Source organism: Collimonas fungivorans Ter331 (assembly GCF_000221045.1).
Lineage (GTDB): Bacteria > Pseudomonadota > Gammaproteobacteria > Burkholderiales > Burkholderiaceae_D > Collimonas > Collimonas fungivorans_A.
Genome location: NC_015856.1, coordinates 1 through 57,671 on the forward strand (window position 1 = coordinate 1; position 57,671 = coordinate 57,671).

Sequence of the window (57,671 nt, forward strand, 5' to 3'; positions counted from 1 at the left end):
ATGGAAAATTTCTGGCAGAGCTGCTCTACCCAGTTGGAGCAGGAATTGACGCCTCAACAATTTAGCGCGTGGATAAAACCGCTGGCGCCACTCGATTACGAGGACGGACGATTGCGCATCGCTGCGCCGAATCGCTTTAAGCTGGATTGGGTAAAAACGCAGTTCGCCAGCCGCATCACGACCCTGGCGCACCAATATTGGGAGGCGCCGATCGAAGTGGTGTTCGTGCTCGATCCGCGCAAGTCGGCGCCGGCCCCTGCCAGCTCCAGCATGCCGGTTGCTATTAATAATAGTAACGAGCAGGCCGGCGCGCAGTCGTCGGCAGCCGGCGGCGGCAGTTATGGCAACAGCAACTTCGACCGCCTGCCGGAAGTGCAGACCGAGAACAGCACAGCCAGCGCCCGGCGCGACCAGTCGCGCATCAATACCGCCCTCAGTTTCGACAGTTTTGTTACCGGTAAAGCCAACCAGCTGGCGCGCGCGGCAGCGATCCAGGTCGCCAATAATCCCGGCGTTTCCTACAACCCGCTGTTCCTGTACGGTGGCGTCGGCCTCGGCAAGACCCACCTGATCCACGCCATCGGCAACCAGCTGCTGGCCGACAATCCTAACTCGAAGATCCGCTACATCCACGCAGAACAGTACGTTCGCGACGTAGTGACTGCTTACCAACGCAAGGGTTTCGACGACTTCAAGCGCTACTACCATTCGCTGGATTTGCTGCTGATCGACGATATCCAGTTCTTCGGCGGCAAGAGCCGTACCCAGGAAGAATTCTTCTACGCCTTCGAAGCGCTGATTGCTGCAAAGAAACAAATCATCATCACCAGTGACACCTACCCGAAAGAAATCACCGGCATGGATGACCGCCTGATTTCGCGTTTCGACTCCGGCCTGACGGTCGCCATCGAGCCGCCGGAACTGGAAATGCGGGTAGCGATCCTGCTCAAAAAAGCGGCATCGGAAGGCGTCACCTTCTCCGACGACGTCGCGTTTTTTGTTGCCAAACACTTACGTTCCAACGTCCGCGAGCTGGAAGGCGCACTGCGCAAGATTCTTGCTTACTCTCGTTTCCATGGCAAAGACATCAGCATCGATGTGGTCAAAGATGCATTGAAGGACCTGCTGTCGGTACAGAACCGCCAGATCTCCGTCGAGAACATCCAGAAGACCGTGGCTGACTTTTTCAACATCAAAGTTGCCGATATGTACTCGAAAAAGCGGCCGGCCAATATCGCCCGTCCGCGCCAGATTGCGATGTACCTTGCCAAGGAACTGACCCAGAAAAGCCTGCCGGAAATCGGCGAACTGTTCGGCGGCCGCGATCACACCACGGTATTGCACGCAGTCCGCAAGATCGCCGGCGACCGCACCAAGAATCCGGAATGCAACCACGAATTGCACGTGCTGGAGCAGACCCTGAAGGGCTGATATCGAGATGCCGGGCGATTGTGCACGTTGCCTGCGGCCCTGTGGATAAGTTTGTATAAGGCAAGTTGAAAACTGGGCGGTGACTGTGGTTTTTTTGCCGATTTGGTTAAATCGCAGAGCTTGCCGATTTGCCAACTTACAATCGCAAAAAATCGTCACAGCGGCGCAGATTTCCGGCCCGGAGGGGTCCGTAGAGGGTCGATTTAAGTTACATTTACAGACTGCTTACCAAGCATTCAAACCCGTACTTCAGCAAGCAGCAATATTTGATTTTTAAATAACAAGGATATAGCTATGCAATTGGTCAAAACCAACCGAGATACCCTTCTCCGGCCACTGCAGATCGTGAGCGGTATTGTCGAGCGTCGGCACACATTGCCGATTCTGGCCAATATCCTCATTCGCAAAGAAGGCGAAAAGGTCTCTTTCCTGTCGACCGACATCGAAGTGCAAATCACCACCAACGCCAAGGTCGGCAGTGGCAGCGAAGTAGCGGCCACCACCGTCGCCGCGCGCAAGCTGCTCGATATCCTGCGCGCCCTGCCAGACACCGGCGAAGTCTCGCTGACCCTGAGCAACAAGCGCATGACCGTGCAGTCCGGCAAATCGCGTTTCGCACTGCAAACCCTGGCCGCCGAAGAATTCCCGACAGTCGCCCAGGCAGACCATTACAACGCCACCGTCACCCTGCCGCAAAAGACGCTCAAGCATCTGTTCAACATGGTGCACTTCTCGATGGCGCAACAGGATATCCGTTACTACCTGAACGGCCTGCTGCTGGTCCTCGACGGCAAGAACGTCATCGCGGTTGCGACAGACGGCCACCGCCTGGCGTTTTGCCAGGTCGCCACCGAACAAGAGTTCGCGCGCCAGGAAGTCATCATCCCGCGCAAGACCATCATCGAACTGCAGCGCCTGCTGGAAGAAACCGACGAACCGGTCCAGCTCGAAATCGCCAACAACCAGGTCAAGCTGTCGTTCGCCGATATCGAACTGATCTCCAAGCTGGTCGAAGGCAAGTTCCCCGACTACACCCGCGTGGTGCCGAAGGGCTACAAGAACGATTTCACCATCAGCCGCGACCAGCTGCTGCGCTCCTTGCAACGCGCCGCCATCATGACCAGCGACAAGTTCAAGGGCGTGCGCTGGGTAGTCACCCCAGGCAGCCTGAAAATCAGCTCCACCAACGCTGACCAGGAAGAGGCGATTGAAGAACTCGAAATCGATTACGGCGGCGATAGCGTCGACATCGGCTTCAACGTCACCTACCTGCTCGACGTCCTCAACAACCTCAAGGGCGACAACGTCAACATCGCCCTCGGCGACGCCAATTCTTCAGCACTGATCACCGTGCCGGAAAACGCCGATTTCAAGTACGTAGTAATGCCAATGCGAATCTAGTCGATGTAGGGTGGGCACCCCGTGCCCACGCTGCAACGGCCTCCGGCACACCGCGTGGGCACAGGTGCCCACCCTACGGTTGCTGGTAAAAGCCGTAGGGTGGGCAAGCTTTTCTGCCCACGCGCGTGCCCCCCAGCATTGCTTGTAAAAGTAGCATCCAGTCCCAATATAAGTAGTTCCGAAGTAAGCTTTTCAGAAGGTAGCCATGTCATCAGCCCCAGACAACACCAATCAGCCGCAACCCAATGCATACGGAGCGTCCTCGATCCAAATTCTCGAAGGCCTGGAAGCGGTACGCAAACGCCCCGGGATGTACATCGGCGACACCTCTGACGGCACCGGCCTGCACCACCTGGTGTTCGAAGTGCTGGACAACTCCATCGACGAATCGCTGGCCGGCCACTGCACCGAAATCCACGTCACCATCCACGCCGACAACTCGATCTCGATCACCGACAACGGCCGCGGTGTGCCGACCGGCATCAAGTTCGACGACAAGCACGATCCAAAGCGCAGCGCAGCCGAAATCGTCATGACCGAGCTGCACGCCGGCGGCAAGTTCGACCAGAACTCGTACAAGGTATCCGGCGGCCTGCACGGTGTGGGCGTGTCTTGCGTTAACGGCCTGTCCAAGCTGCTCAAGCTGACCATCCGCCGCGACGGCAAAGTGCATTACATGGAATTCGTGCGCGGCGTCCCGCAAAACCGCGAAACCGAAACCATCGACGGCATGCTGGTATCGCCGATCAAGGTCATCGGCGACACCGACAAGCGCGGCACCGAAGTCCACTTCTGGGCCGACGAAGAAATCTTCACCCACGTCGAATTCCACTACGAAATCCTGGCCAAGCGCATCCGCGAACTGTCCTTCCTCAACAACGGCGTGCACATCAAGCTGACCGACCAGCGCACCGGCAAAGAAGAAAACTTCGCCTTCGAAGGCGGCACCCGCGGTTTCGTTGAATACATCAACAAAGCCAAGACCGTCCTGCACCCGACGATTTTCCAGGCCACCGGCGAAAAAGACGGCGTCAGCGTCGACGTCTCCATGCAATGGAACGACGCCTACAACGAACAAGTACTCTGCTTCACCAACAACATCCCGCAACGCGACGGCGGCACCCACCTCACCGGCCTGCGCGCGGCGATGACCCGCATCTTGAACAAGTACATCGAAGAACATGACTTCGCCAAGAAAGCCAAGGTAGAAACCAGCGGCGACGACATGCGTGAAGGCCTCACCTGCGTGCTGTCCGTGAAAGTGCCAGAGCCGAAATTCAGCTCGCAAACCAAAGACAAGCTGGTCTCCAGCGAAGTGCGCCTGCCGGTAGAAGAAATCGTCGCAAAAACGCTGAACGACTACCTGCAAGAACGCCCGAACGACGCCAAGATCATCTGCGGCAAGATCGTCGAAGCCGCCCGCGCCCGCGACGCCGCCCGCAAGGCGCGCGAACTGACGCGCCGCAAAGGCGTGATGGACGGCCTCGGCCTGTCATCGAAACTGGCCGACTGCCAGGAAAAAGACCCAGCCCTGTGCGAACTCTACATCGTCGAGGGTGACTCCGCGGGCGGTTCCGCCAAGCAGGGCCGCGACCGTAAATTCCAGGCGATTCTGCCGTTGCGCGGTAAAGTGCTCAACGTCGAAAAAGCCCGTTTTGAAAAGATGCTGTCGTCCGAACAGATCACCACCCTGATCGCCACCCTCGGCACCAGCATCGGCGCCGACGAATTCAACGCCGACAAGCTGCGCTACCACCGCATCATCATCATGACCGATGCGGACGTCGACGGCGCCCACATCCGCACCCTGCTGCTGACCCTGTTCTACCGCCAGATGCCGCAACTGGTAGAGCGCGGCCACATCTACATCGCCCAACCGCCGCTGTACAAGGTCAAGCACGGCAAGGACGAGCGCTACCTCAAGGACGACGCCGAAGAAGTCTCCTACATGATGCAAGTCGCCCTCAACGACGCTGCTCTGGTGCCAAGCGAAGGCGCGCTGCCGATCAGCGGCCCGGCCCTGGCCGAGCTGGTGCGCCAGTACAACATGGCCAACTCCATCATCACGCGCCTGACGCGCGCGGTAGACGGCGCCGCCCTCACCTCCATCATGACCGGCGTCACCCTCAAGCTGGACACCCTGGCCGACGCCGAAGCCTCGGCCCAGGCCTTGCAAGCATCGATCAACGAGCCATCGGTGCAAGTCGTCGTCAAATCCGACGAACTCTCCGACAAGCACGCCCTGCGCATCCAGCGCCGCTACCACGGCAACATCAAGGTCAGCGCCATCGACAGCGACTTCGTCGCCAGCCCGGATTACACCGTGCTGGTCAACGCCGCAGAAACCTTCAAAGGCCTGATCGGCCCAGGCGCCCTGATCCGCCGCGGCGCCGGCGAAAAAGTCAAAGAGTCAGCCATCATCGATTTCCACCAAGCCATGGCCTGGCTGCGCGACGAAGCCGAACGCGGCGTCAGCAAGCAGCGCTATAAAGGTCTGGGCGAGATGAATCCTTCGCAGCTGTGGGAAACCACGATGGATCCGACTGTGCGCCGGTTGTTGAAGGTGCAGATTGAGGATGCTATTGCTGCGGATCAGATCTTCATGACGCTGATGGGGGATGATGTTGAGCCGCGTAGGGCGTTTATTGAGTTGAATGCGCTGCAGGCGGGGAATATTGACGTCTGATTTATCCATCGACCTGATTACGGGGCATCTTGATACTCCGCGCGATTCGATCTACTGCTGGATTGACCAAAAGGGCATGCTGCCCACCGCGAGGGGATGTGGAAGTTCAAAACGTCAGATGTCGATGAATGGTTGAGCATTGGTGGCACCCACGAAGAATCCGAAAGTGCGGTTTCACACTCAAAAGATAAATAGGGATATCAAGCCTGATGGTTTTCAGCGAAGACTCGCGAGTCAAAATACCTTGCATTCTGCATTTGGTGCGGCTTGGCTACAGTTATCTTTCCTTGAAAGATGTTGCTTGGGATGAAAAAACCAACATCTTCCCGGACCTTTTTCGCACAGCTATCGCCCGGATCAACCCAGCCATTGACGATAGCAACATCGATCGCCTGTTAATCGAAGTCAAACTCCTGCTCGATAACGAAGATCTTGGTAAGGCCTTCTACGAAAAGTTTACGGAGCGCTCAGGTATCCGGTTGATCGACTTTGAGAACTTTGACAATAACAGCTTCCATGTTGTTACTGAGTTGACCTGCAAAAATGGGGACGATGAGTTTCGGCCCGATATCACGTTGCTCATCAATGGCATGCCACTGGCGTTTATTGAGGTTAAGAAGCCCAATAACCGTGAAGGCGTTTTGGCCGAGCGTAACCGTATCATTACACGCAGCAGGAACCCTCGTTTCCGTCGTTTCATCAACATTACGCAGTTGATGGTCTTCTCCAACAACATGGAATACGACGATGGCTCGCCGCAGCCCATCGAAGGCGCATTTTATGCCAGCCCGTCTTATGATGCGCCAGTGTTCAACTATTTCCGCGAAGAAGAATCGCTGGATCTCGCAAACCTGCTGGCTGACGAGGATGACGCCGCTGAGAACGAAGTGCTGCGCGACAACAATCTGAACGTCATCAAGCACAGCCCCGAGTTTATCAGCAACAAATCGCCCGATGCGCCGACGAACCGCATCTGTACTTCACTGTTTAGCCGCGGTCGGCTGGCCTTCTTACTGCGATTCGCGCTAGCCTATGTGAATGAGACCGATGGGCTGCAAAAGCACATCATGCGTTACCCGCAGCTCTTCGCTACTAAAGCAATCGAGCGTAAGCTTGATGATGGCGTGCGTAAAGGCATCATTTGGCACACCCAGGGCAGCGGCAAGACCGCGCTGGCCTACTACAACACCCGCTTTCTGACGGATTACTTTCAGCGAAAGGGCGTTGTCCCAAAGTTCTATTTCATCGTTGACCGACTCGATCTACTTAGCCAGGCGCAGCGCGAATTTACCGGGCGCGGGTTGATCGTGCACACCATTGACAGCCGCGAAGCCTTCGCCCGCGATATCAAGACCACACAGGTGCTGCACAACAACACCGGCAAGCATGAAATTACCGTGGTCAACATTCAGAAATTTCAGGATGACCCGGACGTGGTGCGTACCGAGGATTACGACGTCAGCATCCAACGCATCTATTTTCTCGACGAGGTGCACCGCAGCTACAACCCGCAGGGCAGTTTTCTTGCTAACCTCAGCCAATCCGACCGCAATGCTATCAAGATCGGACTTACCGGCACGCCACTGCTCGGGGATGATTACAATTCCCGTGTGCTGTTTGGCGACTACATCCACAAGTATTACTACAACGCGTCAATCGCCGACGGCTATACTCTGCGCCTGATCCGCGAAGAGATTGCAACGAACTACAAGCTCACTTTGCAAGAGGCGCTCGCTGCCGTGGAGTTGCAGCAAGGGGATATTGACCGAAAGCTCATTTACGCACACCCGAAATTTGTCGAACCAATGCTCGATTACATCGTGCGTGATTTTGAGAAGAGTCGCAGTGCGCTGGGCGATGTCAGCATCGGCGGCATGGTCATCTGCGACAGCGCCGAGCAGGCTCGCCAGATGTTCGAGATTTTTAACGCGGTCTATGCGGTCCAGCCCACATCAGTTTATGCTGTGCAAGACTCCACGCAAGCATTGATCGCTGCCGCGAAGCCCGAGAGCTATGCTGCTCGCGCACTGTTGGAGAACCGTGCAAAGAGTGCGGCGCTGATTTTGCACGACGTGGGCAGTAAGGAAGAGCGCAAGCAATGGGTCGAAGACTTCAAGACTGGCAAGATCGACCTGCTATTCGTCTACAATATGTTACTCACTGGCTTTGATGCCAAGCGTCTGAAGAAGCTCTACCTCGGGAGAGTAATCCGTTCGCATAATCTGCTGCAAGCGCTCACCCGCGTAAATCGCACCTACAAGGATTTTCGTTACGGCTATGTCGTCGATTTCGCCGACATTCGCAAAGAGTTTGACGTCACCAACAAAGCCTATTTCGACGAATTGCAGGCCGAGTTGGGCGACGAAGTAGAACATTACTCCAATCTATTTAAATCCGCAGAAGAGATTGCTCAGGAAATCGAAGCTATCAAGGATATCTTGTTCAGTTTCGATATCGAAAACGCCGAGGTATTTTCACAGCAGATCAGTCAGATTCAGGACCGTGCCACAGTATTGGCGCTCAAGAAAGCGCTGGCCGATGCACGCAATCTTTACAACCTGATCCGCTTGCAAGGTGAAAACACGCTGCTGCAGCAACTCGATTTCCAAAAGCTCAATCAGCTTTACCGCGAGACCTGCAACCATCTTGATCTGCTCAACCTCAAGGAAAACATCGAGTCCAGCACCAGCACCAACAATCTGCTCAATATCGCGCTGGAAGACGTGCTGTTCATGTTCACCAAGGTTAAGGAAGAAGAGTTGGTGTTAGCCGACAAGCTCAAGAGCACCTTGCGCCAGACTCGCGAAGCTCTAGCTGATAACTTCGACCAGCAGGACCCAAAATTTATCACGCTCAAGGAAGAGTTGGAGCGGTTATTCAAGAAAAAGAAGTTGAACGAAGTTAGCCAGGTAGAAATGACCGCCAATATTGGTGCCCTTAGTGCCATTTACGACAAGGTCAAGGAGCTGAACCGCCAGAACAACCAGCTCCGCGCCAAATATCGGGGCGATAACAAATACACTCGCATCCACAAACGGCTGCAAGAGCGCAGTACGGTGACGCAAACTGAGCGGCGCCTCTTCGAGGCCCTTTTTGGAGTCAAACAGCAGGCCGACGAACAGGTGCTGCAGAACACTCAATTGCTGGCCAATGAAAGCTACTTCGAGCGAATGATGATGCCGATTGTGTTGGGCGAGTTCGAGACCCGTCAAAAGGTTCATCTCAATCTTGACGCCGCTGACACTATCAACCATCTGGTTGTGACCGAATACATGAATGAATTTGCCTTAGGCAGCAGAACAGGAGTACGCAGTTGGTAACGCAGGAATTTGAACAACGCACCCGAGAATTAATTGATAGCCTTAAGGCCATCTGCGCTGCCTATGGTTTGGGCAATGATGGCAACGAATTCAAAATCATCACCCAGGTTTTTCTCTATAAATTTCTTAACGATAAATTCGCCTTCGAAGCCAAGAAGATCCGACCGGATTTAGCAAAAGCCGATAAATGGGAACAAGCCATTGCCAGCCTGAGCGATGAGGAGCTTGGCAAACTGCATCGCAAGATGGGGCCGGACACAGCACGACTGAAACCCGAGCACTTCATTTCTCACCTGTGGAACCGCCAGACAGCTCCGGAATTCGCCAAGCTGTTTGACGACACCCTGCGGGATATCGCGATTACCAACAACGACATCTTCGCCGTCAAGACCGATGGTGGCGCCAAGATCACTCTGTTCGACCGAGTCAGTGAGTTCATCACCGATCCCTCCAAGCGCGATGCTTTCTGCCGTGCCCTTATCAACAAGCTGGGCGACTTCAGCTTTGAGCGCATTTTCACGCAGAAATACGACTTCTACGCCGCACTATTTGAATACCTTATCAAGGATTACAACAAGGATAGCGGTGGGAAATACGCCGAGTACTATACCCCGCACGCCGTGGCCAAGATCATGGCCGCCATCCTCGTGCCGGAAGCGGTACGCGGAAAAATCAAAAACGTGAGCTGCTACGACCCCTCGGCCGGTTCCGGCACGCTGCTCATGAACATCGCCCACGCCATTGGCGAACAACGCTGCACCATTTATTCGCAGGACATCTCGCAGAAATCATCCAGCTTGCTGCGCCTGAACTTGATTTTGAACAACTTGGTTCACTCCATTCCAAACATTATCCAGGGCAACACCGTGCTTCACCCCTACCATCGACAAGGTAAGGCGCTCAGGAAATTCGACTACATTGTTTCCAATCCGCCCTTCAAGATGGATTTCAGCGATTTTAGGAATGAGCTGGACGCCAAAGAGCACAAGGAACGCTTTTTCGTCGGGGTGCCGAATATCCCTAAACAGGCCGTAGACAAGATGGCTATCTACCAGCTCTTTCTACAACACATCATTCACTCGCTGAAACCCGGCGGTAAAGCTGCCGTAGTGGTGCCCACGGGCTTCATCGCTGCGCAAAGTGGTATCGACAAGGGCATCCGCCAGCATCTGGTGGACAACAAAATGCTGGCGGGCGTGGTTTCGATGCCAAGCAACATCTTCGCTACAACCGGCACAAATGTCTCCATCCTGTTTATTGACGCTGCTAACAAAGAAGGTGTGGTGCTGATCGACGCCTCCAGTCTTGGCACCAAGGTCAAGGATGGGAAAAATCAGAAAGTTCTGCTTGCTGGAGCTGAAGAAGATTACATTATCGCCACCTTTAACAGCAAAGAGATGGTTGAGGATTTCTCGGCGGTGGTAAGTTATGACGAGATCGTCGCCAAGAATTACAGCTTGAACGCCGGACAGTATTTTGAAGTGAAGATCGAGTATACAGACCTGACACCTGCTCAGTTTTCTGCGAGGATTCAAGGCTTTACCGACAAACTGAGCCCGCTGTTCAAGGAATCGGCGCGGCTGGAGAAAGAGATCAAAAAACAATTGGTAGGGTTGCAGTATGAGTAACGCGATCAATACCAGAAAATCATTTTCTGGAAAAGCCAGTCCTTTACATAAGCTGTGTTTCTCAATAACGGATTGTCATCACTCAACGCCGAGATGGTGCGATGATGGAAAAATTGTTGTTAGAAATTTCAACATTAAGAACGGTAAGCTCGATTTAAGCTGCCCTTCTTATACAGATGAGAAAACTTTCAAAGAACGGATCTCGCGTGCTAAGCCTGAGGCAGGTGACTTAATCATCACTCGCGAAGCTCCTATGGGGGAGCTCTGCGTTATCCCGGCGGGCATAGAGTGTTGTCTTGGTCAAAGAATGGTCCTAATAAAACCTGACCCGAAGAAGATAGGCAGTAGGTATCTCCTCTACGCAATGCTCTCCGAATTTGTTCAAGGTCAAATAAATCGAAGTGACAAAACAGGCTCAATCGTTAGTAATTTGCGGATTCCTTTACTGAAGGAGCTCGAGATTCCCTTGATCGATGGGAGCGAAGAGATCGCAGCCGTCCTTTCCACCATTGACGCTAAGATCGACTGCAACAATCGCATAAGCGCCGAGCTAGAGGCCATGGCCAAGACTTTGTTCGACTATTGGTTTGTACAATTCAACTTCCCTGACGCCAACGGCAAGCCCTACAAATCCTCTGGTGGGAAGATGGTTCACAACGCCATCCTGAAACGGGAGATTCCGAAGGGATGGGCCGACTCAAGCATTCAGGCTATAGCTGATCTGCTCGGTGGTGGAACGCCTACAAAAAAGAAGTCAGAATACTGGGGGGGCGATATCCCATTCTTCACTCCTACGGATGCTGACGGAACTATCTTTAAATTTTCCACAGCAGATTACATTACCGACGATGGCTTGAAAGGCAGTAGTACCAAGCTCTTCGGCAAGAATACTGTTTTCATCACTGCGCGTGGATCTGTGGGTAGGTTGGTATTGGCTGGAGTCGACATGGCTATGAACCAGTCCTGTTATGCACTGCGTGCCAAGCCGGGCGTTAGCCATGTCTTTCTGTTTTATCTAGCTAAGGAATTGATTCATCATCTGCATGTCAAGTCTTCCGGTTCGGTCTTCAATTCGATCGTCTCGAATGACATCGAACTGACCAATCTTGCGATTCCAAAAGGTGAGGTCATTACAAAATTTGCCGCGGTCGTTGAGCCAATGTTCGAGAAAATTGGGAACAACACCAAGGAAAACCAGCATCTCGCTACACTTCGTGACTGGCTCTTGCCCATGCTGATGAATGGCCAAGTGACGACTGCATGAAGGAGTAACAATTTCGGGCACGACAAGAACTCATTTGCACAATAGTATTTCATTGCCGCGAAAGATCTCGTCGTGTAAGCCTTGCCCTCCACGCAACAAAAAATAATCTCTTCTACTCGTCCCTGTGCCAGACTAGTAATCGTTATCGGTGTCAGCGTTCATAATGCCGCTGGCCATTGAAGCCTTTCCCATCGCTCCCTCAATCAGCTCCAGGAGTGCCGCCTTCCGCGCTTGGTAGAACTCCTCGAAATCGTCTGCGCGCAGCGCATTTGCGTCGATCCGATGACTCGTTAGCAAGGCATTCATTCCTTCGTCCGACAACTGCACCTGTTTGTGTCCCTGTAGTTTGCTGAGGTATGCCGATGGAGCTGATCCACCAATCATGCGGTTTGCCTTGTAGGAAATCGGAGTCTTGTTGACGATAGCGTTGTAGGTGGCACGCTTGATACCCTGCTTCTCGCACCAGTCCTGCGGGAAGATATGGTGGATGTCCAAAGCGATGTCCTCTTGGTCCAGCTCCTGAATCTTGGCCTTCCAGAAAAAATCTTCCGCACCCTCACGTAATACCAACATGTTAATGCCCTTGTATGCAGCACTCAAGCGTGACCACAGACGATCCAACCGGTCGGGACTGAAGGTCGCTTCCAAGACAGTGCGTGGTACAGCTCTCTCATCCTTTACCCACCCCAGCAGCTCTTCCACATCGTTAGCAATTCGCGTTTCCACAGCGCCGCCATAAAGCTCGCCTAACACGCCGCACCAATACCAGCGCGACAACTTCGCATGAATCATCGGCTCCAACCAGCGTTCCTTTAGAATCGCCAGCACGGCAGCCAAAGGTGCAAGTTGGGTCCGGTATGGCAGCTCACGCGGGTCTCGTATATGTTCCTTACGCAGAAATTTGGCCACAAGCATGAAGCCTTGCTCAACTGGAGCTGCCCATTTTTTATAGTCCGGCAACTCAAGGGCCAATATCGCTACTCGCTTGGCGCTCACCGGCGCGACCTGTTTGTCCTTCTTCCCCGCTGCCAGATCAATCTGGCGCTTCTCCAGCGTGTGAAGCATGGTCACAGCTTGAAGGAAGTCTGTGGTTTCCACCTGCTGCAGCACCGGCTCTTTGCACAGCCGCTCTTGTCGCGACTGCACATTGCGCTGCTTACTGCCATACCAGTCGTCTCGCAGGTTGTAACCGTCGGCCGCGTAGGTCGCGGTCATCAACTCAAACACATTAAGCGGAACGCCACCGGTATTAACCTTCTCGAACACCAAGCACACTGCTTCCTTTGAGGTAGCCTTATGTAACTGAATCACCGGTAGTTGGTAGTTGCGAAACGCCCCAAGTACGTCTTTACGGAACCGCATGTACAACCCAAAGTGCTCTGACGCGTGTTCTTGTAGTGCTTCTTCCCAAGCATCGGAGTTGAGAATTTGGTCACAGGGAAAATACAGTTGTGCGCACTCCTTGATCGGGCTGCTCAAATCAAGTACCGTGTCGCGGCCAAAATTGGAGCGCAGAATACGGTCCGGTTCGAGAGCCAAAATAGCGTCGTCGAGTCTGTCACCGCCTTCCAGTGCGGTGGGGATATGCCAATAGTAGTGGCGCTCAATCGCTTTGCCCTTGTCGGTACGCGTTTTCACTGCCGATTTCAAGGCCAATACCTGTGTCAACGTAGTCAGCCGTTGCTGTCCGTCCAGGATCAGCAGCTCCGCCTCAGCAGCACTCCCAGGTAGCACCACGCCCTCCACTGCCCGGAGTTGAAAACGTGCTTCGCCGCCCGTTTCTAGTAGCATCACCGCACCCACTGGGAAGGAGCGCGCCACGCTCACAAGAAGGCTGCGAATATGGTCATCGTCCCAAACCCAGCCACGCTGGAAGTCAGGGAGCTGAATCTTACCCCTCGCTATTTCCGTTAGAATTTCTGGCAGTAGGCGTTTAGTGCTATCGAAAGTACTCATGCGATAAATGTGTGTGTAGTTATATTACTGGTTTGTCTCACCAGTGCGTCGTCAATCTAAATCTGCTCGATGCCCCCACCCCGCCTGTTGTACGGCAGGCCTGATGAATTTATTGCTCCATTCTCTACATTGCAACACAATCCGATCATGCTGCTTTTTTAGCAATTTAGGAATCTAGCCGGCCATTATGAATTTGGGTCTTGCTCTAGATACTTAACGTCAATTCCGCCGGCGTTCATGGCAAGTATTTGCCCATCTCGTTTGGCGATCTTGGACCCGCTCGCTTAGATAATTCGATGAGGGATGCTTTCGTCAAGCCAGTCCTCATCCAGCCCATGCGATTCTTCAAAACACCTCGCTGACTACTCGGTAAGAGTTCTCCTCATTGCATGTTCCGGAAGTGCTTCCTCCGCATCACGGCAGCGAGCGTTCGACGCCATCTCCCAGAACTCGGAGTGAGGAAAGCATGCAGGTTTGATAGTCTTAGATTGGCATTGGATGGGAAAGTTGTCTAGTAATAAATCTATGCTGCCTCGTAAGAGTTTTCAAAGAAACATCAAATTAGATGCGTGGGGACTAACCGCATTATCATAATCAGCACTTTTACAAAAGAACCCGGCGATTATTCGCCGTGCATCATTGATTACATTTCTAGTATTTGGGCTCACCCAGATTCTTGCCAACATTACCATGGGTTCGCTTACAATCTCGCACAATGACCTGAGATGGAGGTTCAGTCCAATAGCGGTTATCCGCCGCAGGATAGCCAACCGATCTTTCATATCAAATCGACGACGAATAACTCAGTTCGTTGTATTTTTTACTTCTAAACGGAGTTAGAACGATATGAACGAACTATTTGCGAAGTTGACAAACCTTAGCTATGAAATCTTCGGAGTATTTTTGCCAGGGATGGTGACGAGCATGTTCGCGATACTACTCTGGGCAGCACTTGGCAACTTAGCACCTTACTGGACTCACGATGTCCTTCCTATTTTTGTGCTGGACACCCTTAGAGCATTGATTAACTCTCTCAACGTTGCAAGTGGAATCGGTGCCGGAATCCCAATTCTTGGTATATGGTACTTTCTTGGTCATATTATTCTATGGATTGGAAGATCGGGTAAAGCTAGAGCGGATGCGATGTCAGCGCCTTTCAGGCGGCTCGGTTTATCTTTGATTTTCCGAATCCCTAGACCTGTAGAACCATTCAACACAAAACTCGATCCGCTGTTTGATCTGGCGAAAAAGAATTTTGTGACGGATGGCTTAACTATGGAATGGCGTCAATTTTTCCCGGTTGCAAAAATCTTTCTTTCTCAGCGGCTTACAACTTCGCTGGTTACAACATACCAAAACAAGTACACGTTCCATCGATCTGTCGTAACTATAAGTGCTTTGTTATTTTGGGTGTCAATTCTCGCCTTGAGCTGTGCATACATCTCGGTACGAGCGGGTGCCCCAGCACCATATTGGTGGGCGCTTTTTACTTTAGCTGTTGGCGCCATCATCTTCGTCTGGAACTTCTCAGCCAGTTATCTGTATCATTGGGAGATGTTCGGGAATTCCATTGTCACTGAAACGTATTCGCTTTTGTATGCCCCAAAAGATGCTTCAAATCCAAAGTAAAAACCTTGTTGTTATTGATCTCGAGACCAGCGGCGTCAATCCGTTTCGACACGATGTCCTGGCAATTGGACTTGCGCCTGTGTCGATACGCTCCGCAGAACGTGTTATTTATGTGCGATCTCCGCAAATCTGCTGGAGTCCATATGCCAAGAAAAATTTCGAAAAATTTTCAGCTGATTGGGAAATAGAAGCAATTGAGCCCATTGCTGCTTGTGAAGAATTAGAGCGCTATTTTCTGCAAATTTTTGATGGTGAGCCAGCCGTAGCAATTGGGCATAACGTCGGTTTCGACGTTGCGTTTTTACGTAAGCTAGCTTTTTTAGCGGCAAAAGATGAAATAGTAGGTTTATCGCATCGAGCGCTCGACACGCACACGATCTTGCACCTCCTTTTCCTTAAAGGCGCTATTCCAGCCTCGGCGGTCAAATCTGACGGCGCTTTTGAATATTTTGGAATTGATATTCCAGAAAAGCAAAGACACACGGCCTTGGGCGATGCCATAGCCACACGTAAGCTATTTTTTAAGTTACTGGAAGCCCTGGGGATCTCCGGTAGTGCGACGATTTAAGCATCCCGCAAGTCTAAAAGAGTCCACCTCAAAAAGGATCCGGGGTCAAGTTTTGCAATGACATATTATGTAGTTGGCCAGTCATCGAATACGTTATTGCAAGACTTGACCCCAACCTTCATGCAGAGCGGCTGCCAATACACCATGGAATGCTTGCGACGAACATTCGATATCCAGTCATCTTGCGACCCAATGCAGCTCGCTGCGCCTGATTCATTGATGCAGAAAACCGCTATTTGGTGCATTGCTTTATGCGAGACTCCTAACGTCCCAAGGTGCACCATCTATATATTCAACTTTTTGAATTTCTGGGCATCGAGGGTGTCTGCTGAAGCGAACATGTAAGTAAAGCCGTTTCGTTCAGTCCGACAATCAATATTCAATATTGACTAACTTGAAAAAAATTGACAATTTGCAATTTTTCTATCAGTATATTCGTACTTCCTAAGGGGAAGAACGGAGTCACTCTCATACGCGGTTACGTGCCGCGACATTGGAGGTGAAGAGTCAACTCTCCATCAACCTGAAATCTTACTTTTACTAGGTTGACTCCGTGGGAAGCCCAAGGCTTTTGCCTTGGGCTTTTTGTCATTCTGGGAGCTATAGATGAATCTTGCAAAACAGATTGAGAAGTACATTCGGGAAGAAGCCGAAAAGCTAATCGAGCGGCACCACAACTATCACAATAGCCTTCACAAAGAACACGAGCGGTTAAGTAAGAGGGTGAATGATGCGCCAAAAAAAGAGATTCGCACGCCTGATTACTGGAACATCGACAAAAAATTCAATCCGTTCTATGTCAGGAGGAGAGCGAAGAGTATAGCCCTGTCAATCGCGCTGAAAATACAAAATGGGGAATATGCCCCGAACGATCCGCATATAAAAGAAATAGATAAGCCAGGCGGAGGAAAGCGTCAACTTACCATCTATCAAATCCCGGACGCTGCCGTCTCACAGCTATTTTATACTCGACTATTAGCAAAAAATAGACACCGCTTTAGTTCATTCTCGTACGCCTATCGAAATGATCGAAATGTACATTTCGCCATTCAAGACATATCGGTTGATATTGAACAAGATGCGAGAACCTTTATTGCCGAGTTCGATTTTTCCGATTTCTTCGGGTCTATTAACCACCAATCTTTATTTCTACAATTTTCAAAAAATGGCTTCTTTATTAGCCAGGAGGAAATTTCAGTTATAAAGGCATTCCTAGCTAAGCGTGAGAAAGGAATACCGCAGGGCACTTCAATCTCACTCTTCCTGGCAAATTTGGTCTGCTGGAAATTAGATAATAGCCTTGAAAAAGCAGGGTTAAAGTTCGCACGATATGCTGATGACACCGTTATTTGGAGCCCCGATTACGCTGCAATTTGTAACGCACTTGAGATAATCAATGCGTTTTCTATAGAAGCGGGAGTTTCAATAAATGCCAAGAAGTCGGATGGAATAAGCCTGCTGGCCCGCGACGGTAGCAGATCCGAAATTGCTTCTAAACCCGACTTCAATTTTTTGGGTTATGCGATCAGTCCGACTAAGGTTTCGATTAAAGCAAAATCTGAACGCCGAATAAAGAAGCAAATCTCATATTTGCTCTATCGAAATCTGATCCAACCTATTAGAACAAAACCCTTACGTGGATTAATAATTCCGTCGAATAATCGAGACCCAGCATTTTTGAGCGCAATGTTACAGGTTCGGAGATATTTGTATGGGGGCCTCCTACACAAAGAAATGGCAGAATATATTCGCGGCAGAAGATCGTCAATCTTATTTAAGGGCGCAATGAGCTTCTACCCGCTGCTTAACGACGAACAGCAGCTTCGAAATCTTGACGGCTGGTTACTTTCGGTCATCCATCGTGTTCTAAAGAAGAGGTGTGATTTACTTCTAACGCACAAATATGATCTACGGGAAGCCTTTCCTTTTTCGTCGCCAAGGGATAAGTTGGTTATTCAGTGCCGAAGAAAACTCGTTAATGGAAAGGGTCTAATGGAGATCCCTAGCTTTATGTTGATCTACAAGGCGCTCAAAAAGGGCCTCAACGAACATGGTATCGAACGAGTCATGAATCCGAAATCTCTCCAGTATGATTATTAGCTAAATCGACTTTGTCTCTGAAAAATCCTGCCACCAATTGACCGCTTCTGTTCTGATTAGGCAATTCGGAAAAAATGAATTCAACCCGCTGTGGGCAAAGGATCCGAGGTCAAGTCTTGCAATGATATATTATGTAGTCGGCGGAATCACCGAATGCGTTATTGCACGACTTGACCCCAACCTTCGTAATGCGATTTGGCAACGTTAAAGCCCGTTAAAAAGCTCAGCCACCGTGACATTCAATGCGATAGCCAAAGCTTCAATCGCAGACAGAGAGGGATTGCGCACCCCTCTTTCAATACCACTGATGTATGTGCGGTCAAAACCACACATGTCGGCAAATCCCTCTTGAGAAAGAGCCCGCTCTTTCCTCAGTTCTCTTATGCGTTCACCAAAGCGTATGGATAAAGTTTTCACATAAGCATTAACCCATTTTGTAGACTAATCGAACACGGACTAATCGTCACATGTTACGTTGTAGACTAATCGGCACCTTTGGGTGGCACGGGTTCTGAGCAGTTGAAGGTCTCACAAGGCTGCTTTGCGAAAATTTTATCTTGAGCCCTACTGTCTCCACGGAATTGCCGATTGTTCGCCCTGACTTCAGACAATGGCAAAGGAGTTCCTTGTGACAAACATCCGTACACGACCTGCAAAATCCGCCGCATCTGCTCCGGACTGTTCCGAAGCAATCAGCAGATCCGCCGCGAATATTCAGAATCGACTCACCGTGTCCTTCTATCAGGAGGATGACCCTGAAATTTTATGGATACGACTGCGTGGTGCGGGACTCAAACGAGCCGGTTTTGCGCCTCATTCTCCGTTGCGCGTCAGAATTATGAGCGGCTGTCTTATGATTACCAGCAAATAAGGCAAAGCGTTCCATCAATTCAGGGCTGCACCAGTGGTTCCGCTGCCGCGATACGCTGCAGACGGTCGCCTTCGGAACGCGCCTCGACCAATAGTTGATCCCAGTCGTCCGGAGGATGGCCGCTCTCCAGCATCTTGCGGAACACCCGGTAGGCATCGTCGCTGCTCTCATAGGCGCGCATGGTGCCCCCGTCGTTCACCCACGCGTAGACGATCACTTTGCTTGGTGCATGGTAGCGGAAGAACAGCCGGTACTGCTGGAAGAACTTGGCTCGGAACCAGTGCTTGTGGTCTTCGCCGAGGGTGTTTCCCTGCCGGTATTCGGCCCGCGACGGATCTTGCGGAATCACCTCGAACGCCAGTTCGGCGATTGCTGCCAGCCGCCTCCTGGGGTTCTTTTTTGTGTATTCGGCGGGATCTTTTTGCTTGAGTGCCTCGACCTGCCGCATCAGCGTTTCAATTTGCGCAAGGAATAGCGGGTGAGCGAAAACTGTCCACCCGTTGACGACCAGGTGCGCAGGTTTGCTGCCGGTCATTCATCATCTGCCGGCAAGGCGGTATCCAGATCGACTTCAACACCGCCGACCAGTGACTGAATGCGTTGCACGAAATTGGCGTCGACGGCTTGGAGTCGTTCCGGATGGCTGGCAATGTCGCGGGCCAGAAAGCCCAGGAACTGCCCGAGCACCGGGTCCTCTTCCTCGGCCGCTTCCACGCGGGAGAGTACGACCTCACCGCCGGGGCGGATCGTGTAGTGAATCTTGTCCCGCTTGCTCAGCTTCAGGGCGCGGCGAACGGTTTCCGGCACCGTTGTCTGGTAGCGATCGGTCAGGGTCGATTCGACTTCTAGGGAGGCAGTCATGGCGCACTCCAATTAAAGGGATGGATGACATTTATGGTAATGCATTTGCATTGCCATGTCAAAGCAAGCGCATTGCTTCCAGCCGTCTCGTCGAGAAAAGAGTTGGCCGAACAACGGCGCGATGGTTTGAAAGCCTCACTCGACAAACATAAGAGGATGAATCGCGCCCTCAGGCGAGACGCCCTTCAAGCCGATGTTGTCGAAGAGCTTGGGCGAGAATACCTGCCGAATTTGGGCAGGAACTGAATCGCACGAGGCATGCGTTCGTTCAATAAGGCCGTAGGGTGGGCACGCCTTTGTGCCCACGCGGACCGTCGGTCATGCGAGAAGTGCATACTGAGGAGGAATGTGCACAAGATGTTGGGCAGTTGCGACTAAGGTCATTTGCTATATACGTCCACACCCACACGTATAAAAAATCGACTTTTCTATACATATTCAAATTGATATGTATAGAAAGTTGCTTTCTATATGCACATCACGAATGGGGATAATCCACCTCTCGCGCATAACGCGTCGGCGCCAATCCCACATGCCGGGTGAACGCAACGCTGAACGCGCTCGCAGAACCATAGCCAACCCGCTCAGCCACTTCAGCAACGCCCCCCTCTTTCCGCCGCAGCAGATCCTTGGCCATCGCCATGCGCCAGGCCAGCAGATAGGCCATCGGCGCGATGCCCACCGCGCGGCTGAAGCGCTCGAAGAACGCCGAGCGCGACAGCGCCGCCTCTTTCGCTAGCTGCGCCACCGTCCAGGGCCGGGTCATGCTTTCGTGCATGCGCCGTATCGCCACCGCGAGGCGTTCGTCGGCCAGCCCGCGCAACAGGCCGGGCGAGGCTGCCGTCCCCGTTGCGGAGCGCAGGGCTTCGATCAGCAGCACCTCCAGCAGGCGCGCCAGGATGACTTCACGTCCGGGCCGCTGCGCGCGGGATTCGTCTCCTACCAGCTGCACGAGTGTGGTCAGCCTGTTGCTAAGCTCGCTGGTAAGTCTATCTTCGCCGCGTACGTGCAACAGCTGCGGCAGCAGCGACACCAGCAAGGCCGCATCCGGCGAGCCGAAGACGCAGTAGCCGATCAGCATCTGCACCTCAGGCGGCCCGCTTTGTGTGCCTAGCCTGAACTCGCCATGGGGCAGCGCGACGGGCTCGCTGTTGAAGTCCTCCGCTACCGGCGCGAAGCTGGACATCGTGAAGCCATACGCCGCAGGGATCAGGACAAAGTCGCCCGCCTGCAGGTCGATCGGCGCCTGGCCGTCGGCTGCCAGGCGGCAGGCGCCGTCGAGGACCACGCCGTAGAACGGTTGCCCGGCTTCCGAGCGGCGCACCCGCCAGGGGCCTGCGGCGCTGACGAATTTCGAGAACTTGGCTTGCGGTTGGAGCAGCGTGACAACTTCCGCGAGGGGATCGACCATGACTGGACTCTTGCTAATGAAACGTGGACTCCTGATTGTAGTGCGTCCGGTTGCGGGCCGCTATAGTCAATGTACCGTACACCACCTACAGGAGTCCCCCCATGAAAACCGTCCTCATCACCGGCTGCTCATCCGGTTTCGGCCTCGAAACCGCCCAATACTTCCTCGCCCGCGACTGGCAAGTCATCGCCACCATGCGCACCCCGCGCGAGGACCTGCTGCCACGCTCCGAGCGTTTGCGTGTGATCGCCCTCGACGTCACCGATGCCGACAGCATCCGCCGGGCCGTGGCGGATGCCGGACCTGTCGATGTCCTGGTCAACAACGCCGGCATCGGCATGCTGGGCGCCCTCGAAGGCACCACGATGGCAACCGCCCGCGACGTCTTCGAGACCAACACCCTCGGCACGATGGCGATGATCCAGGCGGTGCTGCCGCAGTTCCGGCAACGCCAGACCGGCGTCATCGTCAACGTCACCTCGAGCGTGACCTTGAAGCCGCTGCCCCTGCTGTCCGTGTACACCGCAAGCAAGGCGGCCATCAACGCCTTCACCGAGTCGCTGGCGCTGGAACTCAAGCAATTCAATGTGCGGGTGAACCTGGTGCTGCCGGGACGGGCGCCAGAGACCCGCTTCGGTGAAAACGCCCAGCCCCGGATGCAGAGCGGCATCCCCGAGGCTTACGCAGACCTGGCAAAGAGTGTGTTTGCGGGATGGGGGCAGTCGTCTGCGGTGACGCGGGCGCAGGATGTGGCGGAAGCGGTGTGGCGGGCGGCGAATGATGCGTCGAGTCCGGTTCGCATTGTTGCTGGGGCTGATGCTGTGGCGTTGGCTGAGTCGTGTTGAACCCATATGACGGATTCGCTGAAAGACGGGGTGTATTTATGGTTTTGTTTGTTAACGGCGAGGTGTGCACTCCGTGGCCCGCTAAGTGGGGTCGGAGTGAAGTTTCTGCAAAAAGCGCGCAGAAAGTTCACTCCGACCCCAGTTAGCTGCATGTGTTAAGCGCGACGAAAACCGGGTTACGATTTTGTCGTGTTTTAGCGAATCTCGAAGGCGATTGTCGGCCGCTGCCATTTTATGAAATGGTATTCACCTCTGCTTCTGGCCATAAACGCGGAAACAGATAGCGAAATAGTGACAAAGGCAGAGCCAGCTCGACGGGGCCTTTCGGGGATTTAGAAGTAATGATGCCTAATTTGAATAAATCTGCCAATGCGCGGTCAGATGTTCGGCTGGCCAAGCCCATCATGCCTTTGAACTTGGTTCGCTCCATTGATTTTACTGTTCCCAGATAGGCCAGAGGGGTTGCTGCCTCGACCTTCAATGCTTTCGTGTCGTCCTTGGTGGATTCGGCTGCCAGCATTTCCCTCAGGCGCGCCTCAAAGGAAGGGATGTCTAGCATGCCGCTCATGAAGCTGACTTGGTCAAGGCAGGTGTTGATCAGGAACTGGATAAATTCGACTAATCCTTTTTCGCTTAATACACCGCGCCCGTCGTAATCTCCTTGTCGATCCTTGTCAGCAGCGATCAGATGCGCGTAATAATTTGCCTGTTCTCGCGCCAGCCCGCGCATTGGGGACCAAAGTCCTTGCGTCAACCCTAAGGAGTTCAGTCCCAGATGTGTATGCAGGCGGGCTGTGCGGCCATTGCCATCCGTGAATGGATGTATCCAGGCAAACCGATGGTGCGCTGCCATCAGCGCTACTACGGCATTTTCTCCCGCTTTTGAATGACTGTATCCGCGCTGCCACTCCTCCATGAAAACTGGGACTGTGGCGGGATCAGGGGGAATGTGATTGCCTATCTTTACGCCTGCAGTTCTCCATTCACCTGGGTGTACTTTTTCTTTAGTTCCATCGTCGTTGGTTTGAATCAGGTCGTCATCCAGCAGTTGCGTGTGTAAATGCCGATGGATGGCCTGTAAAACGCCTGGTTGAAAAAAGTTGGCGGCGTCGAAGCTTGGGTAAGTTATTTCTCCCCAGCGCTCTGTTGCGATGTGGGCGATAGCTATGCGTTGCTTCTTGGCTTCATCTGGCTTATCTGAAAAATCCGCCTTTAAAGCCCTTTCAATCATTAACGGCTCGGTATGCTGCCCTTCTATCTTGTTTGTATAAAAAGAATTCATTGGCCGCAATGTTTCTCGCAGCAAAGAACGAAGTTGTGGCATTCCCTGCGAAGCAAGATCTTTCGCATTGTTAATGAGCTCAGCTACCAACGGGCGCAAATCATTCATTGGCTGTTCGCTAGGCAACAGCGGAGACATTTGATGAGGGCTGTTGTAGTGATATTTTGATAATTTATCTGTCATAAAATATGCCAATTTCACAAGTATATATCGGTTTGGCGAATCACTTGGCGAATCTGAAGATGATTTATTTTAGATAAAAATCAATTTTAAATCAATGGCTTATATTTTATATGGCGAATTTATTGGCGAATCTTTGAATAGTAAATGAGAAGCTGGATTTGTTTGGAGGCAGTTAGGAGCGGTACACTGCGTACCAACGCAGTGTACCGCTCCTAACTGCCATCATGCATCCCTACATCAATGTGCCAGGCTATACCTTCAGAACGTAAATCACCATTTGCTATGCATATCCACTTCCACATGTATAGAAGAACGATTTTTCTATACATGTTCCCGTTCAAGGTATTGACGCAGTGGAGAAGTGATCAATAGAGTTTTTACTGTTCTTGATCGGTTATGACCGATACATGGATATAAATTTGATCGGTTATAGGCGATTGATAATTTTGATTGGTAGGCTGGGTACCCGTGCCTACGATGAATTTCCCGCATCATATCCAAATCAACGCTCACAGCGTGGACAGAAAGACTTGTCCGCGCTACGGGCTGTCGCTGATGGCTGCTTTTGGCGCTTTCTGCCTGACGCTCTGAAGCAAGTGGTCGCCGACATTAAAGCCGCTGCAAGCCCCGCAGGCGATCACAGCGGTAACGGCAAGCATCGCCGCCGCGTGAACCCCCACTGCCGCCAGCGCCAGCATCAGCGAACCGGATGCAGTGATCTCGCGCGCCGGCGTGTCTGCCATGCACAGCGGAATGAACGCCGGCACCAGCATCAAGCCGGCGCCGTGCGCGGTGGACATCATGAAGGACCAGAGCGCCAGTCCGGCGTGACTCGCCGGTACCCGGGCCCGCCTGGTTTTCCGGCCAACCAGGTGATACACCGCAACGCCCACCAACAGCACGCCCGCCACGACTTGCAGCGCGCTGCGATCCATCCCCAGCCCAAGCGCCACCGCAGCAGCCACCAGCGCGACCGATGCGGCGTGCCCGGCCGCAATCGGCGCCAGGGCCCGCAGCGCCTGCATCCGGTCGCCCGACCGCACACCCCAGGCGGCGGCAAACATCCAGCCGGTGGCCGGGTTCAGCCCATGCAGGGCGCCGACCCCTGCCACCGCCAGCCATGGCCAAAGATTTGACATGATGCGCTCGAATAGCTCGCGTTTCAGGTATGCGCGCAGCAGGAAGACGCGGCCGCCGGCGCCACCTCATAGCGGTCATGGTGACGCACCCATTCCATCTTGTGCGGCACGTCGCGCTCGCCGCGGCCCTGTGGCGTAAGGTCCATCATGTTGTACGCGCCCATCATCACTTCCACGCCGCGGCCATAGGTCGAGTAGGTGTGGAAGATGTCGCCGGCGTCGTCCTTGTAGAACACGCTGACGCCAGGCGCCTCTTCGTGCGGGAAGGGCTGCATGACGTAGTTGTAGCAGACCTCGCCCCTAGCTCGATCTTCCGGCGTGAAGCTGACCTTGAAGTCGTAATTGAAATCGCTGCCATGCGAAGACACCCAGCGGAACTGCCAGCCCATACGCTGGCGGAAGCGTGCGATCTCGGCCAGCGGCGCGCGTGAAATGGCGATTAGCGTGATGTCGCGCTGCGCCAGGTGGACGTTCATGCCGTCGGTGTGGTCGGCCATGAACGAGCAGCTCGGGCAGCCTTCCTCCCATCCCGGGCCGAGCATGAAGTGCTGCACCAGCAGCTGGCGGCGGCCGCCGAACAGCTCGGACAGCGTGCGCTGGCCCTCGGCGGTGTCGAACACGTAATCCTTATCGACGCGCTCCCACGGCAGCGCGCGCCGCTCGCGGGCGACCTGGTCATGCAGGCGCATCAATTCCTTTTCGCGCGCCAGCAGCGTCTTGCGCTCGCTCAGCCAGCGCTCGCTGGAGACCACGGGATGATTCTTTATTTCGGAATTAGCGGTGTTCATGATCTGCTCCTATTGACACTTCCTCAAATGATGACAACTCTTGTCCATCCATCACTCGTAGGGTGGGCACCTGTGCCCACGCGGAAATGGCGGGACGCGCAGTCCGGGATGGATAGCCAGGGGCGGTACAGCGTGGGCACAGGTGCCCACCCTACAAACGGTTTAGCTCGCTGCCGCCTGTTCGCGGTGCAGCGCCGCTTGTACGGCTGGGCGGGTTGCGATGCGTTCCTGGAACGCCTGCAAGTGCGGGAACGGCGCCAGGTCGAGATTGACGAACGTCGCCCAGCGCGTCACCACAAACAGATAGGCATCGGCGATGCTGAACCGCTCGCCCAGCAGGAATGGCGTGAAGCCGAGCGTGGCGTCGATCAGCGCATAGTGCTTGCGCAGATGGGCCATGCGTCCGGCGCGCATTTCATCGCTGGTCTCGGGGTAGAACAAGGGCAGGTAGCCCTGGTGCAGCTCTGAATTGATATAGCCCAGCATCTCTTGCAGGCGGTAGCGCGCCATGCTGCCGTTGGCGGGCGCCAGCTGCGCGTCGGGCTTCAGGTCGGCCAGGTATTGCACAACGGCCGGGCCTTCCGTCAGCACACGGCCATCGTCCAGCTGCAGCGCCGGCACATAGCCCTTGGGGTTGATGGCGAGGTAATCGTCGCCGTGTTCGGTGCGTTTGCTCTTGCTGTCGACCTTCACCAGCTCGATGGGCAGGCCAAGCTCATTGGCGACAATGTGCGGCGACAACGAACAGGCAGATGGAATGTAATACAGCTTCATGATCTTGCTCCTTGATTGAGGTTGGTCAGGACACTGCCTGAATGAGATTGACGTGCGGGGGCCCTCGGCTGCGCCGAAAACGTGGTGGCCCTGCTCGAGGTGCTTCTGGGACGGTTACGAGACGGCTGCTTTCGGACGCCGCACGGCGCGCACCTTGCCGCTGCCGCCGCCGCCGCAATAAAACAGGCCGGCGCCGTCGGATTCGAGCCCGCTGACGTTGGCGCCGGGCGGCATTTCCAGCCGCTCGAGCACGGCGCCGCTGTCCGGGTCGATGCGGCGGATTTCACTTTCGTCGCCTTCCCATGTGCCGTGCCACAGCTCGCCGTCGACCCAGGTCACGCCGGTGACGAAGCGGTTGGACTCGATGGTGCGGAGGATGGCGCCGGTGGCCGGATCGATCTGGTGGATCTTGCGGTCGCGGTGCTGGCCCACCCACAGACTGCCCTCGGCCCAGGCCATTCCGGAGTCGTTGCCGTGGCCGGGCGCCGGGATCGAGGCCAGCACCTTGCCGCTGGCGGGATCGATCTTGTCGATGCGCTGCTCGGCGATCTGATACAGGTGGGTGCCGTCGAAGGCGGTGCCGGCGTCGCAGGGGCAGTCCAGCACGCGCGTCTGCTCGCCGCTGTCGGGATCGAAGGCGATCAGCCTGGCGCCAGTGGCGGCCCAGACGCGCTGGCCGTCGTGGGTCACGCCGGCTACCTGGTTGACGCCGGCGAAAGGGCCGTATTCGCGCACGATCTCTGCCATGCGCGCCTTGGCCTGAGGTTTGTCTTTACTGGGCATACTGGCTTTGCGGGTCATTGCTGTCTCCTTGCGGTTATCATGCAGCGCGCCTCAAAGCGGCGCCGTAAGATCACTCTATTCCATCTGCAGCGCGGCGGGGAGTAACAAGATTGTCGTGAATCCCGCCAGCGGCGGCGACAGCCAGCGCTGCGTCCGCGCCCGCCCTATGGAGCGCACCCGCCCAGCGGCCTCCAGCTCGGCCAGCGCGCGCTGGACGGTGCGCTGGCTGGCGCCTAGGGCCAGCGCCAGGGCCGAGGTCGACCAGGCCGCGCCATCGGCAAGCAGCGCCGCCAGCGATGCCTGGTCGCCGTCGATGGGCGGCGCCAGCAGGACCACGGCGCGCTCGCCGAGCGGCTTGAGTACGAAACCGCGCGCGGTGGCCTCGATCTGCGCCAGTTCTGTGACCAGCGCACGCAAACGGCCGATCTCGACCCGCAGGCGCGCCCGGTGTGTTTCGTCGGGGTGGCGCGTGTTGAACGCGGCCTCAATCAAGGCTTCCCGATCGACATCGCCAGGCCATGCTTCGGCCAGCGCGCGCACCAGGGCGAACAGCACAGGCCGGCGAGCCAGCGGCTGCCAAGCGTTATCTGCACCCAGCCCGCGACGGCAGGCATCGACTACCAGCGCATCGGAAGCCAGCAACGCAGCGACCTCATCAAGGCGCAGCGCCTGCTCGCCGCCGGCAAACAGGCGCCGGGCGGCGGGACGCTCAAGCGCGGCCAGCGCCTCGGCTACCTCGGCCAGCAGCGCCGGCACGCGAGCGCGACCGGCCGCGTCATGCGCCCGGGCCAGCGCCGCCCGGGCCGGGTCTATCCGCAGTGAACGCAGCGCGAGTTCCGCCACAGCCAGCTCAGCCACCGCCGCTAGCGACGGCGGCAGGCTATGTCCATCGAGTTGCGTCAGTGCAGCCTGGGCTTCGTCGAGACGGCCAAGCAGCAACAGCCTGCGCGCCGCAATAAGATGCGCCTGCAACGCATTGGCGTGATCGCCGTGCGCCTCCAGCGTGGCCAGCGCTGTAGCCAGTGCGCGCGGCGAGCTGCCGAGGTCGCGCACGGCCAGCGCCACCTCGGCCTCGGCGACGACGCAGCGAGCGCGCGACAGCTCCTCATGGGCGCCAAAGCCGCGGGCGGCGCGCCGCAGCAGCTCACGGGCGTGCGGATGCTCGCCCAGCTGCGCCATGGCGATACCGCGCAAGGCCAGCGCCGGCGGATCGTCGCGCAGGGCAACACGTTTGAGGGCGCCGAGCGCATCGCCGGCGGCGAGAGCCCGAGCGGAGGCGGCTATCAGGGAATCCATGGCGACAGGATACACCGCCATGCCGATGTCGCGGCGGGCTGATGAGATTGCCGCCGTCGACTGCGCTTTAGTGCTTTATCTGCTGGCTTTTTGAAGGAGCCAGACAGTCTCCGTTGATGCAACCTTCCCCTTCAATCCACCCACGACGTCCCTGATCTCAACGGACGTCAATTGGTAGGCAGCGCCATAATGCCGCCTTACTTCATCCTCGTTCACTGAAAATGGTGGACCGTCGATCTTCGATTGGTCGTATTCGTAAGAGATCAGCAGCTGCGGCGCGGCGTCGGTTATTTGCATCAGGTGCGAGGCATATTGCTTTCGCATGTCTGCCGGCAGCGCAACCAAGGCAGCGCGATCATATATTGCATTTATGGGGCCAAGATATTCCGCAGACACGTCAAAAATATCGCCTACCCATATGTCGATATCGTCGGCGCTGTAGCGGGTCAAATTCCCCACTTTGGAGATGTTCGGCGTCAAGCCGAGTTCTTTGAATAATTCGTCAATTGCTTGTCCGCTCAACTCTGCGCCGGCAACGCGATAACCGTTGGCCAGCAGCCATGCGATATCGCGTGTCTTGCCGCACAACGGCAGGAATACGCGGCTGCCCTTTGCCAGGTTTAACTTTTCAAAATGCGCTGTTAGTAACGGGTTTGCCTCGCTTTGATGGAAATTGATTTCGCCTCGTTTCCATTTTTCATGCCAAAAACTTGCTTCCATATAGGCTCCTTAAACTCTTCATATATATAAATAACATCCTAGCAATTTAATGAATTAAGTCATGCACTAAGTTGTATGCAATGCAAGGATACGAGTTAAAGCTAACTTTAAGTCAAGCCTTATTGCTGCAGATGAAATAATGGATATGACACAAGACGAATGAGAGCAAGCAAGATAGACGGTTTTTGGCTGTACATGGCGCCGCTAGATGCATGCCAGTTGCGCTGCTCTATCGTTTGCTGGATGAAAGCGATACGAGCCTGAATCTGACTACGCTGGCGGGCGTAGCGGTAGCGTTAGAAAAACAATCAAAATAGAACTGGTTCCGGCCTGATTTCGAGCATGACTTTGCCGGGGATGGCATGTGAAGCCCTCTTCTCCCCGGCAAGCCACCTCTTCCGCTACCCCACCTTGGCGAACTTCCAGCTCTGGTTGCCTCCACCATTGTCATCCCACAGCGTAATCGCAGACACATCGGTCGTGCCATAACTGGTAGGCGACGTACCCGAATTGTTGTCGTCGATGACGCGCCCGCTCTGCACACCCTTGATCCCATAGCTCACGCCATCCGGCCGCGGCACCAGCGCGAACTGCTGGTTGGCGCCGCCGTTGCCTTGCCAGATCTCCAGCGCGGTGCCGTTGTCGGTCTTCTGGCCGGTCACGTCTATCACCAGGCCGCTCTTGATGTTGGTCAGCTGCCAGTTGCCGCTGGAAATGGTCAGCCGCCATTGCTGCTCCTGGCCGCCGGTAGCAGCAGCGATGCCGAGGCGGGTGCCGGCGGCCGTGCCGCCCTGGTAGACGCCCAGCATCAGGCTGCTGATGGCGCTGGTGATGGTGTAGACGCCGTTGTTGACGATGGCCGGCAGGAAGCGCCATTGCTGGCTGAACGGCCATTGCTGGCTGGGATTGTCGGCCGGATTGGTGATGACGTTGGCGGTTGCACTGCTGGACGAGATCAACGTCGGCGCCTTGGATGCGCCATTGATGTCCAGCAGCAGCTGGCTTTGCTTGCCGGCCAGGGTGTAGATGCCGGTGCCGACGCCGGCCGCTTTCCAGCTCTGGTTGGCGCCGCCGTTGGCCGCATACAGGATCACCGAGGAGCCCGGCGCCGTGCTGTTGTTGGCGACGTCCAGCGCCGCGCCGGTGCTGGCGTTGACGATCTTCAGGTTGCCGAAGCTGTCGGTGCTTACTGTCCAGCCCTGCGTCGCGGCGGCGCTTAGCGGCTGCACGCCGGGATAGGTGTAGACCGATCCCGCCACCGCCGGCATCACGTCCAGGTACAGGCCGCTGTTGACGTTCTGCAGGAAATAAGTGTTGGCGGCAGGCGGCGGCACCGCTGCCGTGCTGGCGGGGCCGGTGATATTCTGCGGCATGCCGCTCGCACCATAGAAACTCAGGCTGCCTGCGCTGCCCTGGATGAACTCGAACACCACGATCGTATTGCTGCCGCTGGTCAGCCACACGCCGGGACAGTACAACCTCTTCTGCGGACCGGCGGCGGTCCAGTAGCGGCCCAGGTTGTAGCCGTTCACGAAGACATAACCGCTGCCCCAGGCGGACATGTCGATATACATGTCTTGCGGCGTCGCGATGTTGACCGTGGCTTTGGCAAAGAACGGCTGGCTGCCGGCAGGCGCCGTGGCGCTGAAAGTGAGCGCCGCGACCTGCGCCGCCGACAGGGGCGCGAGCGCCATGCTCCAGTTGATCAGCGCAGTGCCGTTGGCGTAGACGTTCAGCGACAATCCCTTGCCCTCGGCATTCATGCCGCCGGCGCCGAAGTTGACCCGCCCGAACGGCATGCAGACGATCTGCAGCGTGGCGTTCGGCGCGGCATTGCTGATCGTCAGGGATGTGGTCGGAGACAACGCGCCGTTGGATGCCGTGCTGAGCACCTGGCTGGAAGCGCGCACGCCGTTGACGAACACCAGGGCATAGTCAGGAGCGCGGTCAAAGGTAAGGGTGAAGTTGCCGCCGGAGGCCGGCAGCGTGGTCTGGTAAACCGCCACGCCGGAAGGATACACCCCCGCGCTGGCCGGCTGGTTCTTGTTCAGCGCCAGCGCCATCGCTTCCATGGTTTGCGGCAGCCGGTTCTGGATAGTCAGGTTGAGGCCGGGCAGCAAGCCGCAATAAGTCAGCTGGCTGCTCGACACCGCCGCGATATCGCCGTCGCTGATATGCGGGATGCCGGCCGGCGTGGCGGCAAACGGCACGCTGTACGACGCGTTGGCGACATAGGCAGCCTGGATCGGCGAAAAGTTCGGATTGGCGCCGCCGGATTCGGATACCGGCGCGCCGTAGTCGTAGGACGTGATGGTGCCCTGGCAGCTCGAATCGCTGACGCCGTTGGAACCGGAGGTAAACCCGAAATTGGTGCCGCCATGCGCCACATACAGCACAAACGAACACTTCGACGTGGTCAGCGCGGTGACCTGGCTCACGAAATCCCCGACATGCAGGGTCTGGCTGGCGTCCCCCCAGTGGCAAATCCAGCCCGGATAACACTCCGCGCCGAACGCGCCTACGCCGTAATTGGCGGCGGCGGTCGCATAATTGCCGGCCGACGCGCCATCCGCGGTCATGCCGTAGGCGGTATTGGCTGGCAGGGTGATATGGTTGTTCTTGAAGCCGCTGGCGTAACCGTCGCACACGCAAAATTTTTCCGCATAGCCGAGCGTCGTCCACTGCTGCGCGATTGCGTTCGGATAAGTGCCGTCATCGGGTGACCAGGAGGTGTACTCGTTCTCCACGGCCACCAGCATGATCGGACCGCCTGCCGCCAAGGTCCGCCCCTTCACGACATTGTTGTAGAGCGCGGTATTCCAGCTGTTGACGGCCGCCATGTAACTGGCGAAGTTGCCGCGGATCTGCAGCTTGCCGGCGCTGTCCCTGAACTGCGGATCGGCCAGCATGCGCGGCGGCAGGCCACCGAAATCCCATTCGGCGCAGACGTAAGGGCCGGGGCGCAGCAGCACCCACATGCCATTCTGCGCGCACAGGTCGATGAAGTGGCCCATGTTCTTGTCGGGCGAGCTGAAGTCGAACGAGCCGTCGGACAGTTCGTGGAAATTCCACATGAGATAGATCGAGATGGTGTTGCAGCCCAGCGCCTTGATCATCTTGATGCGGTGGTCCCAGTATTGCGAAGGGACACGCGCCGGATGGATCTCACCGCCGAAGAACTGGAACGCCGAACCGTCCATGAACCAGTTGCCGCTGCTGTTCCAGGAGAGAGTGTGGTTGCCGCCGCTGGCGAACACGGCGTTGGCGGTATTGCCGGCAGCGGCAAGGGCCTTTGCGCTCGGTGAATTGGTTGGCGCATTGTCCTCGCTGCCGACACCGCAAGCCGCCAATAGCGGCGTGACTACTGCATAACCAAGGAAGTCTCTTCTTTTCATGGTCTGTCTCCGTTTATGAGCTTATCGTCGTTTTTTTGAAGCTACGTCACCTGCTGAGAAAGATTTGCGGGATGGTTTTGTTGCGGCAGCGCGTATCGGGAGGACGGAATGGCGGCGCGCCGGATTAATGATGCGCCGATTGTATGAGGCAGGCCGGTAGATATCCAATGAAGTTTCTCATGGCAGCGATACCGTATTGGGTATTGATTGCGTGGTTTGTGCGGCGTGTTTTTAGGCGGGACTGGCGGGGAATCTGGAGTGGTTAATGTGAAAGAATATTCGGCAATGACATGTGCGAGTTTGTGCACATTCGGTAACTCGCATTGCAGGTGCATTTAACATTTAACCGGCGGTGGACATCGAACTGTATGAGGCCGCAAAACAAAATGTGCGCTTACTTGATCGAATGCGTAGCGCACTATTTTCTTGAAATTTCTACGCTTGTACATGTCCCACTATTACACCAGACAGAAACGCATATTTTCTTTTGCTGCCATTCATATACCTCGTCGCCAAAGTCAAAGCTGCCGTAGTCCGAGGGAGTTCCAGCAATGGCCTTAATTTTTTCAATGGACATTCCCACAAAACGGTCGGAATCTGAGAATTGCGCTAAAAGAGTGGCCTCATCCTTCGCGCGCAGATGCCATGTGTTGTCGGTATCCATCCTGACGCATTTGTTATTGAAGAAGTAGGCAGTGACTGCAGGAATATTGGTTCTCCACATCATGCAATAGTGCCCGTCCATCCTCCCACTCGTATAAGACGGTCCGAGCTGGTTTCTTGCGTAACTGCGCGTCTTCCCCAAAAAATCATTCTCATTAATTGCCTGCCGTGTAGGTTCAGGGAATTTTGTGGAGTCATCACCTTTTCGCCAAAGGAGCAAGCCAAGTAATGCCAGGCTGAGGTTGCGTAGCAAAGAGATAAACAAGCTCAGCAGAAGGATCAATGTTGATTTCAAAGAAGGCACAGCGATGCGCTCCGTCACTAATTCCAGCGCTCGGTATGAAGTATATAAAACTGAAAGGATGCAATTAATATCGTGCATAGCAGAGGTATGGCATTCAATAAGCCTGCGACCCAATATCCAGTCTCACCTTTCTGATCCATCTGCCGCTTGAACTTAACCCAGCTGACAACGGAAAGCATTACACCTGCTGGGGTCAGCACAAAAATCGGGATTACCAGGAATGATAGAGGCACCGATATAACGCAAAGTGCAACGGCGATCCCGTGCTGAGCTACATAATCTTTCCCAAGTTTTTTGGACAAAAACCAGGTAAGAATGACGGGTGGACTACATATCAAAAGTAGCATTAATAACGGGGTCAGCATCAGGTCCTGGGTTCTTTTTTTGTAAATATCCGCAGCGCTTAGTCAATCGTTGGAAACTTCTATCAAATTAGCTTGAAGCGTTTGGCGCGGGCTTTGACAGAACAGGATGTATTTCTTTGGCGGCATTGATCAGATCTTCCGGTTTGCCGCTCCACTGCGGCAATTTGGCCGGCGGCAATGGTAAAACGTTGTCGAGATTAGGAAACCGCAAATCAGGATTGTGTTCCAAGGCATCACCAAATACGTTATAGCGTTCGCTACGTGCCGGATCTATTCCCTGCGGAGAAAGCCCATTAATTTTTCTAAATTCAGCAAATAACGCATTTGCAGCGCCGGCGCTGCCAAATTTCACGCCTTCATGGAAATAATGTAGTGCCTTGGGTTTGTTGTTTTGAATGATGTTGTAATCCCTCCCAAGGGCTTCAGCCGCGTCGCCATTACCTTGTGCAAAGGCACATTCGAGCATTTTGAGGCCGATTACCTCATTGCTCCAACGCTCACGTTCCGGCTCGTCTTTTTCCAGTACGGCATTCAAGCTGCGCCCGACTGTAAATTGTGCATAACTGCTGCCCATGTCAGCGGCCTTTTGCCAAAATGCCCAAGCTGCGGTCGGATCCTTTTTGACTACGAAACCATCGGCATAATAGTTACCCATTACCGCATATGCCAGAGGTACACCCATCCGCATAGCATTTTCTGTCAATGTCATTGCAGCTTCCGGATTGCGAGTTACGAGGACTTTGTTGGAGTCTTTCAAACCCCATACGCCAGTTTGGTATAGCGTAGCCAGATTGTTCATTGCCTTCCAATGTTTACGCTCTGCGGCTTTTGTATAAAGCTCGAGGATGAGTGGCCAGTTACGGTCGTCCTTCCAAAGATCGGGTGTATCCAGAGCCAGTGCTTCCTGATACCAGATCTCTGCCTGTGGATCCAACGGGGGGGCGGCCGTAAGTTCACTCTTGCATGTAAACTCGGTCCGATGGGGATGGAATAATTCAGGAATTTGATTGCGGGGCAAATTGTTATCCATGGAGCAGGCCGTTTGAGAAAGTGGGAAACAAAGAAAGAGTAGAGACAAATAACGGCGCCAGCTGCCGCTTTGCCCGCTTAGCGATTTGAGAAATGACGTCATGCCGAGGCTTCCCCTGTATTGCTGGTGGTTGCAGGAGCTTGCGCCAAACGAACACCCAATCCAGTACCACCGCGTTTATCTGAGAAACTGACAATGTGGTTATTGAGACCACCAATTCCTGAAGTATTTTTTTCTGCTTTATCGATAACCACTGCATTATTCGTCATTCTATCGATCCATAACTTGTGAGTATCTTTAATTGATTTTCCGGTGCCGGCTCCGCCGTTCAAATCATCTCCAGCCAAATTACCCCATATTGTTTGGCGCATTGTTCGCGGCAAAGTTTTATCCATGCAGGCAATATTGATTTCGCTGTCACCTGCCATGCTGCGTAAATTGAGATTCGCGCTGCCTAGTGTAAAAAAGGCATCGTCAATAATCATCAATTTGCTGTGAATATAGATTTCCCGGCATTTACCTTGGCTGCCTTGTGTATAAAGTTTACCAATCAAGACTTGGATGCCAAGTGCTTGCAGATCTGCTGCGCTGACCGGGGGCCGCGCAGCCGAGTCTAAAACATCACCTGCCGCGAGCCGATTTCCGATTTGCGCTCCGAGATCTGATTGTGAAAGGTTTTTCGCAAATTTTTCGAAGAACGAATCGTTTGCCTTCGGTTGCATTTCTCTGGAACTCTTGACGCCGGCATCATATTTTTTGATGCTTTTACCCTCGCCCAGTTCCGCAATGGTGTCGTAAGTACGTGGCACCATGCCGCCCTTCTCGGGCTCAGGTATGAGGATAAACACAAACAATGCAGGAACCGGAAGTGGTGCTTTGGCATCTTTCATACCTTGGGTATATTTCAGACGCATCGCTTTCAGGTGTTCGGCCCAAGGCGTATGTTGAAAATACTGGTTTTCAATATAGATATAGTTACGCGCCTGGCTGGTCGCCAGCCAGTAGATATCCTGAATGGTTTTATCCTTTTCTTCAGGTTGCGTACGGACGATCTGGGAGATATGCTTGTCCGAACCTACCGGCGGGACGAATTGGTCCCCTTTGAACCGCGCTCGTAGCGCAGACAGCGATCCTGCAGAAGGAGTGGTATCCCATTCCATTTTGGCACGATCCCATGCCGTAGAAAAATTACGATTCAAACAAAATAGGGCTGGGCCCTGCACTCTGATTGCATAGTCGCGATAAGGTTTCAGGCGCAGGCTGAGATTGGAGCTATCAGTTGTCCCTTCCCACTGATAGCCGCGCAACGGATCATCGTAAATATGTTTAGGTGTGTCCCAGTAATCGGTGGTTGAATTTAGTCCCATCACATACCCCACCGAAGTAGGACCAGGGCATTCATAGTCGATCAGGATGGGTTTTTGATGGTGCGTCGGCACTTTCTTTAATCCCGCAATTTCAATGGACGTATAGCCATTGGTTTCGCCCTGCATGCTTTGCTCAACGGAATCGGCGCTTTGACAACGGTGACGCACGTGCAAATTCGGCATCTTCCCTGTGATGGCTTTTTCCCACCAGTCGACACAATGTTTCGCGCGCTCAGGTGTTTGGCTGAAGGCCCTGTAATAGTTTGCGAGATCAGGATCGTCCTTGTCATTGAAGGCCCTGATAACGCGTTGGAGCTCGTCCTTGTTGGTATAGCCAGGCAGATTATTTGCCATAAGTCCGAGTTGCTTGCCGATACCGGCGGGATACCACACCATCAATCGAACGATCCTACCTTTGGCAGCGACCTGGGATAACAGATCGCCATACGTCAGTCCGCGCGGCCAGGTTCCGCCCTGGCGTTTTCCGATCTCCATGCCCGGGTCGAACCCCCAGCAAACCAGGTCGACGGTTTTTTGTGCCGCTTGAATATCTTCAACGATCTTTGGAAATGCGTTCGACGCGCAAACAAAAAAATCCAGATGGTTTGCAGAAATTGGATGATCCCAAGGGTTGTTGATATTCTCGAGCAACCACTGCTTGCTGATATTGGCCTCGCGGGACAATTCATCAATATGAAATTCCCCGGTTCGAAACAGCTTGTTGACATCTGGCGGCATGGTGTTCTGTGTCCTTCAAATCGTTGAGAGCGAATCAGTCTCAAGTGGTTTTCGATTTATTAACGCGATGTTGGATTACTTAGGGCAGCATCAGTTTATTTTTTTTCCAGGGGTAGAATTTCTGGGACTGGCATGCCGGTTTTCCAGTCCAGGAAAATGGCGATATAACGGGTTTTTTGTATGGTATCGGCGTTCAATGCGCGCGGCGGCAGCGTTCCCACATCAAATACGTGACTTTTTCCTCTGCTCTGTGCATCTTCTAGAAACGCGCCCCAGTAGTCAGTAATGCCTTTGGTGACATCTTTGAGGGTCGCTGCGTCACTCTTGCTGAAATCGACCTGATACACGACCAGATCGTTCCCGATTTTGTAGAGGCATGGAGTATCGATTCCATCGGCAAAAGTATCCGAGCCGCCAGGCTGCGTGGTCTTTAATTCGATCGGAACACGCGTCCCGCTGGCTAGTCCCGTATGCCAGGCTTTGTCATTATCTATCGCCACGGTAAAGATGGGTTCGCCTGGTACGTATGTCGGGATATTCAACACATATCGGCTTATTTCAGCCAATCCGCGCGGCTCGGTAATGGGAGCGACCCGATATGTTCCTGCCATGTCTTTGCATTCTTTCGGTATGGCGGAAAGCGCCGCTTGCGAAAACGTCATGATGCTCAATGCAAGCAAACTCTTGGAAATCTGACGGCGATAGTTCATTGTTGTTCCAAGCTTTGTAATGGATAAAATAATTTCCTGGAGACCTACTCAGGGCCAGGGATTGTTTTTCTACACTTGCGATGTCAGTCCGTCCGATGCGTCGCCCAAATCGCGGAATCCAAGATTGGAGATACGCTGCGGTTCTTCTTTGTTTTCCGGATTCACTGGCAAGGCAAGACTGCTGCCTTCGCTCAATTTCACTTCATATTTACTGGTCGGAATGTGATCTTTCACCACGATACGTCCCCATTCGTCGGTGACGCCGTGTTCTACCAGAGCGCCATCGCGATACAGTTCATAAGGTTCAGGGATACTGTGACTCTGCCCCGCCAAGGTGTGCAGGTTAAAAACCATTTGTTCTGGCATTTTCACCGGAACCGGCAATTTTGGCGTCGACAGATTGGCTGGTCCCGGCAGACTATGTGTAGCGGCATGCGCCACATAGATGCCGTTTGTCCCATGCTCGATTCCCGCCGCGTTGTACTTGACGTAGCTGCCGCCGCCGTTAATCATCACCTCTTCCTTGGCGACGATGGTAATGCGATTGGCGGTGTGCGTGATATTGAGCTTGGCAAGAATATTGATGCCGTTGGTCAGCGCCTGCACGTCAATGTCGCCTCCGGCCGCAATCATCTTCATGCCGGCTTTGTACACGAACAGCCTGAAGGTCTGACGGATGCTGGCAAACAGGCTGTCGCCGCTGGCGATGGATAAACTCTTGCCGGTAGTGATCGCGGTGTTCTGGCCGCTGGCGATGTGGGTGCTGCCGCTTGTCGTCGATTCGATGCCGGCAGGACTGGCCAGCACCAGGTGCGGTGACGACAGCTCTGGGAAATTGCCATCGCCACCAGCGCCACTACCCTTGATCGCATCATTCTGCGCCTTCAGGATTTTGGCGATATCAACTTGCTGCCCTTGCTTTTCCTGCGCCCCCGCCTGCCGCGCCATATCGGCCAGCGTCTCGTGCTGATCGCGCGCAGAAGTGAGGCGCTGCACCGTCTCACCCATGTCCTTGATATGCGAAGCGGCATTGCCGCGCGCTTCGGTAGTGATCAGCATTCCCTTGGCCGAGCGCACCACGCCGTGACCATCGGTGCGCAATTCCCAGCCTTCGCCGCGCGCATCTTTGCGCCCCGCATTGTCTTCGATGCGAGTGATATGCCCCAGGCTTAGCTGGCTGTGCTGATGATCGCTCTTGAGCTGCGCCTGGATTTTTCCGTTGGAGTCGTCGAGGATCAGATGATTGCTGCGGCCGCCTGGCTGATTGCCGCCATTGGGCGTCAGCTCGCGGCTCCTGAAGCCCATCAGCGGCTGCTGGGTCGCCAGTTTCCACGGCGGCATGTTGCGCTGGTTGTAGACGCTGCCGGTGACGATAGGCCGGTCCGGATTGCCGTCCAGCCATTGCACGACGCATTCCGATCCGACGCGCGGAATCGATTTGGCGCCCAGCTCGCCGCCGGCCCATGAGCTGGCGACGCGCACCCAGGCCGAACTCTTCTCATCGTTATTGCCGATGCGGTCCCAATGGAACTGCACGCGGATGCGGCCGTATTCGTCGGTATGGATGCTGCCCTGTCCTGAAGGGCCGACCACCGTGACAGTCTGCGGCGACAGGATCTTGGTGGCGACGCTGTTGAAACCGCGACCCGGCCGCCATGGGATGCTCTTGCGGATGCAGGTCAGGCGGTTGCTGTAGTCGGCTTTCTGGTCGGCCTGCTGCAGGTAATTGTTGCTCGCAACGTGGTGCACGGAAAGAATCAGGAATTCATTCTTGCCCGCTTCCTCATGGCTGCCGAACGGGTTGAAGGCAAAGTGCCCTGTCAATTGATACCAGCGCCCGGGCAGGACCGAACGGTTATTGCCTGCTGCTTCAAAGTGTTTGCCCGCCGCTTCGATTTCTTCCATACGCAAGCGCGACAGTTTGTCGGCATCCTGCGCGTTCTTGACGCCGTAAGCGCCGACATATTCATAAGATTCGATATCGAGAACATTGCCCTGCTTGTTCAGCGTCGGCACGCCGGCATTGATCGGCACCGGGCTCTTGAAATTGAATCCCGACAGCGATACCGAGCCGGGCACGATCTGCCGCACCGGCGAAAACTCGCCTATGCCGTCTTCCTCGATGGCGCCGCCGTGGCGCTGGAAGCGGATTTCGGGGCCGCCGTCGATCGCCGCTGCCTGAGTGGAATCGTCCGTGATGACCAGCTTGTGGCCTTGCGCGCTATGCTCGTAGTAATACAGCAGGCCGGCAGCTTCCAGGCGGCGGTGCACGTAGTTGCTGTCGGATTCGTTGAACTGGAAGGCATCGGTCATTGCGGGATCTTCGCCGCTGACGCGGAAATCCCAGTCAGGCAGCGTGCCGTAGTCGCTGAAGATGCTGTCGAGCTGCTCGCGCAGGGTCTTGCCGTGGAAAATGAAGTTGTCCTTGCGCAGGTGCAGGTACTGCAGCCACGGTCCGAGCCTGGCCTGGTAGAAGCTGATGCTGCCGTCGGTGCGGATCAGGCGGAATTCAAAACAGTAGCCGCTGAAGTAGCGCAGGCTGCCGTCGGCGCGCACCAGTTCTACGGTGAACAGCTTGCCTTGCAAATCCTTGAGCGCGAGGCCGGCGTCGTCTGACAGCAGCTCAACGGTGAAGGCAAAATCGCGCGACAGGCTTTCGACGGCGTCGAGCTTGTTGACCAGCAGCTGCGCTTGCGGGCCGTCGTCGTGCGGGAAGGAGAGGCGCAATATACGATCATGCTGCCGGCCTTGTATCAAGGCGGACAGGGATTGAAGCAGGCTGCTCATGAGGGGTTCCCCGAAATGGAACTGCTACCGACAAAATATTATTTTAACAACATATTGTGCGGATATGCCAATTGATAAATATTCCACAATCATACCTGCTGCCATCCTTAATTGCTAAGGAGAAATGTCTGCGGGCGGGGGATTTTGCAAGAATTCACACTCTTGTTGTATATGAAGCGCAGCCGGGGCCGGTTTGAAAAGACGCCTCTGGAGGAAATAGAAACGCCGAACAGCACTATGTCGGTAGTCGACAGCGCCCTTCCAGCGTGCGCTGCAGCGCCAGCGCGAAGCCGGCCAGCGGTGCGACGCCCGGCCTCAGTGCAGGACCGGCGGCGCTCGCCGGTTTGGGAGGTAAGACATTGGTTTGCGTAGTCATGGCGTTTCCCCGACGTTAATCGTTATTGAAAAGTTTCTGGTCCAGCGGATCGGCGCTCTGGCGTTGGCGGATATCCCAGGCCAGGCCGAGCAGTCCTAACAGCCGGATCACCCAGGCGGTGGTGTCGATCTGCCAGAAATGGAAATCGTTGTGCGCCAGCGCCGGGTTGGCGTGATGGTTGTTGTGCCAGCCGCCGCCGGCCGACACCAGCGCCAGCCAGCCGATGTTGCCGCTGGTGTCGCGCGTCTGGTTGGGCCGCTTGCCGAAGGTATGGCCGATCGAATTGACCGCCCAGGTCACTTGGTCGAGCAGGAATATCCGGGCCAGCCCCCCCCCACAGCAGGCCGCCGATCGTGCCTTCGATACCGCTCAGGGCGGCGCCGATTGCGGTCGGCAGCGCCAGGCCGAGCAAGACCCAGATCAGGTAGTGCTGGTTGACGAACAGCACCAGCTTGCTGCCGAACAGGTCCGGTACGTAGGTACTCCAGTTGCTGCGCTTGACGGTAAACAGCCAGCCGACGTGGCCGTGCCACAAAGCCTTGATGCGGCCGCGCAGGCCAGGCGACAGCACCCGCGGCGAATGCGGATCGCCGTCCTGGTCGGTGAAGACGTGGTGCATGCGGTGCGTCGCCGCCCAGAACAGGATGGGCCCTTGCGCCGCCATGCAGCCGAGGATGCCGATAACGGCGGTCACGACCGGTCCGGCCTTGAACGCGCGGTGCGAAAAGAAGCGGTGCAAACCGCCCTCGACGCCGAACGACGTCAGGAAATACATGGCGCCGAGCAGGATCATGTCTTGCTGCTTGAAGCCGAACTGGATCGAATACCACAGCGCGGCGACGAAACCGACGGCGGGCGTCAGCACGGTCAGGTAAGCCAGCCTGCGCGCCTTGCTATCGCCGTCCCTGAGCGCTTGCACTTTCTCGCCAGGCGCTGCGGCAGCGGGATTTTTGGTATCGGTCACTGCTTACCCCTGTTGGAAAAGTGTGGTGCTGTCGGTTTCCGTTGCCGTTGCGGAGGGCGTTGGACGGGCCTTGGCGTACGCCAGCGAGCCGGCGTTGAAGGCATCGCGACAGGCGCTGCGGCGCAGGATGGCGTCCATGTCGATATCCTGCGCGGCCGCGGCGATCGAAGATTCCGGACCGCTTTGGCCATGGGCAAACGCTAGCGCTTCGCTGATGCTCAAGCTGGATGTCATTCGATACTCCGTATTTAATTGCCAGGCAAAGGCCGTGCGACCGAGACCGGATGTGGTCTCGATCACGCCACGCCGTGCTGCGGCACAGCGGGGGAACCCGCTGATGCGCACGATCGGCTCAATCTACGAAACGACTATATGGATTAGCTTGTTCCGTGTCTGTTGCGGCAGCGGCCAATTTGATTGCTGCGCGAGACAATTTGCGGTTGCGCGCGGTTCCAGGCATTGGAATGCGCATATCGATCTGCGGATTATTCATATGGCAAGGAGCGGAAAACGCGGCCCTTGCCATATTCATATCGGCGGCGATCTCGTTGCGAGATTGCCGAGGACAACTATGTAGGCCTGGCTCAATCCCCCAGCTCTATCAACGCTGCCAGCGGCACGCCTTCCGGCGCTTCATACAACGCAATCACCCAGGCTTGCGCCGGATTGGCCGCGGCCTGGTTGAGTCTCTTGACGACGAAGTTGATGGACGCCTTGTCCAGTCCGGCAAACGGATCGTCCAGCAAATTGAGCCGGGCGCCGGCGGCAAACGCTGCAGCCAGCCAGACTTTCCGTTTGCTGCCGGTAGACAGCATGAACAGCTTCTTGTCCAGATGCGGCGTTAGCGACAAGCCTTTAGCCAAACCGGGCAGCAGCGTATCGTCAAAGCCGGGATACGCCGCGTGCAGCGATACGAAATAGTCACGCGCCGTCATCTGGTCGAAGGCTTCCGAACGCGGATCCACCCAGAATACCTGCCGCCGATAGAGATCCGGCTGTGCTTCCAGGGATATGTCGTTGAGGTGCAATTGGCCGCCCTGGGCCGCCAGGTCGCCCGCCAGCAAGCGCAGCAGGCTGCTCTTGCCCCGGCCGTCGCCGCCGCGCACCAGCGTCACGCCGGCGGGGATTTCCGCCGACCAGTTGCTGAACAATTCCCGTTCTGGGTAATGAAAAGTCAGGCCGGCGGCCTCGAGGATAGCTGTGGGGTGCTGTTTCATGGTCTTGGTTTTCAGGTTTCCGTGCAGTTCCGCTTGCCTGGGATTGTAGAGGAAAGCATATGTGTATAAATAATTTGCTCATTTATGGCCCTTTCTTTTGTCTCGCGGGGCAACCCAAATGAGAATCAGAGAAAGAGTCTCGTCGCCGTGATGCGCGGTTTAGTACGAGATCCATCCGTAAGAACCGGTATCACCTACCGTTCCCGCAGGAACAAGCAAGGCCTCACAAAGGAATCTCGGCAATGAATATGCATACCAGGTACACATGTAGCGGTTTGTTGGGTTTGTCGCTGGCTTTCGCAGCGGCATCTGCATCGGCTGTAGATCAGCCGGCCAATGCCCCCAAGGCAGGTTCGGTGGCCCAGAACCAGGCCAAGCGTGCCGGCGACGGCGTCGAACTGGTGGAAACGGCGCCTTCGCCGCTGGTCGCGGTGAAAGGAGCGGACGGCCGTGTCGTGGTGCAGCACTCTAACGACACGGTAGCGTCGCAAAAGAAAAACGAGGTGCGCTGATGAAAACCCTCGCTTGCTGTGCCGGACTTGTCGTCCTTCTTGCTGGTATGCCGGCGGCCCATGCCGCCGATTTTGTCCTGGTCAACCAGGATCCTCCCGGGGCTGGACTGAATGACCTGACCGCGGCGGCGCCGGTGGGCGGCAATCCTGGCAAGACCCTGGGCGAACAACGCCGGCTGGTCTATCAGTTTGCCCTCGAGATGTACGGCGCGCTGCTCAACAGCGCAGTGCCGGTGCGGGTGCAGGCCTCGTTCGCGTCGCTGGGCCAGAATTCCGCCGGCAACAATATCCTGGGCCAGGCCGGCCCGATCAACAGTTACCGCGATTTCGCCAATGCGCCGCTGGCCAATACCTGGTACAACGCCGCGCTCGCCAATGCCTTGCGCGGCGCCCAGAACAACCCGGGCAAAGACGATATCCAGTCGCAGTTCACCACCGACATCGACGTCGGCGCCGCCGGCCAAGGCTGGTATTACGGGCTGGATGGCCGTACGCCCAAGGGCCAGACCAATTTCCTGGATGTGGTGACCCATGAAATCGGCCACGGCCTGGGTTTTACCGGCGATAACGCAACCGCGCGCGCCGCGGCTGATCCGAGCCGCATCTACAACCGCTACATGCGCAGCGCCGGCGGACTCGACTGGAATGCGATGAGCGACGCTCAGCGCGCTGCCGCCCGCATCAGCGACAAGCTGGTGTGGACTGGGCCGCAGGTAACGATCGAAGTGCCGATGAAGCTGCAGCCGGAGATTGCCTTGCAGATTTCGGCGCCGGCCGCCGCGGCAGGATATAACCCTTACGCCACCGCAGATTTCGGCGCCCCAGCCAGCAGCGCGGCGTTCAGCGGCAGCGTGGTGCTGGCGACTTATACCGATGCCGGCAATGTAGTGCATACCGACGGCTGCCTGCCGATCACCAACGGTGCGGCGCTCGCCGGCCGGATCGCCCTGATCGACCGCGGCGTCTGCAATTTCTCGCAGAAGACGCTGTACGCCCAGCAGGCTGGCGCGGTGGCGGTGATCATCGCCAGCAACAAGCCTGACGCGCTGGCGCCGATGGCGGCAGGAGACGCCAACGTGGCGGCGCTGATCACCATCCCGACCGTGCTGGTGACGCAGGCGCTGGGCAACCAGCTCAAGGCCAACCTGCAAGGGCTGGCTGCGGCCGGCATCGGTCCCTATGCAGACCGCCACCTGGCTGCGGTGCTGGTGGACGGCGTCGACGGCGCCGGCCATGCGGTGCAGCGCGTCAAGCTCTACGCCCCCCCTGGGTTCCTGCCGGGATCGACGATCTCGCATTTCGACCAGCTGACCGTGCCGACCGCGCTGATGGCGCCCAGCGCCAGCGCTACCGTGATCGCCCAGGCCGACCTCGACCTGACGCCGGCGCTGTTCATGGATATCGGCTGGACCGTCAACCGCGGCCCGCTGAGCCTGCTCGATTGCGCCACCAGCGTGCCGATTTCTTCCCCGGGCGGCCTGATCCCAGGCGCCAACGCTCTCACCAACCTGAAGCTGTGCGCCAAGACTTCGGCCACCGTCGGCGACTATCGCGACTGCACCGGCCGTTATGTGCAATCGCGGCTGGAAGCCAGGCTGTTCAAACCGGCGCAGGCGCAGAGCCTGAAGATGTGCCTGGTCGGCAGCAAGGCGGATGCGCAATACGCGGCCTGGCATTGAGCTGTTCCTGTCTTTCACTTTAGCTTGGGGAATTTCTGATGATGAATAGCCGCACAAAAGATGGCGTACCTGGTTTTTCGCTGCTGAAAATGAGCTTGTGCATCGCTGCACTGGGCTGGTTGCCGGCCGAAGCCGGCGCACAGGTTGTACCTGCATACTTTCAGGCCAAGGGCTTGAACGACGGTTCGGATGACGCCAAGGCCACGGGCGCCGACGCCGTGGCTGCCGGCAGCAGCAGTGTTGCCTCGGGCGCCCAGGCTACGGCCTTGGGCACCGGCGCCTTGGCCAGCGACGACAACGCGACCGCGGTAGGCGCCTATGCCGCGGCTGCCAAAGCCAATGCATCGGCGCTGGGCGCCAACAGCTTTGCCGGCGAGGCCAGCAGCACTGCGCTGGGGGCCAACGCCAATGTGTTTGACGTCAACGGTACGGCGGTAGGGGAATCGTCGCTGGTCAATGGCAAGAACAGCACCGCGCTGGGCCGTATGAGCCGGACCAACAGCGACAACAGCGTGGCATTGGGCGCCAATTCGGTGGCCGACCGCGCCAATACCGTTTCGGTAGGCAGCACGCAAAGCACCACCGACAGCGCCGGCGTCGTCACCGCGCCGTTCCAGCGCCAGATCACCAACCTGGCGGCGGGCACGGCGGATAGCGACGCCACCAACCTTGGGCAATACCGCGCCGTGGTGTCGGCGCTGGGCGGCAATGCCTCGATCAATGCCGCCGGCGGCCTGGTGGCGCCGTCCTATGTGATCCAGGGCGTGGCTTCCTCCAAGGTGGGCGATGCTTTTGCGTCGGTCGATGTCTGGATGACCGGCATGCGCTCTTCGTTCACGACGCTCAATACACAAGTGGGCGTGATCGACAACCGGGCGACCAAGCTGGAGCAGGCTGCCGGTTCAGGCGGTACCGGCACCACCGGCACCACCACCGGGACTGCCGGCAACTCGGCGCAATACAACAGCGGCGGTACGGCCCTGGTGTTGAATGCCAACAGCGGCAGCGGCACGGTGATCAATAACGTCGCCGCCGGTACGGCGGCTACCGATGCGGCCAACGTCGGCCAGTTGAGCGACATGCAAAAGGCGCTGGTGTCCCTGTTCAACAGCGGTGCTTGCCGCGTCGGCGCCGGCGGCGGCATTGCCTGCGGCAACGGCGTCAGCGCCAAGGGCGCCAATGCCGTCGCCCAAGGTAACAACGCTAGCGCCAATGGCGACAACACGGTTGCCGTCGGCGCCGGGGCTACCGCCAGTTTTGCCGGTTCGGTGGCAATCGGCGCCGGCGCCCAGGCGATTGCGGATCCGGCCACGGCAGTCGGCAACAATGCGATCGCCAGCGGCAACAACTCGGTGGCGCTGGGCGCCAACGCGGTCGCGTCCGCGTCCAATTCGGTGGCCTTGGGACAAGGTTCGGTCGCGGCGCGCGCCAATACGGTATCGGTCGGTTATGCCGGCGGCGAGCGGCAGATCAGCAACGTCGCGCCGGGCACCGAGGGCACCGACGCCGTCAACCTGAACCAGATGAAGGCGGCGGCGCAGGATACGCTGAACCAGAGCAAGAGTTACGCTGCGCGCGCCGCGGCGCAGGCGATGGCGATCCCGCATGTATATATGGCGCGCGGCGACAGCAGCGGCATCGCGGTCGGCACTGCCAGCTACGGCGGCTACGGCGCGCTGGGGGTGGCTTTCGCTTCCAGCGTTTCGCAGCACACGCAGCTGGCGGTCGGTGCCAGCGCCGCCAACGGCGGCAAGATGGCGATCCAGGGCAGCGGCAGTTACTCCTGGTGATCAGGCGACTATGGTGAAAACAACTGGCCCTGCCAGTTGTTCCGCGTAGGCGTCGTTGGCGAGGAACCAGGCTTTGTATGAGCCGGCCGCAAGCTTGCTGATATCCAGGGTGACATGGCCGCCGAGCGAGGACGCGTACTGGTACACGCTATAGGTTTTATAACCTGCCTGGTCCGGCACTCTGCTGTTCAACGGAAATACGCCGATCCAGTTGCGGCTGTTCAGCTTCTGGACCGAGGTGCTGTAGTTAAAGACGATGGTGCTGCCCTGGCGCACGATCGGCGTCGCTGTCGACAAGGTCGACGGCGTGATGACGCCGATCTGTGGATCGGTCCATGCCGGCCAGGGGCTTTCCACGTGCCCTGCCAGCCGGCGCCGGAAACTCGTGTCGGAATCGGCTTTCACGCTGAAGTCGTACCATCCTTTGGAAGCCCAGACCGGCGCCGGTATGCTGAGCGTCTGGCCGGCGCCGACCATATAACGTTGCGGCAGGCCGGAAAATGGCCCGGTGTTATGGGTGACGGTGAAGATGCAAGGCCTGGACCCCGCCTGGTTGGACAGCGTCAGCACAATCGCGGCGCGGAAAAAGTCGTCATGGGCGCGCACTTCGGGCAGGCCGTTGCCGCCATTGTTCACATTTAAAAAACTGCCGCGCATTTCCCTGAAAAAGCCGTTCGGACCATGCACGCGCAGCTCGTAGTCATTGCTGGTCCAGTTGCCGATCTTGACTTCGGGCAGGCTCTTGCCCGCTTCAACCGCGTAATGCCATGGCCCGTCGGTGCGCAAGTTCGAGTAGGCGATGAACGCCGCGCCGGTGCGTCCGGTGTTGCCGAACTTGAGCGTCAGCTCGCGATGGCCGGAGGATGCCGATATCTTGCCGTCGACGCAGAGCTGGTACGGCAGCGGACAGGCGGGACGCGGCTTGCGGTTCGATTCCTGCACCGGCAGTGTTTGCTGCACGGGAGGAACTGCGTCGACTGGCGAGTTCACTTCATGGTAGGGCGGCGCCGGCGTGATCTGCGGCCATGCCTTGTTGGGGTTCTTGAAATCGAAAGCCGACGTCAGGTCGCCGCATACGGCGCGGCGCCATGGAGAGATGTTCTGGCAGCTGATTTTTTCCCTGTCCAGCCCTTTGCCGGCCACCATCCACTCTTCCAGGAAGCGCAGCACGGAGGTATGGTCGAACAGCTGGGAACAGACGCGCCCGCCCTTGCTCCACGGCGAAATCACCATCATCGGCACGCGCGGCCCCAGGCCCTTCGACTCCTGGCCGTAGAGCTCGCCCGCGGTCGGATCGGCCAGCGTGGTCAATCCCTTCTCGGCATTGAGCGGCGGGATGTTGGGCGGCATGTGGTCGAAAAAGCCGTCGTTCTCGTCGTAGTTGATCAGGAATACCGTCTTCGACCATACCTCGGGATTGCTGGCGAGCGCGTCCAGCAGCCGGGATGAGAGGTCTTCGCCGGCGTTGGGCGAGGCTTCCGGATGTTCGCAGTATTCGTAGGGAGCAAAGATCCACGAGACCTGCGGCAAGGCGGTTTTGCCGTTGACGCCGTCGATATCGCGCTTGAAGGCCTGCACCAGCATGTCGCCCTTGGTGCCGGCGGTGTTGCCTGCGGTCGAGCCGGGGATCAATGCCCGTCCCTTGAGATACAGGGGCGAGGTCGGCTTCAGCCTGCTGCCGTCGCTTTCGACGCGGAATTGCTTGAAGTAGGCCAGGTAGTTGTCGCCGTAGTTGTCGAATTCCTGGTAAGCCTTCCAGCTGACGTTGTTGGCTTCCAGCACCTCCGCGTAGGTTTTCCAGTTCGGTGCGCCGGCGATGGTTGCGGGGCTGATGTCGTCGTTGTTGATATCGCCGTTGTAGATTGGGTTGGCGTTATAGAGGCTGCCTTGATTGAGCCCGGTGATGTTGTCGCCGGCGCTGCCGGACAGGGCATAAAAGCGGTTGGGATCGGTCGGCCCGAAAATCGAGCAGTGGTAAGCGTCGCAGATGGTGAAGGCATCCGCCAGCGCGTAGTAGAAAGGCAGGTCGCCGCGGTCGAAGTAGCCCATGGTCTTGGCGCCCTTCTTGGCGATCCAGGCATCCCAGTTCTTCCAGGTATTCTCGGACCCTTTCCAGCTGTGGTTCAGGCCGACTTTGGTGGCGTTGCTGCCCTGCGCATCGAAATGATAAGGCAGCACGTAGGAAGCGCCGGCCTGCGTCGGCTGGTACCAGACCGGCTTGCCGCCGGGAAGCGAAATGGCACGCGGATCGCCATAACCGCGCACGCCGGCCAGCATGCCGAAGTAATGGTCGAACGAGCGGTTTTCCTGCATGAAGATGACGACGTGTTCGACGTCTGCAATCGTACCGGTGCGGTTGTTGGCGGGCACCGCCAGCGCTTTCTGGATCGCATCGGGAACCGCGAAAGTGGCGCCTGCCGCGGCGGCGGCACGCAGGAAATTACGTCTCGCTTTTGAATCCATCATCGTCCCTCAGTTGGCTCGGTTGATCTGCACACCAGGATTGATTTGAGCGCGTTGCCTTGGCCGGAAAAGCAAGGTTGCGCATCAGCGGCGTTGAGTCTAACGGGAGTTTGTTACTGCCTGATGACGATGCGGAGGACGCTGCGCGCCAGCAGTGCATGCTGGCGGCAGGATTGGACTTCAGACGAGAAAATCAGGGTTCGATGAATGTTGCAATTCAGGCGGCTTGCAGCCTGCGGATGATGGCTTCGGTGAATTCGCGGGTGGATGCCTTGCCCTTGAGATCGCCGGTGGCGACATGGTCTTTGTTGAGCGTATCGGTGATCGCGGTGCGCAGCCGCAGCGCCAGGTCTTGGTGGCCGACATGGTCCAGCATCTGCCCTGCTGCCAGCAGCAGGGAGATCGGGTTGGCGATCCCCTTGCCGGCGATGTCCGGCGCCGAGCCGTGCACTGCTTCGAAGATGGCGCAGTCGTCGCCGATGTTGGCGCCAGGCGCCATGCCGAGGCCGCCTACCAGGCCCGCCATCTGGTCCGACAGAATGTCGCCGAACAGGTTGGTGCACAGGAGCATGTCGAACTGCCAGGGATTGAGCACCAGCTGCATGGCGCAGGCATCGACGATCATGTCGTTCATCTGTACCTTGCCTTCGTATTCGCGTGCGATTTCCCGCGCCGCTTCGAGGAAGATGCCGGTCAGCGCCTTGAGGATGTTGGCTTTGTGAACTACGGTGATTTTCTTGCGGCCGTTCTTGACTGCGTATTCGAAGGCGAAGCGCGCGATCTTCTTGCAGGCTTCGCGCGTGTTGATGCCGGTGGAGACTGCCACGGCGCGTGGATCGTCGCCGACCGGGATGTAGTATTCATGCGCCACATAGAAGCCGCCGATGTTTTCCCGCACCAGCACGATGTCGATGTCTTCAAAACGGCCGGGCACGATGGTCACCGCCGGCCGCACATTGGCGTACAACTGGAATTCTTCGCGCAGGCGCACGTTGGAGGAGCGGAAACCCTCGCCTATCGGCGTGGTCAGCGGCCCTTTCAGGGCCAGTTTGTTCTTGCGGATGCTGGTCAGCGTGGCGGCCGGCAGCGGATCGCCGGCGCTGGCGACGCCGGCCACGCCTGCCTGCTGGATATCCCAGGAAAACGGCGAACCCAATGCGTCCAGCACCTTGACCGTGGCTTCGACGACTTCAGGGCCGATGCCGTCGCCGGGAATCAGCGTGGCGGGGATTTGTTTTAGTGTCGGGCTATTCATGGGATCCTCTTGAATGCATACGTGGTACAAGCGCGTGGGGCGGGCGCATGGGACAGGCGATGAGATTCACAATATTAGCACTGCGAAGCTTTCGGGTAGTTTACAGTGGCGTGGACACATCGTGCCCACGCGTAACCGTAATAACCGGAGTGTGGACCCGATCGGAAATACGGGCCCGCACTGGAATGCGGGCCCGCTTGGCAACAGGTATGTAGAGGGAGTGAGTTCCCGCGTGGGCACCAAAGGTGCCCACCCTACGCAGCGACAGTCTCGGCCGCGGCAGCGACGTCTTCTTCATCCGACACCGAACTGCGGATCAGGTGGTCGAATGCGCTCAGTGATGCCTTGGCGCCTTCGCCGACCGCGATCACGATCTGCTTGAACGGCACGGTGGTGACGTCGCCGGCGGCGAACACGCCGGGAATCGAGGTCTGGCCCTTGGCGTCGACTTCGATTTCGCCGTGGCGCGACAGCGCGATCGTGCCCTTCAGCCATTCGGTGTTCGGCACCAGGCCGATCTGCACGAACACGCCTTCCAGCTCGACCTTGTGCACGGCATCGGTCTTACGGTCCTTGTAGACCAGGCCGTTGACCTTCTTGCTGTCGCCGGTGATTTCGGTGGTTTGGGCCGAAGTGATCACGGTGACGTTTTTCAGGCTGTGCAGCTTGCGTTGCAGCACCGCATCGGCGCGCAATTCATCGCCGAATTCGATCAGCGTCACGTGCGACACCAGGCCGGCCAGGTCGATTGCTGCTTCGACGCCGGAGTTGCCGCCGCCGATCACCGCCACGCGCTTGCCCTTGAACAGCGGGCCGTCGCAGTGCGGGCAGTAGGCGACGCCGTGGTTACGGTATTCGCGTTCGCCCGGCACGTTGATTTCGCGCCAGCGGGCGCCGGTGGCCAGCACCACGGTCTTGCTCTTGAGCGAACCGCCGTTGGCCAGCTTGATTTCGATCAGCTTGCCCGGCACCAGCTCGGAGGCCAGCTGCACGTTCATGATGTCGACTTCATAGCTCTTGACGTGCTGTTCCAGCGCGGTGGCGAATTTCGGTCCTTCGGTTTCCTTGACGGAGACGAAGTTCTCGATCGCCAGCGTATCCAGCACCTGGCCGCCGAAACGCTCCGACACCACGCCGGTGCGGATACCCTTGCGTGCTGCATAAATCGCAGCCGCCGCGCCGGCAGGACCGCCGCCGACGATCAGCACATCGTAAGGCGCCTTGGCGCTCAGTTCGACTGCCTTGCGGGCGCCGGCGCCGGTATCCAGCTTGGCGAGGATTTCTTCGACGCTGGTGCGGCCTTGGCCGAACACTTCACCGTTCAGGTAAGTGGTTGGCACGGCCATGATTTCGCGTTTTTCCACTTCGTCCTGGAACAGTGCGCCGTCGATGGTGGCCTGGCGGATGCGCGGATTGATCAGCGCCATCACGTTCAGGGCCTGCACTACTTCAGGGCAGTTCTGGCAGGAGAGGGAGATATAGGTTTCGAACACGTAATCGCCATCCAGGTTGCGGATCTGCTCGATCACGGCCTCGTCCAGCTTGACCGGATGGCCGCCGACCTGCAGCAGGGCCAGCACCAGCGAAGTGAATTCGTGGCCCATCGGAATCGCGGCAAAACGGATGCCGGTATCGACGCCTGGGCGATTGATGGAGAACGACGGTTTGCGTTCATTGTCGTCGCTGCGCTCGATCAGCGTGATGTGATCCGACAGCGTGGCGATTTCCTGCAACAGCGATTGCAGTTCACGAGACTTGTCACCATTGTCCAGCGACGCAACGATCTCAATCGGTTGCACGATTTTTTCCAAGTAGCTTTTCAATTGGGTTTTGAGATTTGCATCCAGCATGGCGGTTCCTTGCATTCGTGACGATAAATAGGGGTACTGCAAGTTCGAGCCCTCTTCGGGCCCGAACCGTAAAACACTTGCGGGTATTAGATCTTGCCGACCAGGTCCAGCGATGGCGTCAGGGTTGCTTCGCCTTCTTTCCACTTGGCGGGGCAAACTTCACCTGGGTGCGATGCCACGTATTGCGCTGCCTTGACCTTGCGCAGCAGTTCCGAAGCGTCGCGGCCGATGCCGTTGTCGTGGATTTCGTACAGCTTGATCAGGCCTTCCGGATTGATCACGAAAGTGCCGCGCAGCGCCAGGCCTTCTTCTTCGATCAGCACTTCAAAGTTGCGCGACAGGGTTGTAGTAGGATCGCCGATCAGCGGGTAGTTCACTTTCTTGATCGCGTCCGATGTGTCGTGCCATGCTTTGTGAGCGAAATGGGTGTCGGTCGAGATGCCGTAGATTTCCACGCCCAGTTTCTGGAATTCAGCGTAGTTGTCGGCCAGGTCTTCCAGTTCTGTCGGGCAGACGAAAGTGAAGTCAGCTGGGTAGAAAACGAATACCGACCATTTGCCCTTCAGGGTGTCCTGGGTGACCGGCACGAACTTGCCGTTATGGAGAGCAGTTGCGGAGAACGGTTTAACTTGGGTATTGATCAGAGACATAGTGTTTTCCTTACTAAGGCTGGGTTGAAAAAGTCTAGGTAGCAACGATAAACCAGGTTGCGTCATTTGTATAATTGATTTAATTTTCTGTTTCGATTCATAATAACTATCGACAATGGGTGAGATTCTCCTTTGAATACGATTTTGCCTTGGTACAAATCATGCTTTCCAGGCAATCAATAGAAAACTGATCCTGAAACGAATGGACGTTTTATCGGGCTATTAGTTTAAGCAAACTGCCCAGATTCGTCATGCCGAGATCATTGTTGTAGAACAAAACCCGGCAGGCGCGCAAGGTATCAGTGCATGTAACGCAATGTAATGACCAGGAAATATTTCCAAAATATAATTCCCGCCCGGAACGCCTCAAAAAGCGCGTAACAGTGGCGCCAGCTTCTTATAAAGACAAGCCCCCGACAATACTTCCGAAAGTTCTCATGCATAAAAAGATGTGTCTGACTGCCCTGGCCGCCTTGGCCGTTTCCGCTTGCGGCAGCAACGGCAGCAGCAACCTCGGCGTCAACAGCCCCGACAATACGATTCCCGAGGGAACGGTACTGAAGCTCGGACTGCTAGAGACTACCGACATTCACCAGAACGTGCTGAGCTACGACTATTACGGCTTGAAGGCCGACACCAGCCTCGGCCTTGAGCGCACCGCAACCTTGATCAAGGGCGCGCGCCAGGAAAATCCCAACAACCTGCTGCTGGACGATGGCGACGTCATCCAGGGCACCCTGCTCGGCGATTACCAGGCGGTGGCTGCGCCGGTCACCTGCAGCGGCACGCTGGCGGTGCACAAGGTGATGAACGCGCTGAAGTACGACGGCGCCGGCATGGGCAACCACGAATTCAACTACGGCCTCGATTTCCTGAGCCAGATCACCAATACCGACTTCGGCGTGCCGGGCGTGCAAAAAGGCAGCAACTGCGGTGCGCCCAACTTTCCGCTGGTGCTGTCCAACGTGGTCGGAGTCTCGTCAGGCAAGCCGATCTTCAATCCATACGCCCTGATCGCCAAACAGTTCACCGCCACCAAACCCGACGGCGGCAGCATGAACGTGGCGCTCAACGTCGGCATCATCAGCTTCGTGCCGCCGCAGATCATGGACTGGGACCAGAAAAACCTGGCCGGCAAGGTGATGGTCAACGGCGTGCAGGAATCGGCGCTGAAGTATGTGCCGGAGATGCGCAGCAAGGGCGCCGACCTGGTGGTGGCGTTGTCGCACGGCGGCCTGGATGCTTCGCCTTACAGCCCGAAAATGGAAAACGGCAGCCTGTACCTGGCCACCACCGGCATCGACGCCTTGATGCTGGGCCACGCCCACCTGATCTTCCCGCAAGCGCGTGAAGCCGGCGCGCCGGCCATCGATGCTTCGCTGGCGGCCTTACCGAGCACCCTGGTCGATACCAGCAAAGGCCTGGTCAACGGCATTCCGGCAGTGATGGCGCAGAGCTGGGGCCGGCGCTTGGGCATCATCAAGATGGTGCTGAAATACCAGGGCGGCAAATGGGTAGTGCAGAAGGACCAGACCAGCGTCGAAGCGCGCGGCTTCAAATATGCCGACGGCAAGACCAATATCGACGCCGATCCGACGATTGCACCGCTGGTCGCTACTGAACACCAGGCTACCCTGTCCTACGCCACGCAGCCGCTGGGTACCACCACCGATTTCGAGATGTCCGCGTATTTCTCGCTGGTGGGCGACGTCAGCGCGATCCAGGTCGTCAACCAGGCGCAGATCGACTATGTGAAAACCTTCCTCGCCAGTTCCACCGATCCGGTGCTGGCCAGCTACAAGTCGATCCCGGTGATTTCCTGCAGCGCGCCGTTCAAGGCCGGCCGCAATGGCCCGACCGACTTCACCGATGTCGCTCCGGGCGCTTCCCCGGCGGCGCCGTTCGGCTTGCAGGTGCGCAATCCGGGCGATCTGTACTTGTACGGCAACAACAATCTGCAAGCGGTCAAGATCAAGGGCTCCGACCTGAAAAACTGGCTGGAAACCGCGGCCAAACAATTCGCCATGATCAATCCGGCCAGCACCGGCGAGCAAGACCTGGTGCCGTCCTATTCGACGATCTTCAACTACGATGTGTTCTACGCCGAAAACAACGCGATGCAATACCAGATCGACGTCACCAAACCGGCTGGCAGCCGCATCGTCAACCTGACCTACGCCGGCAAGGCGGTAGCCGACAGCGACGATTTCATCGTCGCCACCAATGATTACCGCGCGGGCGGCGGCGGCAACGTGCCGGGCATCGACGGCAGCAAGACCATCATCAAATCGCCGGACGCCAGCCAGGCGGTGGTCAGCGCCTGGCTCAAAAAACAGGGCAAGATCACCAATGCGGCAAACGGCAGCGGGCAAAGCTGGAGTTTCGTCAAAGTGGCTACGCAAGGCCCGGTGATCCTGCGTTCGGCGCCGGGCAAGCTGGCGGTGGCGCAAGTGCGGGGCCTGGGCCGGGTGACGGCGGAAGGCGCGCTGGATGCCAGCGGTTTTGCCAAGTACGCAATCGACCTGAGCAAATGATGAAAAACAGGAAACCGCTTGCCGCTCTTGATAAGATCGCGTTCTTGCTGGTGGCTGCGGCGCTAGGTGCCTGCACCGGCGAGGTAGTGCCGGACAATGCCCGCATCGAGTCGGTCGGCATGCTTGCCTTGCACGGCCGCCAGGTAAGCGCGATTACCCAGCTGCAAGCATGGGCCGCAGCGGGGCGGCCGGTGGCGCAGCGCGAACTGGCGCTGGCGCTGGCGTCGATTCCCGACCAGTCCGCGCAAGCCGGCGCCTGGCTGGAGAAAGCGGCGGCAGCGGGCGATACGGAATCCCGGTTTCAATTGGCGCAAGCGCTTTATCAAGGCAGTCTGGGACTCAAGCTTGACCAGGCCCAGGCCTGGAGCTGGTATGAGCGCGCGGCCAGGTCAGGCAATGCCAAAGCCAGTTTCATGCTGGCGCGCATGGCGAAATACGGCGAAGGCGTGCCGCGCGACCTGGAACTGTCGGCTACCTGGCTGCTGGAGGCCAGCAAGCAGGGCAACGCGCAGGCGATGTTCCTGCTGTCGAACGCCTATGCCGCAGGCGAGGGCGTGGAACAGAATCCGCAGCTGGCCCGGGAATGGCTGGAACGTTCGGCCGAGGGCGACTTTCCGGTGGCGATACAGGCCCTCGCCATGAGCCTGGAGGGCGGCGACCAGCATGGCGAACCGGATCCTGTGCGGGCGCGCCACCTGATCAAGGAAGCCACCGACGAGCGCAGCATGCGTTGGAATAACTATCAGTAGGGTGGGCACCTGTGCCCACCCTACGCGCTGGTCCTCATACTCAACGGAGTAGAATTAGCCAGGAACCTGTGTGCCTATCCGGCGTCATATGCCGGCTGCCGGCCTTTGCATCGGCCGCATCTGCACACACCAGCCCCGGATTTTTCATGAGGATCTTTCATGCTCTTGTCACCACGACGAACTTTCGTTGCCGCCCTCTTCCTCACCGCCACCCAGATCGCCTTTGCGCAAGCGCCGAAAACCGTCTTCCTTGAAGAGCTGACCTGGACCGAGCTGCGCAGCCAGATCCAGGCCGGCAAGACCACCATCCTGATTCCCATCGGCGCCACCGAGCAAAGCGGCCCCGATGTCGCGCTGGGCAAGCACAACATCAGGGTGAAAGTTTTATCGCAGCGGATCGCGGAAGGCCTGGGCAATGCGCTGGTGGCGCCGGTGATCGCCTACGTGCCGGAAGGCAATTATGCGCCGCCTACATCCCATATGCGCTTCCCCGGCACCATCACGATCCCGGACGATGTTTTCCAGAAGACGCTGGAATCGGCCGCCAACAGTTTCAAGGTTCACGGTTTCAAGAACATCGTTTTCCTGGGCGACCATGGCGGTTACCAGAACGATATCAAGAAAGCCGTGGCGCAGCTGAACAAGAGCTGGGCCGGCTCGCCGGCGCGCGCCATCCTGCCGCCGGAATATTACGCCGCCAGCTCGGACGGCTACGCCGAGATACTGCGCAAGCGCGGTTATCGCGACGATGAAATCGGCACCCATGCCGGGCTGGCCGACACCTCGCTGCAACTGGCCGTGGCGCCGCAGATGGTGCGCCAGGACAGCCTGCGCAACGGTCCCAAGCTCGGCCTGGCCGACGGTGTCTATGGCGGCGATCCGCGCCGTTCCAGCGCTGAAATCGGCCAGCTCGGCATCGACAACATCGTGACGCAGACAGTCAAGGCGCTTAAGGCCGAGACCGCGGCCCGCTGAATCATCACTTCAATTACTGGCGCTACTTTGCTGCTTATTTAATCAAGGAACCATCATGCAATTTCGTTCTTGCCGCTCTGGCCGCTTTGGCCGTTTATCGCGCCTCGCCGTCTCCGTCAGCAGCGCCCTGGCAGTCTTGTCCGTCGCCGCCGGCGCATCCGCCGCGCCGGCGGCTCCCGCCGCCATCGCCACCGTGGCCGGCATGCCGCCCGTGGTCAACCCTGCCAACCTGTACAGCGAAGCCGGCGCCGGCCGCCTCAGTCCGGTGGTGGCCGAGGCATTGCCGCGGATTTATGTGCCCAACCTGCGCTCCAACGATGTCTACGTGATCGATCCGGCGACCTTCAAGGTAGTCGAGAAAT

The 57,671-nt window shown here is 56.8% G+C and carries 44 protein-coding genes (1 of these 44 running past the window's edge); 18 read left to right on the forward strand and 26 right to left on the reverse strand.

Going from position 1 to position 57,671, the window contains the following annotated elements:
• The 6 genes from dnaA (at window position 1) to CFU_RS00030 (ending at window position 11,730) form a co-directional block, all read left to right on the forward strand.
• Window positions 1-1,431 carry a chromosomal replication initiator protein DnaA gene (gene dnaA, locus CFU_RS00005; RefSeq protein WP_014003995.1) on the forward strand — a complete coding sequence of 477 codons (1,431 nt, stop codon included), beginning with the start codon at window positions 1-3 and terminating at the stop codon, window positions 1,429-1,431.
• A gap of 294 nt (window positions 1,432-1,725) precedes the next feature.
• Window positions 1,726-2,832: a DNA polymerase III subunit beta gene (dnaN, locus tag CFU_RS00010; protein WP_014003996.1), complete on the forward strand. Its 1,107-nt coding sequence runs from the start codon at window positions 1,726-1,728 to the stop codon at window positions 2,830-2,832.
• A 205-nt stretch (window positions 2,833-3,037) separates the two neighbouring features.
• Window positions 3,038-5,518 (forward strand): DNA topoisomerase (ATP-hydrolyzing) subunit B, encoded by a 2,481-nt coding sequence (gyrB, locus tag CFU_RS00015; protein WP_014003997.1) that lies wholly within the window; start codon window positions 3,038-3,040, stop codon window positions 5,516-5,518.
• 209 nt (window positions 5,519-5,727) lie between these two features.
• Window positions 5,728-8,838, forward strand: coding sequence for a type I restriction endonuclease subunit R (locus tag CFU_RS00020; protein WP_014003998.1), 3,111 nt, complete (start codon window positions 5,728-5,730; stop codon window positions 8,836-8,838).
• Window positions 8,832-10,466, forward strand: coding sequence for an HsdM family class I SAM-dependent methyltransferase (locus tag CFU_RS00025; RefSeq protein ID WP_014003999.1), 1,635 nt, complete (start codon window positions 8,832-8,834; stop codon window positions 10,464-10,466). Before CFU_RS00020 ends, CFU_RS00025 begins: the two co-directional genes overlap by 7 nt.
• Window positions 10,459-11,730, forward strand: coding sequence for a restriction endonuclease subunit S (locus CFU_RS00030; RefSeq protein WP_014004000.1), 1,272 nt, complete (start codon window positions 10,459-10,461; stop codon window positions 11,728-11,730). Before CFU_RS00025 ends, CFU_RS00030 begins: the two co-directional genes overlap by 8 nt.
• A 132-nt stretch (window positions 11,731-11,862) precedes the next feature.
• Here the strand turns inward: CFU_RS00030 and CFU_RS00035 are convergent, their stop codons facing one another.
• Window positions 11,863-13,686 carry a DUF262 domain-containing protein gene (locus tag CFU_RS00035; RefSeq protein ID WP_014004001.1) on the reverse strand — a complete coding sequence of 608 codons (1,824 nt, stop codon included), beginning with the start codon at window positions 13,684-13,686 and terminating at the stop codon, window positions 11,863-11,865.
• Window positions 13,687-14,532: 846 nt separating this feature from the next.
• On the opposite strand from CFU_RS00035, the gene CFU_RS24245 reads away from it, so the two are divergent.
• From CFU_RS24245 to CFU_RS00045, 3 genes are all read left to right on the forward strand, one after another.
• Complete coding sequence (locus CFU_RS24245; protein WP_148264715.1) at window positions 14,533-15,315, forward strand: hypothetical protein; 783 nt, start codon at window positions 14,533-14,535, stop codon at window positions 15,313-15,315.
• Window positions 15,296-15,883 carry an exonuclease domain-containing protein gene (locus CFU_RS00040; protein WP_190275202.1) on the forward strand — a complete coding sequence of 196 codons (588 nt, stop codon included), beginning with the start codon at window positions 15,296-15,298 and terminating at the stop codon, window positions 15,881-15,883. Before CFU_RS24245 ends, CFU_RS00040 begins: the two co-directional genes overlap by 20 nt.
• 606 nt (window positions 15,884-16,489) lie before the next feature.
• Window positions 16,490-17,983: a reverse transcriptase domain-containing protein gene (locus tag CFU_RS00045; protein WP_014004002.1), complete on the forward strand. Its 1,494-nt coding sequence runs from the start codon at window positions 16,490-16,492 to the stop codon at window positions 17,981-17,983.
• 204 nt (window positions 17,984-18,187) lie between these two features.
• Here CFU_RS00045 and CFU_RS23560 read toward each other — a convergent pair whose 3' ends face one another.
• The gene (locus tag CFU_RS23560; protein ID WP_081466375.1) at window positions 18,188-18,400 is read right to left on the reverse strand and encodes a helix-turn-helix domain-containing protein; all 213 of its coding nucleotides are present in this window, start codon (window positions 18,398-18,400) and stop codon (window positions 18,188-18,190) included.
• Between the two features lie 193 nt (window positions 18,401-18,593).
• On the opposite strand from CFU_RS23560, the gene CFU_RS25470 reads away from it, so the two are divergent.
• Window positions 18,594-18,854, forward strand: a complete 261-nt coding sequence (locus CFU_RS25470; RefSeq protein ID WP_081466376.1) for a SymE family type I addiction module toxin — start codon at window positions 18,594-18,596, stop codon at window positions 18,852-18,854.
• Window positions 18,855-18,873: 19 nt separating this feature from the next.
• Here the strand turns inward: CFU_RS25470 and CFU_RS00050 are convergent, their stop codons facing one another.
• The 3 genes from CFU_RS00050 to CFU_RS00060 form a co-directional block, all read right to left on the reverse strand.
• Window positions 18,874-19,389: a type II toxin-antitoxin system YhaV family toxin gene (locus CFU_RS00050; protein ID WP_014004003.1), complete on the reverse strand. Its 516-nt coding sequence runs from the start codon at window positions 19,387-19,389 to the stop codon at window positions 18,874-18,876.
• A complete protein-coding gene (locus tag CFU_RS00055; RefSeq protein WP_041740976.1) occupies window positions 19,386-19,715 on the reverse strand; it encodes a type II toxin-antitoxin system PrlF family antitoxin in 330 nt (109 codons plus the stop codon). Before CFU_RS00055 ends, CFU_RS00050 begins: the two co-directional genes overlap by 4 nt.
• Before the next feature lie 478 nt (window positions 19,716-20,193).
• Complete coding sequence (locus CFU_RS00060; protein WP_014004005.1) at window positions 20,194-21,126, reverse strand: AraC family transcriptional regulator; 933 nt, start codon at window positions 21,124-21,126, stop codon at window positions 20,194-20,196.
• Window positions 21,127-21,227: 101 nt separating this feature from the next.
• On the opposite strand from CFU_RS00060, the gene CFU_RS00065 reads away from it, so the two are divergent.
• Window positions 21,228-21,971, forward strand: a complete 744-nt coding sequence (locus CFU_RS00065) for an SDR family oxidoreductase (protein WP_041740978.1) — start codon at window positions 21,228-21,230, stop codon at window positions 21,969-21,971.
• Between the two features lie 232 nt (window positions 21,972-22,203).
• On the opposite strand, the gene CFU_RS00070 is transcribed toward CFU_RS00065, so the two are convergent.
• The 17 genes from CFU_RS00070 to CFU_RS00145 all read right to left on the reverse strand — a co-directional run bounded on the left by CFU_RS00070 (window position 22,204) and on the right by CFU_RS00145 (window position 42,852).
• Complete coding sequence (locus CFU_RS00070; protein ID WP_041740979.1) at window positions 22,204-23,436, reverse strand: Fic family protein; 1,233 nt, start codon at window positions 23,434-23,436, stop codon at window positions 22,204-22,206.
• A 539-nt stretch (window positions 23,437-23,975) separates the two neighbouring features.
• A complete protein-coding gene (locus tag CFU_RS00075) occupies window positions 23,976-24,575 on the reverse strand; it encodes a hypothetical protein (RefSeq protein WP_014004008.1) in 600 nt (199 codons plus the stop codon).
• A 23-nt stretch (window positions 24,576-24,598) separates the two neighbouring features.
• On the reverse strand, window positions 24,599-25,363 hold the full coding sequence (locus tag CFU_RS00080; protein ID WP_014004009.1) for a DUF899 domain-containing protein: 765 nt from the start codon (window positions 25,361-25,363) through the stop codon (window positions 24,599-24,601).
• Between the two features lie 162 nt (window positions 25,364-25,525).
• On the reverse strand, window positions 25,526-26,137 hold the full coding sequence (gene gstA, locus CFU_RS00085; protein WP_014004010.1) for a glutathione transferase GstA: 612 nt from the start codon (window positions 26,135-26,137) through the stop codon (window positions 25,526-25,528).
• A gap of 114 nt (window positions 26,138-26,251) precedes the next feature.
• Window positions 26,252-26,938, reverse strand: a complete 687-nt coding sequence (locus CFU_RS00090; protein WP_014004011.1) for a DUF5074 domain-containing protein — start codon at window positions 26,936-26,938, stop codon at window positions 26,252-26,254.
• A gap of 57 nt (window positions 26,939-26,995) precedes the next feature.
• Window positions 26,996-28,216, reverse strand: coding sequence for a hypothetical protein (locus tag CFU_RS00095; RefSeq protein ID WP_041742838.1), 1,221 nt, complete (start codon window positions 28,214-28,216; stop codon window positions 26,996-26,998).
• A 75-nt stretch (window positions 28,217-28,291) separates the two neighbouring features.
• The gene (gene tmpT / locus CFU_RS00100; protein ID WP_014004013.1) at window positions 28,292-28,936 is read right to left on the reverse strand and encodes a thiopurine S-methyltransferase; all 645 of its coding nucleotides are present in this window, start codon (window positions 28,934-28,936) and stop codon (window positions 28,292-28,294) included.
• Window positions 28,937-29,337: 401 nt separating this feature from the next.
• Window positions 29,338-32,331 carry a beta-galactosidase gene (locus CFU_RS00105; RefSeq protein ID WP_014004014.1) on the reverse strand — a complete coding sequence of 998 codons (2,994 nt, stop codon included), beginning with the start codon at window positions 32,329-32,331 and terminating at the stop codon, window positions 29,338-29,340.
• Between the two features lie 418 nt (window positions 32,332-32,749).
• Window positions 32,750-33,316 carry a hypothetical protein gene (locus tag CFU_RS00110; RefSeq protein WP_041740983.1) on the reverse strand — a complete coding sequence of 189 codons (567 nt, stop codon included), beginning with the start codon at window positions 33,314-33,316 and terminating at the stop codon, window positions 32,750-32,752.
• A 414-nt stretch (window positions 33,317-33,730) separates the two neighbouring features.
• A complete protein-coding gene (locus tag CFU_RS00115; protein ID WP_014004016.1) occupies window positions 33,731-34,795 on the reverse strand; it encodes an SEL1-like repeat protein in 1,065 nt (354 codons plus the stop codon).
• Entirely contained in the window at window positions 34,792-36,798 is a 2,007-nt protein-coding gene (locus CFU_RS00120; protein WP_014004017.1) for a phospholipase D-like domain-containing protein, read from the reverse strand. Before CFU_RS00120 ends, CFU_RS00115 begins: the two co-directional genes overlap by 4 nt.
• A gap of 95 nt (window positions 36,799-36,893) precedes the next feature.
• Window positions 36,894-37,508 carry a hypothetical protein gene (locus tag CFU_RS00125; RefSeq protein ID WP_041740984.1) on the reverse strand — a complete coding sequence of 205 codons (615 nt, stop codon included), beginning with the start codon at window positions 37,506-37,508 and terminating at the stop codon, window positions 36,894-36,896.
• Between the two features lie 69 nt (window positions 37,509-37,577).
• Window positions 37,578-40,295, reverse strand: coding sequence for a type VI secretion system Vgr family protein (locus CFU_RS00130; RefSeq protein ID WP_014004018.1), 2,718 nt, complete (start codon window positions 40,293-40,295; stop codon window positions 37,578-37,580).
• Window positions 40,296-40,530: 235 nt separating this feature from the next.
• Window positions 40,531-40,671: a hypothetical protein gene (locus CFU_RS24745; RefSeq protein WP_190275204.1), complete on the reverse strand. Its 141-nt coding sequence runs from the start codon at window positions 40,669-40,671 to the stop codon at window positions 40,531-40,533.
• Between the two features lie 22 nt (window positions 40,672-40,693).
• Entirely contained in the window at window positions 40,694-41,635 is a 942-nt protein-coding gene (locus tag CFU_RS00135; RefSeq protein WP_014004020.1) for a fatty acid desaturase, read from the reverse strand.
• A 3-nt stretch (window positions 41,636-41,638) separates the two neighbouring features.
• Window positions 41,639-41,869, reverse strand: a complete 231-nt coding sequence (locus CFU_RS00140; protein WP_041740985.1) for a hypothetical protein — start codon at window positions 41,867-41,869, stop codon at window positions 41,639-41,641.
• Between the two features lie 350 nt (window positions 41,870-42,219).
• A complete protein-coding gene (locus CFU_RS00145) occupies window positions 42,220-42,852 on the reverse strand; it encodes an ABC transporter ATP-binding protein (protein ID WP_014004021.1) in 633 nt (210 codons plus the stop codon).
• 242 nt (window positions 42,853-43,094) lie between these two features.
• On the opposite strand from CFU_RS00145, the gene CFU_RS00150 reads away from it, so the two are divergent.
• Genes CFU_RS00150 through CFU_RS00160 form a run of 3 tightly spaced genes read left to right on the forward strand, consistent with a single transcriptional unit; the run spans window position 43,095 to window position 46,833 of the window.
• A complete protein-coding gene (locus tag CFU_RS00150; RefSeq protein ID WP_148264717.1) occupies window positions 43,095-43,364 on the forward strand; it encodes a hypothetical protein in 270 nt (89 codons plus the stop codon).
• Window positions 43,364-45,043 carry a PA domain-containing protein gene (locus CFU_RS00155; RefSeq protein ID WP_081466377.1) on the forward strand — a complete coding sequence of 560 codons (1,680 nt, stop codon included), beginning with the start codon at window positions 43,364-43,366 and terminating at the stop codon, window positions 45,041-45,043. Before CFU_RS00150 ends, CFU_RS00155 begins: the two co-directional genes overlap by 1 nt.
• 38 nt (window positions 45,044-45,081) lie before the next feature.
• Complete coding sequence (locus CFU_RS00160; RefSeq protein ID WP_014004023.1) at window positions 45,082-46,833, forward strand: YadA family autotransporter adhesin; 1,752 nt, start codon at window positions 45,082-45,084, stop codon at window positions 46,831-46,833.
• Here CFU_RS00160 and CFU_RS00165 read toward each other — a convergent pair whose 3' ends face one another.
• The 4 genes from CFU_RS00165 to ahpC all read right to left on the reverse strand — a co-directional run bounded on the left by CFU_RS00165 (window position 46,834) and on the right by ahpC (window position 53,051).
• Window positions 46,834-49,299: a phosphocholine-specific phospholipase C gene (locus CFU_RS00165; protein WP_014004024.1), complete on the reverse strand. Its 2,466-nt coding sequence runs from the start codon at window positions 49,297-49,299 to the stop codon at window positions 46,834-46,836. It lies immediately after the preceding gene.
• A gap of 214 nt (window positions 49,300-49,513) precedes the next feature.
• Window positions 49,514-50,551: an isocitrate/isopropylmalate dehydrogenase family protein gene (locus CFU_RS00170; protein ID WP_041740987.1), complete on the reverse strand. Its 1,038-nt coding sequence runs from the start codon at window positions 50,549-50,551 to the stop codon at window positions 49,514-49,516.
• Window positions 50,552-50,805: 254 nt separating this feature from the next.
• On the reverse strand, window positions 50,806-52,401 hold the full coding sequence (gene ahpF, locus CFU_RS00175) for an alkyl hydroperoxide reductase subunit F (RefSeq protein WP_041740988.1): 1,596 nt from the start codon (window positions 52,399-52,401) through the stop codon (window positions 50,806-50,808).
• Between the two features lie 86 nt (window positions 52,402-52,487).
• Complete coding sequence (gene ahpC / locus CFU_RS00180; RefSeq protein WP_041740990.1) at window positions 52,488-53,051, reverse strand: alkyl hydroperoxide reductase subunit C; 564 nt, start codon at window positions 53,049-53,051, stop codon at window positions 52,488-52,490.
• Between the two features lie 449 nt (window positions 53,052-53,500).
• On the opposite strand from ahpC, the gene CFU_RS00185 reads away from it, so the two are divergent.
• The 4 genes from CFU_RS00185 to CFU_RS00200 all read left to right on the forward strand — a co-directional run.
• Window positions 53,501-55,585 (forward strand): bifunctional 2',3'-cyclic-nucleotide 2'-phosphodiesterase/3'-nucleotidase, encoded by a 2,085-nt coding sequence (locus CFU_RS00185; RefSeq protein WP_041740991.1) that lies wholly within the window; start codon window positions 53,501-53,503, stop codon window positions 55,583-55,585.
• Window positions 55,582-56,334, forward strand: a complete 753-nt coding sequence (locus CFU_RS00190) for a tetratricopeptide repeat protein (protein WP_014004029.1) — start codon at window positions 55,582-55,584, stop codon at window positions 56,332-56,334. The genes CFU_RS00185 and CFU_RS00190 overlap by 4 nt, the downstream gene beginning before the upstream one ends.
• Window positions 56,335-56,493: 159 nt before the next feature.
• A complete protein-coding gene (locus tag CFU_RS00195) occupies window positions 56,494-57,309 on the forward strand; it encodes a creatininase family protein (RefSeq protein ID WP_014004030.1) in 816 nt (271 codons plus the stop codon).
• 55 nt (window positions 57,310-57,364) lie between these two features.
• On the forward strand, window positions 57,365-57,671 hold the beginning of the coding sequence (locus tag CFU_RS00200) for a YncE family protein (RefSeq protein WP_014004031.1). Its footprint extends 896 nt past the window's final position; 307 of the gene's 1,203 nt are visible here — the first part of the coding sequence; its start codon is at window positions 57,365-57,367; its stop codon lies beyond the right edge, outside the window.

Coding starts and splice junctions, on each gene's coding strand:
- ahpC (WP_041740990.1), bottom strand. CDS start 53,051: ATGTCTCTGATCAATACCCAAGTTAAACCGTTCTCCGCAACTGCTCTC.
- tmpT (WP_014004013.1), bottom strand. CDS start 28,936: ATGGAAGCAAGTTTTTGGCATGAAAAATGGAAACGAGGCGAAATCAAT.
- CFU_RS00020 (WP_014003998.1), top strand. CDS start 5,728: ATGGTTTTCAGCGAAGACTCGCGAGTCAAAATACCTTGCATTCTGCAT.
- CFU_RS00070 (WP_041740979.1), bottom strand. CDS start 23,436: ATGACAGATAAATTATCAAAATATCACTACAACAGCCCTCATCAAATG.
- CFU_RS00050 (WP_014004003.1), bottom strand. CDS start 19,389: ATGACCGGCAGCAAACCTGCGCACCTGGTCGTCAACGGGTGGACAGTT.
- CFU_RS00120 (WP_014004017.1), bottom strand. CDS start 36,798: ATGCCGCCAGATGTCAACAAGCTGTTTCGAACCGGGGAATTTCATATT.
- gyrB (WP_014003997.1), top strand. CDS start 3,038: ATGTCATCAGCCCCAGACAACACCAATCAGCCGCAACCCAATGCATAC.
- dnaA (WP_014003995.1), top strand. CDS start 1: ATGGAAAATTTCTGGCAGAGCTGCTCTACCCAGTTGGAGCAGGAATTG.
- CFU_RS00045 (WP_014004002.1), top strand. CDS start 16,490: ATGAATCTTGCAAAACAGATTGAGAAGTACATTCGGGAAGAAGCCGAA.
- dnaN (WP_014003996.1), top strand. CDS start 1,726: ATGCAATTGGTCAAAACCAACCGAGATACCCTTCTCCGGCCACTGCAG.
- CFU_RS00090 (WP_014004011.1), bottom strand. CDS start 26,938: ATGACCCGCAAAGCCAGTATGCCCAGTAAAGACAAACCTCAGGCCAAG.
- CFU_RS00145 (WP_014004021.1), bottom strand. CDS start 42,852: ATGAAACAGCACCCCACAGCTATCCTCGAGGCCGCCGGCCTGACTTTT.
- CFU_RS00130 (WP_014004018.1), bottom strand. CDS start 40,295: ATGAGCAGCCTGCTTCAATCCCTGTCCGCCTTGATACAAGGCCGGCAG.
- gstA (WP_014004010.1), bottom strand. CDS start 26,137: ATGAAGCTGTATTACATTCCATCTGCCTGTTCGTTGTCGCCGCACATT.
- CFU_RS00160 (WP_014004023.1), top strand. CDS start 45,082: ATGATGAATAGCCGCACAAAAGATGGCGTACCTGGTTTTTCGCTGCTG.
- CFU_RS00125 (WP_041740984.1), bottom strand. CDS start 37,508: ATGAACTATCGCCGTCAGATTTCCAAGAGTTTGCTTGCATTGAGCATC.
- CFU_RS00140 (WP_041740985.1), bottom strand. CDS start 41,869: ATGACATCCAGCTTGAGCATCAGCGAAGCGCTAGCGTTTGCCCATGGC.
- CFU_RS00060 (WP_014004005.1), bottom strand. CDS start 21,126: ATGGTCGATCCCCTCGCGGAAGTTGTCACGCTGCTCCAACCGCAAGCC.
- CFU_RS00115 (WP_014004016.1), bottom strand. CDS start 34,795: ATGACGTCATTTCTCAAATCGCTAAGCGGGCAAAGCGGCAGCTGGCGC.
- CFU_RS00165 (WP_014004024.1), bottom strand. CDS start 49,299: ATGATGGATTCAAAAGCGAGACGTAATTTCCTGCGTGCCGCCGCCGCG.
- ahpF (WP_041740988.1), bottom strand. CDS start 52,401: ATGCTGGATGCAAATCTCAAAACCCAATTGAAAAGCTACTTGGAAAAA.
- CFU_RS00195 (WP_014004030.1), top strand. CDS start 56,494: ATGCTCTTGTCACCACGACGAACTTTCGTTGCCGCCCTCTTCCTCACC.
- CFU_RS00055 (WP_041740976.1), bottom strand. CDS start 19,715: ATGACTGCCTCCCTAGAAGTCGAATCGACCCTGACCGATCGCTACCAG.
- CFU_RS00030 (WP_014004000.1), top strand. CDS start 10,459: ATGAGTAACGCGATCAATACCAGAAAATCATTTTCTGGAAAAGCCAGT.
- CFU_RS00185 (WP_041740991.1), top strand. CDS start 53,501: ATGTGTCTGACTGCCCTGGCCGCCTTGGCCGTTTCCGCTTGCGGCAGC.
- CFU_RS00150 (WP_148264717.1), top strand. CDS start 43,095: ATGAATATGCATACCAGGTACACATGTAGCGGTTTGTTGGGTTTGTCG.
- CFU_RS24745 (WP_190275204.1), bottom strand. CDS start 40,671: ATGACTACGCAAACCAATGTCTTACCTCCCAAACCGGCGAGCGCCGCC.
- CFU_RS24245 (WP_148264715.1), top strand. CDS start 14,533: ATGAACGAACTATTTGCGAAGTTGACAAACCTTAGCTATGAAATCTTC.
- CFU_RS00040 (WP_190275202.1), top strand. CDS start 15,296: ATGCTTCAAATCCAAAGTAAAAACCTTGTTGTTATTGATCTCGAGACC.
- CFU_RS00080 (WP_014004009.1), bottom strand. CDS start 25,363: ATGAACACCGCTAATTCCGAAATAAAGAATCATCCCGTGGTCTCCAGC.
- CFU_RS00155 (WP_081466377.1), top strand. CDS start 43,364: ATGAAAACCCTCGCTTGCTGTGCCGGACTTGTCGTCCTTCTTGCTGGT.
- CFU_RS00035 (WP_014004001.1), bottom strand. CDS start 13,686: ATGAGTACTTTCGATAGCACTAAACGCCTACTGCCAGAAATTCTAACG.
- CFU_RS00190 (WP_014004029.1), top strand. CDS start 55,582: ATGATGAAAAACAGGAAACCGCTTGCCGCTCTTGATAAGATCGCGTTC.
- CFU_RS00065 (WP_041740978.1), top strand. CDS start 21,228: ATGAAAACCGTCCTCATCACCGGCTGCTCATCCGGTTTCGGCCTCGAA.
- CFU_RS00170 (WP_041740987.1), bottom strand. CDS start 50,551: ATGAATAGCCCGACACTAAAACAAATCCCCGCCACGCTGATTCCCGGC.
- CFU_RS25470 (WP_081466376.1), top strand. CDS start 18,594: ATGGCAAAGGAGTTCCTTGTGACAAACATCCGTACACGACCTGCAAAA.
- CFU_RS00095 (WP_041742838.1), bottom strand. CDS start 28,216: ATGGATTCCCTGATAGCCGCCTCCGCTCGGGCTCTCGCCGCCGGCGAT.
- CFU_RS00105 (WP_014004014.1), bottom strand. CDS start 32,331: ATGAAAAGAAGAGACTTCCTTGGTTATGCAGTAGTCACGCCGCTATTG.
- CFU_RS00075 (WP_014004008.1), bottom strand. CDS start 24,575: ATGTCAAATCTTTGGCCATGGCTGGCGGTGGCAGGGGTCGGCGCCCTG.